Source organism: Algibacter pectinivorans (assembly GCF_900112595.1).
GTDB classification, from domain to species: domain Bacteria; phylum Bacteroidota; class Bacteroidia; order Flavobacteriales; family Flavobacteriaceae; genus Algibacter_B; species Algibacter_B pectinivorans.
The window spans coordinates 288,356-346,026 of the sequence record NZ_FOMI01000003.1 but is presented as its reverse complement, the minus strand read 5'-3'; the positions used below and the strand labels follow the sequence as shown (position 1 = coordinate 346,026).

Below are 57,671 nucleotides of genomic sequence, written 5' to 3'. Positions count from 1 at the left end.
TCCTCCTTAGAAGCGCAACGCTCTATATAACCCTTTGCGCATAACTTGTCCATTAATCGTGTGGCATTTGGAGAACGCTCCAACATTCTTTCTTTTATAGTTTGAACTTTTAATGGACTTTTAGCGCCCTTTAAAATTCTTAAAATATTATACTGCTGAGGCGAAATTCCAAAAGGCTTAAAAAACTCGTTTTGACGGGTTGAAATTAAATTTGCTGTATAAACAATATTCAGCAAAGCCTTTACCTTGTTATTGGCAAACTTCGAATTAATTTCTTTTGATAAATCTCCCATATCCTATTTTATAATGCGTTTTGAAACAATACTACTTTATTTTTTAGTGCTGTGAGTAAATCTGGATTTGTAATAGATCCGTCTGAAAAATTATCGCTAAAAGAAGGAAAACTAAAATCTGATACAATACGACCGCCCATAAAAGGAAAACGGCCTTTAGCGATTTCCAAAACTGTAGCACCTCCTCTAGCACCTGGAGATGTAGCCATTAAAAGCATAGGTTTCTCACTCCATAATTTACCATCTATTCTAGACATCCAATCGAAAAGGTTTTTAAACACGGTTGAATAAGCCCCGTTATGCTCAGCTAAGGACAATATTATGCCATCGGAAGACTTAACAGCTTCTAAAAACTTATGAGCGTTTTCTGGAATACCATATTCAATTTCATAATCTATACCGTATAATGGTAAATTGAAATCGTTTAAATCTAATACTGTAGTTTTTACATTATCAACCAAACCTGCTGCAAATTCCGACAGTTGCTTGTTTATTGAGTTTTTACTGTTACTCCCGGCAAATACTAGTATATTTTTCATTATTTATCTGTTTTTATTAATGGTTTATTTTTTAGTCTATTAAATATATAAGAAATGGCTAGTGCAATAATTGCTACCAACGCGGTACCTTGTGCGCCATCTTCTACCATAACATGGGCAAAAAAAGCCAAAACAAAAGCGTAGAAGAACCCTGCATACGCCCATTCTTTAAATATTTTAAAACTCGGTGTCCAAACCGCTACCAGTCCTAGCAATTTTAAAATAGCGTAAGGATAAATTAAGTATGTTGGATACCCTAAACTTGTAAAAGCGCCCTTAATCATGTCATGTTTAAAAAAGTACATGCTTACAGAAAATAACACTATAATAGATAGCACTACTGTTGCTATGTAATAGATAATTTTATTTTTATTCATTATTCAATCTGTTAATTATAGCACAAAGATAGGTTTAAAATATTTATTTTCCTAGGAATATATTTCCATGTAATATTATTTAACAAAATATTCACTTTAAATACCAAAATAGGTTTTGTAAATTCGTGTCAAATAAAATCATGTATGGATATCAACTTCAATAAAAACGAAGATCATAATAAACTATTAGTATCTGAACTTAAAAGAAGGCTAGCAAAAGTAAGTCTTGGCGGTGGCGCATCGCGTATTGAAAAGCATAAAAGCAAGGGTAAAATGACGGCTAGAGAGCGTGTTGATTACTTGTTGGATCCAAAAGCAAAATCCATTGAAATAGGCGCTTTTGCAGGCGAAGACATGTATAAGGAACATGGCGGTTGTCCGTCTGGTGGTGTTGTAGTAAAGATTGGATATGTAAAAGGAAAACAATGTATTGTGGTTGCTAATGATGCCACGGTTAAAGCAGGTGCTTGGTTTCCTATTACCGGAAAGAAGAATTTACGAGCACAAGAACTGGCTATTGAAAATAAATTACCTATTATATATCTAGTAGATTCGGCGGGTGTTTACCTTCCGCTACAAGATGACATATTTCCAGATAAAGAACACTTTGGCCGTATATTTAGAAATAACGCCGTAATGAGTAGTATGGGTATTACTCAAATAGCTGCCGTAATGGGTAGTTGCGTTGCTGGTGGTGCTTACCTTCCTATTATGAGTGATGAAGCGCTAATTGTTGATAAAACGGGAAGTATATTTTTAGCGGGAAGTTACTTAGTAAAAGCCGCTATTGGAGAAACTATAGACAATGAAACTTTAGGAGGCGCTACAACACATTGTGAAGTGTCTGGAGTTACCGATTATAAAGCCAAAGATGATGCCGATGCTTTAGATACCATTAAGAATATTATTGATAAAATTGGCGATTACGATAAGGCTGGTTTTAACCGAAAGGATTCAAAAAAGCCAAAAGAAAATCCTCAAGATATTTATGGGATTCTTCCAAAAAGTCGTGCCGATCAGTATGATATGTTTGAAATTATTAAACGTTTGGTTGATAACTCGGAATACGACGAATATAAAGCTGGATACGGACAAACCATAATAACATGCTATGCTAGAATTGATGGTTGGGCTGTTGGTATTGTTGCCAACCAGCGTAAACTAGTAAAAACGACAGGCTCTAAAACGAAACCTACCGAAATGCAATTTGGCGGAGTGATTTATAATGATTCTGCCGATAAGGCAACACGTTTTATTGCTAATTGTAACCAAAAGAAAATACCTTTAGTCTTTTTACAAGATGTTACAGGGTTTATGGTTGGTAGTAAAAGCGAGCACTCGGGTATTATAAAAGATGGTGCTAAAATGGTAAATGCTGTTAGTAACTCTGTAGTTCCAAAATTTACAGTTATAATAGGTAATAGTTATGGCGCTGGTAATTACGCTATGTGCGGAAAAGCTTATGACCCAAGATTAATTTTTGCGTGGCCAAGTGCAGAACTTGCTGTAATGAGTGGTAATTCGGCAGCTAAAGTATTATTGCAAATTGAAAAAGCATCACTTGAAAAACAAGGTGAAAAAATCACTAAAGAAAAGGAAGACGAGCTTTATAATAAAATAAAAGAGCGTTACGATAACCAAGTGTCTCCATATTATGCTGCGGCTAGACTTTGGACCGATGCTATTATAGATCCTTTAGATACAAGAACATGGATTAGTATGGGTATTGAAGCTGCAAACCACGCTCCTATTGAGAAACCTTTTAATTTAGGAGTAATACAAGTATAATTAGTAGGTAATATATAACCAACCTGCAGAGCTTTTGTTGGACTCTTTTAGCTTAAGTACGTAGTAATAAGTACCTGTTGGAACTTTTTTATGGCGTTTTATAACGTTATTTACGTTAGCAAGACCACTCCAGTTGTTTTTGTAATTATCCACTTGATAAACTACAGAACCCCATCTGTTAAAGATGATTAACTCATTTTCAAAGGCTTCGATACCTTCAATGTAGAAGACCTCGTTAATGCCATCGCCATTTGGCGATACTAGGTTTGCAATATCGATATCATCTTCGGTTATTAATGCTCCAAAAGTGAGTACTTCATATTCGGAAGGATTGAAAACCATAGAATTTATTGTCCCTTCTGATGTTGTTCCAGAAAAACCAGAATTTCCTAAGTCTTTCCACTCTTCATCTTGAATATGCCAACCTACTATTCTTAAAGCTCTTAAATCTTCTGCAAGATTATCAATTTCACTTTCAGAATCCCAGGTTAAGGTAACCACAGAATTATCGGGGCCATTAAAGTCCCAAAACTCTAAATTACTTACAACACCAACTATAGATGCTAAACTGTTTGTGTTAAAACTAGTTGTAAATGTAGAAGGCGTATTAGGATCTTCATCAAAATAAGCCGCTTTTACCGTAGTGTTAGGAATTGTATTTGTAGTAATTAATGGCCGGAGTTTATCGCGATCTCCAATAGGAAAACTAAAGGTTAAATCGCCTTGATAAGAAACATAACCATCGGTATTTCTTTCATCATCTTCCAATACATAAAAAGAATCTGTAAGATAATCTAATGACACGTTTGGGTTATCTCTAGGCGTTATAACATCGCCAACAATATAACTTACGCTATTTACAATTTCTGTGTTAATATCTAGAAACAAATGATTAACAACATCTACTTCCATATCATGAAAACGAGGAATTTCAGTTCCGGATATAGCTAGCGAATAATCTTCACTATAAAACCCTGCTATTCCAAGGTTTTCATTAAAAGTACCATCGTTTACAAGATCTATATGAAATCCAACTTCGGCATTTTCATGCATTTGGACATTGCCAAAGTTTTGAAATGCTACTTGCGCATAACAATTCCCAACAAGCATTAAACATATATAAATTATAAACTTCATTATTTTTTATCTGTAGGCTGTAAATAGTACTACAACATCTTCGGCTTGAACATCTGCTGGCTGAACATTTACAACAGGATTTGTGCTATTTGCAGTTATTACTCCGTTTGTATACGTTACATTTATTGTAAATCCATCAGTTGTAAAACCTGTGAAAGCACCAGTAATAACACCTAAAAGACTTCCGTTTTGATCGCCATAGCGTAAACCTAAACAATTAGAACTGCTAGAAAATCTAGAAATATCGTTAATAGAATTTCCGTGTGTACCACTAAAAATAACTTGTTGGGTTATGGAATTATCGCTATTAAGTCTAGCAAATCCATTCATACTACCTTGAGAGTTACTAATACCTCTAGCATTATTACCAACACCATTATCTGCATTGATATCTAAAGATTCTACATTGGCATGCGCCACAAAACTTACTTGACTAGGCTGAAAAGGTATAGCAGAAACCGTAGTAACGCCGCTTCCGGTTACAATAAAAAAGCCATTATAAACATTTACTGAATTTGAAACCCAATTTGTACCGTCGAATGTTTTAGTAACACTGGTAGTACCACTGGTATCAAACCAAACATCACCTTCAAGAGGGTTTACAGGTGCAATTGCAGCCGTAGTAACTTGATTGTTTCTAATGGTTTCAAGAGTTCCTTTATTATCAATAACCCTAACTTCTTGGGCGTTAATTGCTATTGAAACAATCAACGCCAAAGTTAGTATTAGAAAATTTTTATTCATTAGGGAAATTGTCATGGTTTATTTTAGTTAATCCATTGAACTTCAAAAACATCATCAGCATAAATTGCCCAATCGTTTGGTGCAGTAGCATTTGGCACTAAAGTAACCGCTCCGGCTACAACCGTATAATCTACATTTGCTAAAAGTTTAGCTCCGTTTCTGTATACCCATACTTTTTGATATACCGCAGGTATAGAAACATCGGCTAAAGTAGGTGCAGTACCATCGGCAGTTGCAGTTGCTGTTAATTGTCCTGCTTGAACCAGATCAGTAGCTAATATTTTTCTTGTTTCGCCTGTTGCTTCATCTCTTACTAAAATAGTGTACCCAGATGTATCTAGTGTTCCTGCCGTTGCTGCAACTCCAGTTTCTTGTAAAACACCATCTAGAACAAAAGTACCGCCTGTATCTAATGTAATTTTAAACTCGTTAGCACCAGTAGCAATGTTTGTAGCATCGGTAAGTGTGCCACCTAGTTGCCATGTAGATACAATACCACCATCTGGTGTTGCATCAGTTAAAAGTGTTAAACCATTTTTTACTTGTAAATACTTTTTGGTTCCCTTATTATCAATTACACGAATGGTACCATTAAGTGCTGAAGACTTTCCTACTTTTTCGGTAGCTCCAACATCTCCTGTTGTTTGCTGTGCATTACTTAAGCTAAATATCATTACTGCTATTAGCGCTAATCCTAATTTTAAAAATTTGTTTTTCATTTTTGTTATTTATTAATTACTATTTAGGGGATTTAATTTTAATTGAACTATTCTTATTTCATCGCCATCATAACATGTGGCTTCTGGTTCTACTTCTATGGTCGTACTATTGACTCTAGTAAATGTTATTCGAGCTCCATTTCTGTAAACTTCCAACTCATCAACATCTGCAAATTCTGAAGGTGTTTCAAATTGTGCTTGACCATTATTTGCCATTACAATAACTTGTTGTTGCCTTATAAGATTTGACGTTTCCACTTTTTTAAGAACGCCAGAAGTATTATCTACAACAACTATACTATTAGAAGAATTACTAAAATTAACATCCTGAAGCCCTTCAATAGCCAAAGTATTTAAAGCATTGGTTGTAATTACGGTTGGTGTTATTAAAGCACCACCAAGTTGTAGTGTGTTACTATTTATTGAAATACCGTTATTAGCATTAATGTCTTTATTAACCGATACCCAATCGGTACCATTATAAGAGTAAATTTCGCCAGTATTTTGGTCCACATAAATATCTCCTGCTAAAGGGTTGGCTATAGAAGTATTAGGAGCTCCGTTACCGCGACGTGGATTAATATTTATAGGAAGCCATTGCGTACCATTCCAAATACTTACTAAATTTGTAGCATTATTGAACCAAAAATCACCTACTTTATTATTTATTGGACCCGTTGCACTAACACTTATATTTGGTTCGTCGCATAGGTTTTTCCAAATTAAACCATCAAAAGCAAAAACACATTGGGCATCTGTATTATAAACCAATGCGCCCTCTAAAGGCGTTAAAGCATTTATTTCAGATTCACTTAACCTGGTAATAACAAGAACTTTGTTACTGCTTTCTAATTCTAGAATAGAATTTGAATTAATTAAAGAAGGATTATCACCTATTTTAACTTGAGAGAACATTACAAGCGGGAATGCTATAAAGATTAATGTTAATGATAATATTTTAGTTTTTAACTGCACTTATATAATTTGATTAATTATTCGTTTCTAATAATATGACTCATCACACAGATAAAAGTCACATTTTTTCGTTGAAATACATTATTAAATTAAATTCAAGGCAAAATTAGGCCCCAAATAGAACTTAAAAATGATTATTAGATGAATAAAACATAAGTGTAGACGGATGGTAATTTAATGTCGTTGAATTGAAATATTAATGATTGCTATTTAAGTTAAAAACTATAGAAACTGAGGACTACTAATTAGCTTGAAGAAGTTTTTAATTAACTTTAATAAGCTATTTAAACAAAAAAAGAGGCTTCCTTTAAAGAAAACCTCGTTTTTGTTACTTACAAGCCTTTTTATTTTAGACCTAACTTACTTAATATTTATACTGTATGGAAATAACAACTGTACGCCCTTTTTCTGAGAGATTGATTTTATTTCTTTTAAAATTTTGTAATGCTCCTCTCCTAGCTCCTCTTTTAAAATGGTTTCTTTAGCTTTTACTATACCAAAATCTTCAAGCATTTTATCTAAGTCTTTTTCAAAAACAGGAAACTCTCTTATTGAAAAGTCTTGAAGTTTTGCCGCTTCAGCCGCATACTTTAGCGCTAAATCTAAGCCTCCTAACTCATCAACCAACCCCATGTTTAGAGCATCGGCACCTGTCCATACTCGACCTTGCGCAATCTCTTCAACCTGCGCCTTAGTTAATTTTCTGCCTAGCGCCACTCTATTAGTAAACAATTCGTAAACGTTAACTACGCCTTCTTGTATATACTTTCGTTGTTGACTGCTTAAGGGCTCAAAAAAACTATAGGTTAAAGCGTTTTGGTTTGTAATGACTTGTTCTGCATTAATGCCCATATTTTCTGCTAGCTGTTTTCCATTAGGCAACATACCAAAAACACCAATACTTCCTGTAATTGTAGTTGGTTCTGCTATAATTTTATGTGCATTACTAGCAATATAATAACCACCAGAAGCGGCATAATTACCCATGGATACTATAACCGGTTTTACTTTTTTAGTTAATTCAATTTCGCGCCAAATAAGCTCGCTAGCCAATGCGCTTCCTCCAGGAGAATTAATACGTAATACAATGGCTTTAATATCAGAATTAGTTCTTGCTTCCTTTAAAGACTTTTCCATAGTGCCTTGACCAACAGTATTTTCGTCGCCTTCACCATAAATAATATCGCCTTCGGCATAAATAACAGCTATCTTATTTTTATGATACTTTCCGCCCATATGTCGTGATGCATACTCGGAATAATCTGCCATTGAAATTCTATTTAGCTCTTTATTAGAATCTAGACCTATGGCAAATTTCATAGCATTAATATATTCATCATGATACGCTACTTTATCTATTAAATTAGATGATTTAGCAAGTTCTGGATTTCTAGCTAACAAACTATCTGCTATAGTATTTAAACGTTCTACAGAAATGTTTCGGCTAATTGAAATATCTTTTCTTATTTCTAACCAAAGTGACTTCAAATAGGCTTCGATTTGAACTCTATTATTATCACTCATTTCATTTTCTAGAAAAGGTTCTACGGCACTTTTATACTTTCCATGTCTAACAATTTCCATTTTAAACCCTGTTTTTTCTTGGAAATCTTTGAAATATAACTGCTCGGTAGATAAACCTTTAAATTCTAGCATTCCAGCAGGATTAACATAAATGGTATCGGCTACTGAGCTTAAGTAATAATCTTTTTGAGAATACATATCGCCATAAGCCACCACAAATTTACCAGACTCCTTAAACTTTAATAAAGCACCTCGAAGTGCTTTAGTTTGAGAAATTCCAGCATTAATAAAATTATTATCAATTGAAATACCTTTTATATTAGGGTCTGTTGCTGCATGATCTATAGCATCAATAATATTAAAAAGTCCTTTTTTACTACTTTCGTTTAAAAAGGGATATTCTTTAAATTCTATTTTGCCTCCATAATCTTTAATAGGAAAGTCCAAAGTTAATTCTAAAACCGAATTAGACTTTACCTTTACTAAATCATCGGATCCAGAACCTAAAATAGCTCCTAACACGACTAAGCACAGAAAGCAAATAATTAAAAACACAAAAATGCCTGTAACGGTAGACAATACACGTTGAATAAAACTCATGGGTTTAATTTTTAATAATTACAATAAAGCTAAGATTTACTTAAACCAACTGTATAGATTCTAAAGTTTTATTACGATTAATTTTACCAGATTTAGTTTCTTTAAATTTAGATACAAAATGAATTTCTTTTGGCTTTTCATATTTATCTAAGTCGTTAAAAATGGCATTATCAATATCCCTTTTTTCTCCTTCAACAACTAGAATTAGCTTATCGCCTAAAGTATCATCCTCTCTTGACGCAATAAAAAATTCACCTGATATTTTATCTTGAAGTTTACTTTCAATTTGCTCTGGATATAACTTAATACCTCCAGAATTAATTACATTATCAAAACGCCCTAACCACTCAAAACTAGTGTCTGAAATAATATCGACAATATCGTTAGTTACAATGACATCATCAGCCAATTTAGGGGCATTAATTGTTAAGCATCCTCTTTTATCTTTAGAGACTTTAATTCCTGGAAGCGTTGTAAAAAAGGCTTCATCTTTAGCGCCTGTAAAATTATTTAATTTTTTAACAGCGATATGAGATACAGTTTCTGTCATGCCGTAAGTTTCATATACATTGGGCTTTTTATCCTGCACAAGTGCTGCAACAGCCTGAGAAACTCGACCACCACCAACTATAACTGTTTTAATTTTTTTTAGATACTTGGCAAAGTTTTTAAGCTGCATAGGTGTAAAAGCGCAGAACGTATAATCCTTTTCGTAATCAATTAACGGTAAAGCTGCAGGTTGTACCATATCTAGTTCTAGACCTAAAACAATAGCTCTTACAATAGTCATTTTACCGGCAATAAAGTTTGATGGTAAACAATGTAAAATTTTATCGCCCGGTTTTAAATTAAAATAATCGCCAGTTGCTATAGCCGAATTTACCATAGCCTGTTTTTTTATTTCAATTTTTTTAGGTTTTCCTGTAGAACCAGAGGTTTTAACAATAACATGATCTTTTTCGTCTAACCAATCTAATAAAAAATTACCCAATTCTTGTTGGTATGGCAATCCTTCCTTAACATAACTATAGGCCACTTCCATAAGGTCGTCATACTTATAATTTAAATTATCTAACTTAAATTTTAAATGTACATTCTTGTAATTCGGTGTCATATTTTTTAATCTAAAATTTTATAATCTTCTTTTGGTGGTTCTACCACTTGGCCTAAAAGTTTATCCTTCCAATTGGTCCAATTATATTTTTTGGAAAGTACAAAAAGTAATACAGGAAACACAACAAAAACAGGAACAAATATTTCTGCCAATGCCATTGATGATGGATCTGATAAATCTTTTAATATAGAGTGTGTTTGTAGTGCTGTCCAATCGGCGGTAACCAATAGCGCTGTAAATAAGTTATTAGCAGCGTGAAAGCCTAAGGCCAACTCTAACCCGTCGTCCATAAGTGTTATGATGCCTAAAAACAACCCTGTCCCAATGTAATATACCATAATAACTGGTCCTAATTTTTCCACCTCTGGGTTTGCAATATGCATTAACCCAAAACCTATGGATGTCATTAATAAAGGTACCCATTTGTTTTTAAAAAGCACCCCTAAACCTTGCATTAAATAGCCTCTAAAAAAGTACTCTTCAAAACTGGTTTGCAAGGGTATAAATAAAATAGCTATTACGGCAAGAATTAAAAAAGGTTGTAATTTAAAGTTAAGCTGATAATCTTCTGGACTCATAAAATAATCGAATAACACAAAGCCACTAGAAACCAATCCCCAAATTACAAAAATGAACCAAAAGCGTTTCCAATCAATTTTTTTTCGGGCTGTTGTTAAACTTGTTATGGACTGCTTATGTAAAAATTTAGAGGACAAAAACACCCCCAAAAGCCCCACGGCAAACGATAACAGCATAAGAAACAGAAACAAATTACTCCCTAAAACCTTGCTCATGGCAGGAATGTCGGTTGGCATACCTACCGATGCATCGCTAAATATTTTTATGGCTAAAGCAATTCCTAACGGAATCATACCTATTAATTGCCATGCAAAAAATATGATAAAAACACCTATTATATACCGCCAAATATCGTGTAAACCTTTATAGGCTTGTTGTATGTAATCCATATTATAAATTAAATTTCCAAGGTTTTAAATTATTGTACTGCAATGTACCATTTTTTACTTGCAAAGGGCTATCAAAATTATTAGTAAATAAACCGCCCGTGCCCAAACCCTGTGGCATATTACTGTGTTTTGAATAGGTGTATTGTGCTATCGCATTTAAACCTATGTTACTCTCTAAAGCACTTGTTATCCACCATCCTATGTGTTGTTTTTTGGCAAGATTAATCCAATCGTTACTGCCTGAAAAACCACCAACCAAACTAGGTTTTAAAATAATATATTGTGGTTTAATGGTTTGTAGCAACTCTTGCTTTTTTGTTACAGAAAACACACCAATTAATTCTTCATCTAGAGCAATTGGCAAAGGTGTTTTGTTGCAAAGCATAGCCATTTCCTCTATTTGTCCTTGTTTTATAGGTTGCTCAATAGAATGTAAATCTAAATCTGATAACATTTTTAATTTCTCTAAGGCTTCAGAAGGATGAAAAGCGCCATTAGCATCCACACGCAATTCAATATCTGTTGAAGAAAATTGTTTTCGAATAGATTTTAAAAGGTTTATTTCTGAAAGAAAATCAATCGCACCAATTTTCATTTTAATACAACTGAAACCTGCATCAATTTTATCTTTAATTTGCTGTTTCATAAAGGCTTCAGACCCCATCCAAATTAAACCGTTAATAGGAATGGCATCGTTACCACGAGTAAACTCTGAAGGTATTAAATTAAATGAATCATCACTTTTTAAAGATTTGAAAGCGGTTTCTAAACCAAATTGAATGCTTGGATATTCATTTAAGCTCATCAATAATTCATCTAGACCCAAATCAATATTATTACAAACCCATTTTAGTTTGTCTTCGTAATTTGCTGTATCATCAATGGATAAGCCTCTAAATAGCCCGCACTCGCCTATTCCCTTTTTACCTTCAAAATTTAAAAGTATAAACCAAGTTTCTTTAGTTTTTAATACACCGCGAGAGGTACCACTTGCTTGTTTAAAATTTAAAACATATTGGCTGTAAGTTGCTTTTATCATTTATAGCTCAATAAAATCTCCAATTTCTAAAAGCATTAAATCTTTATCTCTTTCAAAGAATTTGCGTTTAGCCACTTCATGGTCTATTTCAATGTAACCAAATGTATCATAATGATACCCCATTATTTTATCGCAGGCTATAAAATCGCTAGCTATAATAGCATCGTTGATTCCCATAGTAAAATTATCGCCTATTGGTAAAATTGCTAAATCCAATTGGGTTTGAAGCGGAATTAACTTCATATCGAAAGTTAAGGCCGTATCTCCAGCTATATATATGTTTTTATGTTCGCCTTCAATTACAAATCCACCAGGTTGCCCACCATAACTACCGTCTGGAAACGACGATGTGTGTATGGCGTTTACATATTTAACGGTACCAAACTCAAAATCCCATTTACCACCATGATTCATAGGATGTCCATCGATACCAAGGGCTCCAAAATAATTAACAATTTCATAGTTTGAAACAACAACCGCTCCTGTTCGTTTGGCAATAGCTTCAACATCGGCAATATGATCTTGATGTGCATGTGTAACCAGAATATAATCCGCCTTAAGCGTATTAATGTCTATTTGAGATGCCTTTTCATTTGGACTAATAAAAGGATCTACTAAAATATTAATGTCCTTTATTTTAATTCCTAAACTAGCATGACCGTAGAATGTGATTTTCATTTAATGTAAATTATATGTTTATCCGTAATAAATATACTAAAATGGAAGTAAATGTCCTATTCCTAGCAAAATTGCTAATAACACAGTTGTTAAAGCAAGTGTTTTTAATTCTGGGTCTAAAAATTTGGGTTCCTTATTCGCATTAACTCGTTTTAAATGAAGTAATAATGGCGCATAGGCTATCATGAAAATAAGATTATAAGGAGACGTGTAATACAGTATACCAAATAAACCAGACAGCAAAATAGCACCCAAAACTAAAACGTTGTGATAGCGCTTAACTTTTTTCTCGCCCATTTTAACGGCAAGTGTAATTTTGTTAGCCTTAGCATCAGATAACCTATCTCGCATGTTATTTAGGTTTAAAACACCCGTACTTAATAAACCTATCGTGCATGCCGGCAAAAACGTGACATGATCTATTTGTTTAGCAAATAAAACATAACATCCTATTACACTAACCAGACCAAAAAAAACAAAAACAAAAATATCGCCCATGCCTTTATACCCATAAGCACTATGCCCTACAGTATAACGAATTGCGGCTACTACAGAGCCAATTGCAAGCGCAAAAAAGAGTATGGATAATAAAAAATACTCTACACCAAATGCCGAAAAAATAAGCCCAAAAGCCAGAATAATAGATACCAAAATATTTATTTTAATACCATTAAAAAGCTCTTCTGGCGTTATATTCCCAGATTGAATAGCCCGAACAGGTCCTATTCTATCTTCATTATCGGTTCCTTTTACACCATCGCCATAATCGTTTGCTAGGTTGGATAAAATTTGAAAACTTAAGGTGGTTAAAATAGCGAGTATAAAAATACCCCATTTAAACACACCATTGTAATGTGCTAAGCATCCTGCTACAATAATACCGGCAATAGAAAGTGGCAATGTCCGTAAGCGCATTGCAGAAATCCAAGTCGAAAAATTACCCATTTACGGAATCCATTTTTTGTCAAAGTTAGGCTTACGTTTTTCTAAAAAGGCATTTCGGCCTTCTTTAGCTTCGTCTGTCATATAAGCTAAACGTGTGGCTTCACCTGCAAAAACTTGTTGTCCTACCATACCATCATCGGTTAAATTCATGGCGAACTTAAGCATTTTAATAGACGTTGGTGATTTTCCAAGAATTTCTTGAGCCCATTCGTACGCAGTAGATTCTAGCTCATCATGTGGAATAACGGCATTAACCATTCCCATTTCAAAAGCTTCTTGAGCCGAGTAGTTACGCCCTAAGAAAAATATCTCTCTTGCTTTTTTCTGCCCTACCATTTTTGCTAAATATGCCGATCCATATCCACCATCAAAACTTGTTACATCGGCATCGGTTTGTTTAAAAATAGCATGCTCTTTACTTGCTAATGTTAAATCGCAAACCACATGTAAACTGTGTCCGCCACCTACAGCCCAACCAGGAACTACAGCTATAACAGCCTTAGGCATAAAACGAATTAAACGTTGTACTTCTAGTATATTTAAACGATGATACCCATCTTCGCCTACATAACCTTGTTTCCCTCTTGCTTTTTGGTCGCCTCCACTACAAAAAGAATACACACCATCTTTTGTTGATGGTCCTTCGGCAGATAATAATACAACTCCAATATTTACATCTTCGTTTGCATCATAAAAAGCGTCATATAATTCGCTTGTTGTTTTTGGTCGAAATGCATTTCGAACATTTGGCCTATTAAATGCAATTCTAGCAACACCATTACACTTTTTATAAGTGATGTCCTGGTATTCTTTGGCTACGACCCATTCCGGTTGATTCATAATTAAGTATAATTTTACCCAAAAATAAATTTATTTAAGCAAAACACCCTTTCGATTTAAAAAAATTACCACAAAAATAGCAAACACACTGGTTTTTAATAAGTTACACAAATCAAGCTTTTATTGAATTGTATCCAAAAAAAAGCACCCTAAAATAATGATACCTAAATTTTTTACTTAACAAATTGACTATATCCTAAAAATACTAAAATACGTACTAGTATGTATTGTAACACGCTAAACATTTGTTAATTTTGTACCGAACAACAAATAAATTATAATTTTACTGACAACTACTTGCCGTTTAGCAGATTAATATGTAAATTGTCGGACTCTAAATCTTGTATGCCTATGTTATTAACAATTACTCTAATTCTTTCTGGACTTGTAATTTTTAACCTGTTATTACTTAAGTTAAGTTGTAACAAGACTGTTAAAACTCAAAAAGTAGACAAAAAACCTGTGGTTTTAAGAACACGCTTAACGGTTGCTCCTACTACACAAACACTTGCAGCTACAGGTAGCTAATATTAGTACTATTTGCAATTGTTACTCTAACCGCATTAAAGCATTTTGTTTTAATGTATGATTTTGTGACCAAAGTTTTTAACTAAATTAGTTTTATCACATTTTTGTTACTATGAAACTATTTTAGTCAAACTCCAAATTATACATACCATTTCTAAATCTATAAACATAGCTTATTGGTTTAGAATAAGCTTAATATTATTCTTCTTATTTGCTTAAATAAGATTACCTTCATTTTTAGAACTTCCCATTAGCTAAAATTAGGTACCTTCCCCTTTTAATAAAAACAGAAAAAAAACTATTAAACCTATATAACGTAATTAGTTAGCAATAAAGCTTTTTAATTGTAATTGTGACCAAAAAATAAACTTAGGGTCTTATTATAAATCTTAAATGCCTATGTTACTAACAATTACTCTAATTATTACTGCTCTTGTAATCTTTAATCTTTTACTACTTAAGTTAAGTTGTAACAAGACTGTTAAAACTCAAAAAGTAGACAAAAAACCTGTGGTTTTAAGAACACGATTAACCGTTACATCATATACACAAGCACTTGGTGCTACGGGTAGTTAATACCTAAAGGATTTACACATTATTAGATAAGCTTGTTATATGCGACCAAAATATAATTTAAGGGTCTAAAATTATAAGAAACAATAAATATGTTAAACATTATATCTATAGTTATTTTATTTGCCGCAATAATATTGGCGTTCTTTTTTCTTTTGCATGTTACTTATAAAAACAAAAGAGAAAACGACAATCAGTTATTTACCAAATAATAGGGGTTACTCCACTTCTTTCTAAATATGTATTGGCGTAATAAAAATGGTTGTTACCAAACCAATAACCTCTATTAGCACTTAATGGTGATGGATGCCCAGAAGTAAGTACTTTATGTTTTTCAACATCAATTATTTTTATTTTCTTTTTCGCATAGCCACCCCAAAGTAAAAACACCATATTTTCCTTCTTATCGCTTATTGTTTTTATTACAGCATCGGTAAAAGTCTCCCATCCTTTTTTTTGATGACTTCCGGCTTCATGAGCTCTAACGGTTAAAGTCGCATTCAATAATAAAACTCCTTGCTTAGCCCAACGCATTAAATTTCCGCTATCTGGATACGGTACATCTAGACTAGTTTCAAGCTCTTTAAATATGTTTTTTAAAGACGGCGGATGCGCAATACCATCATTTACAGAAAAACATAAGCCATTAGCTTGCCCTTCGCCATGATAAGGATCCTGTCCAAGAATAACCACTTTTATGTCGTTAAAATGACAATAATTAAAAGCATTAAAAATGTCACCCTTTGGCGGGTAGCATATCGTGCTATTGTATTCCGTTTCAACAAAACGTATTAAGTCCAAAAAATAAGGCTTAGTAAATTCTTCTTTTAAATAAGGCTGCCAACTTTTATGGATTTCAAAATTCATTTCTCAGTTAATATTTAATAAAAACTAAAATAGTACTATCTTTCGTTTAATTAAAAATTTATAGCCTTGAAAAAAATTAAATTCCCAACCGCCCAAACCATATTAATAATTATAGCTGGATTAGTAGCTATTTTAACTTGGTTTGTGCCCTCTGGAAAATATGATTCTTTGGCCTATAACCCGTCTAGTAATACCTTTACGCAAACAAGTTTAGAACAAACCACGCAGTTAGAGGCTACTCAAGAAACCTTAAATACCCTTGGTATAAAAATCCCATTAGAAAAATTTATATCGGGCGATATTTGGAAACCAATTAGCATTCCTAATACGTACCAACAAGTTGAAGCCAAACCTCAAGGAATTATATCTTTTATTAAATCGCCCATAAAAGGTATAATAGAAGGGGCCGATATTATTTTCCTAGTCCTAATTATAGGTGGTCTAATAGGTATAATAAATTACACAAGTGCTTTCGATACTGGCATATCTTGGCTAGCCAACACCTTAAAAGGTTATGAGTTTATCCTTATTATACTGGTAACAAGCTTAATTGCCGTTGGCGGAACCACCTTTGGTTTAGCCGAAGAGACCATAGCCTTTTACCCCATACTTATTCCCATATTTTTAGCCGCTAAATACGATGCTATGGTGCCTCTTGCCTGTATTTATATAGGCTCTTGTATTGGCACCATGTGTTCCACCACAAATCCGTTTTCTGCAATTATAGCATCAGATGCGGCAGGAATTAATTGGACCACCGGTATTACAGGACGTTTTATCATGCTGTTTTTGGGCACTTTAATCTGTATTCTATATATAATAAGGTATGCACAACGTGTTAAAAAAGACCCCACAAAATCTATAATTTACGATCAAAAGGAAGCCATCGAAAAGCACTTCGGAAACAGCACCAATGCATCCATAAAATTAACCTTTCGGTTACGCCTAATCCTAATCATTTTTATGTCTTGTTTTGTAGTCATGATTTATGGTGTATCGCAATTAGATTGGTGGTTTGTAGAAATGACTGTTACCTTTTTAGTGGGAGCCATAGCCATAGGCATCATTGGTAAAATAAAAGAACACACATTTGTAGATGTTTTTGTAAAAGGCGCTGGCGATTTACTAGGAGTAGCTATTATTATTGGTATAGCACGAGGCATCACTATTATAATGAACGACGGCCAAATTAGCGACACCCTTTTATATTACGCCAGCAACACCACAAACGGCATGAATAAAGGCGTTTTTATTAACGCTATGCTCTACATTTATGGAGGTTTATCCTTTTTTATACCATCATCTTCCGGAATGGCCGTATTAACTATGCCCATTCTCTCACCACTTGCCGATGGCGTTGGTATAGGCAGAGAAATGATAGTAAACGCTTACCAATACGGCATGGGCTTATTCGCGTTTATAAACCCAACAGGCTTAATTTTAGCATCTTTAGCCATTGTAAAAGTAGGTTATAATAAATGGCTAAAATTCGTTATACCATTAGTAATTATCCTGCTTATTTTTACTATGCTTGTACTAACAATTTCTGTTTATTTATAAAATAATAGAATAATTTGGGCGCTACCACAAGGGTCGGGCTATTCGTTCCAAGTCCTCGCACCTCCTACGTCGGGCTGTGGGCTATCCACTACTATCCCTAGCGCACTTACTCGTACCCTTAAAATTTTAGTAACTCTATTTGAAAAATTCCAAAACCCGTTTAAGAAAGTATTCTAACCAAAAGTTCTTTTAGCAAATCGCCTTGCGGAACAGCGTTAGATCCTACACCTTTACCCTTTACATCAAACTCTCGCAATGTAGATACTACGGCACTTACTTTTCGCATCGGAAAATTTCTAGCAGCAGTTATATAATCGTTCACAAAATAAGGGTTCACCTTTAATGCAGAAGCTACACTTCTAGGCGACTTATCTTTCAACCCATGAAAATGAAGCAATTGCGAAAAATAACTAAACAATAACGAAACCGTAACCACCATAGGGTTATCCTTTGGGTTTTCACCAAAATAATTAACTATTTTATGAGCCTTAAGCACATTCCGTTCGCCTATAGCCTTTCGTAATTCAAAATTATTGTAGTCTTTACTAATCCCAATGTTTTCCTCAATATGATCGGGCGAAATTTGAGTACCTTCGGGTAAAATAATTTGTAGCTTTTCTAGCTCGTTATTAATTTTACTTAAATCGGTACCTAAAAATTCCACAAGCATTTGGGCCGCTTTAGGAGAAATAGTATAGTTTTTTGGCGATAAAACACGCCTAATCCAATCTGGCACCTGGTTATCGTAAAGCTTTTTACTTTCATAAACCACACAATCCGGTTTCAGCGCCTTATATAACCCTTTACGCTTATCAATTTTTTTGTATTTGTAATTAATTACAAGTATTGTAGAGGGTTGCGGATTTTTTGCATACGCTGCTAATTTTTCAATATGGCGCGATAAATCTTGAGCTTCCTTAACAATAACTACTTGGTACTCTGCCATCATAGGAAAACGCTTTGCTTGCCCAACAATATCATCTATGGTAACATCTCTACCATACAATACCATTTGGTTAAAACCACGCTCCTCTTCACTCAATACCGAGCTTTCAATAAAATCGGATATTTTATCAATATAATAAGCCTCTTCACCCATTAAAAAATAAATAGGCTTAAGGTTTTTGTTTTTAATATCGGTAACTAGCTGTTTTACGTCGTCCAAAGTGTCTATAAAATTTTTTATTAAAATCACTACAAGTGACTTAATAATGATAAATTTGTGAGGTGCAAAATTTAAATTTCCCTACATATCAATTTCGTTTCAAAAATAGCGAAAATAAAGTTTCTATTTTCGATCCTATACGCAAAAAATTTATCGTTTTACAGCCCGAAGAATGGGTGCGCCAACATTGTATTCAGTTTTTAGTACAAGAAAAAGGCTATCCGCTATCGCTAATAAATGTTGAGAAAGAAATAATCATTAACGATTTAAAAAAACGTTACGATATTGTGGTTTATAATCCCAATGGCAGCATTCATTTAATTGTAGAATGTAAAGCTCCTAAAATAACCATCAATCAATCTACCTTCGATCAAATTGCGCGTTATAACCTAGAGCTAAATGCTACTTATTTAATGGTAACAAACGGATTAAATCATTATTATTGCCAAATGGATTTTGAAAATGAACGCTATCAATTTTTAAAAGATATGCCGGAGTTTAGTCGGCAATAATTAGTTTTTAGTTTACAGTCGCAGTCGCATAAAATTGCTAAAAAACAATAATAAAAAAATTTAGGTATTTAAACATGAAAATTGCCATCGTTATATTAAACTGGAACGGAAAAAAACTTTTACAACAGTTTTTACCATCGGTAATACAGCATAGTCAAGGTGCCGATATTTATGTAGCGGACAATGCCTCGACCGACGATTCCATTGCCTTTGTAAAAACCAATTACCCCAACATAAAACTAATACAAAACCAATCCAATGGTGGTTATGCTAAAGGCTACAACGACGCATTAAAACATGTAAAGGCAGATGTTTACTGCTTATTAAATAGCGATATAGAAGTAACAGCAAATTGGCTCACACCTATTATAAACACCCTTAAAACCGAGGCTAATACAAGTATAATTCAGCCAAAAATATTAGATTATAAAAACAAGGCGTATTTTGAATATGCTGGTGCCGCAGGAGGCTTTATAGATAAATATGGCTATCCCTATTGCAGAGGGCGTATTTTTAACAGCATCGAAAAAGACCAAGGGCAATATAACGATACTACCGAAATATTTTGGGCAACAGGTGCCTGCTTATTTATAAGAAGTAACGTTTACCAAGAATTAAATGGCCTTGACGAGTATTTTTTTGCTCACATGGAAGAAATCGATTTATGCTGGCGCGCCAAAAACTTTGGTTACACCATTAAGTATGTTGGTCAATCTACAATATATCATGTAGGCGGTGCTACCCTAAAAGCTACCCATCCTAAAAAAACATTTTTAAACTTCCGGAATAGCTTAATTACCCTAACCAAAAATGCCAATGGCTTTGTATTTGGCAAAATATTTATGCGCCTTATATTAGATGGGGTTGCAGCTATAAAATTTTTACTAGAATTAAAACCCTTGCATACGCTAGCCATATTAAAAGCACACTTTAGTTATTACGCTCAATTAACACGGGTGTTAAAGCAACGAAAAGCCATAAAAACTAAAATAAAGTACTATTCTACAACATCTATTGTGTACCAATACTTCGTATGTAAAAACACAGAGTACAGCAGTTTATAAAGCTATTAGCAAAAGTTTTGTTAAAATGTTAAAAACCACCGAATTTTGTATATTTTTGTAGTTAAATATAGAAATTAATCCTTAAAATAATCATGAGAAAAATTTTATTACTAAGTGCATCTGCAATGCTTTTATTAAGTTCATGTGTATCAAAAAAATTGTTCACAGATCTTGAAGCAAAACAAAAAGAAACTCAAGACTTACTTAACTCGGCAACTGTAAAACTTAACTCTTGTTTAGAAGACAGAGCATCGGCAACGGCACGTGTAGAAGCTATGAAAGATCAGCTTGACGATTTAAAAAAGAACAACGCCGCATTAATTAAAAGTTCTCAAGATTTAACAGAATTAACATCTAAAGGTGCAACAAACCTTGAAAAATCTTTAGAGTCTTTACAAGAAAGAGATTTAAAAATTACACGTTTACAAGATGCTATCTCTAGAAAAGACAGCGTAACATTAGCTTTAGTAACAAGCTTAAAGCGTGAAGTTGGAATTAACGATCCAGATATTGAAGTAAATGTTGAAAAAGGTGTGGTATTTATCTCTATTGCCGATAAATTATTATTCCAATCAGGAAGCTACAATGTAACTTCGGCTGCAAAAGGTGTTTTAGCAAAAGTAGCTAAGGTAATTAACAGCAAACCAGATTTCGAAGCTATGATTGAAGGTCATACAGACAGCCAATCATACAGTAAAGGTGTGTTAGTAGATAACTGGGATTTAAGTGTAAAACGTTCTACATCTATTATTAGAGTATTACAAGAGTTAGATGTTAACCCAGGACAGTTAATCGCTGCAGGTCGTAGTTCTTACGTGCCATTAGCCGATAACGATACTGCTGCAAACAGAGCAAAAAACAGACGTACACGTGTTGTTATTCTTCCAAAAATCGATCAGTTTTACGACATGATTGAAAAGGAAATGAAAAACCTAGAAGCAGGTAACAACTAATACCGCTCACAAATACATACTAAAAGCTCAACCGAAAGGTTGGGCTTTTTTTATGCTTAATTGTTAATGTTTATTTGGGCGTTACCACAAGGGTCAGGCTTTCCGCTACAAGTCCTCGCTCCTCCTTCGTCGGGCTGTGGGATTTCCACTGCAATCCTTAACGCAGCTACATAACTTCATATAAAAAGTAAAGGGAAGATGTATAACCAGTATACAGAGCGTCCCTTCGTTTCAGGGCCATTCGTAAACAGCCAGTACAAAAGTATAAATTAAAATGCTTTATTCATTAAAGTTATTTAAGTTTTAAATTTCAGTATTGTAATTTATTTAGCTCTCAAAATAATCAGAGTAAAAACTGAAGCGTAGTAAAATAAATAATGTGGCTAAAAGCCTTTAAATTTGCAAACAAATAAAGCACCTTACTTACGTGGGGCTCTCTTAGTTTTTTAAACCACTGCCTGTGTCCATAAGATACTTTACATGAAACAAATATACAATATCTACTCCTTAACATCTGTTATTCATAACTATCAGAATTGTATTAAATATTAAAGAATTACCTATCATAAATGTTTCACTTCTATCTCTAACGCGGAAGCAAGAATTAAACTTTAAAAAAAATAAAGGGAAGATGTATAACTATTATACAGAGCGCCCCTTCATTTTGGAGCCATACTTAGACTGTCAAATCAAAAGATCGAATTAAATGTGCAAGCATAAATATTAAACCTTCTAGACACAAAAGAGAATATTAAAAAATTAGTTCTAATATTTTAAAATTATAAAACACATTAAAAATAGGCACTCCAAAACAATCAATTTTGCTATCTTTCTGCCTTATTTATAATAACTTTTATATTAATTTAAAAGTTAATACAAATTGGCGAATTGAGAATATTAAATGAGGGAATTAAGATGAGTAAAGAACAAAAAGTAACTGGCAACATACAACCACCAAACAAGGATTTGGAAATACTAAAACAAAACTTCCCAAGCTGTTTTGACAAAAACGGAGAATTTGACTTTAAAAAATTTAAAACCCAACTTTCAAAAAACGAAATCAACTTTTCAAAAGAAAACTATGGAATGGATTGGTTGGGTAAATCTTACGCTCGTTTATTGGCAACAGACGAAACCACTACTTTATTAAAAGAGGATGAAACGTTTAACCAAAAACCTGAAAACGCAAATTCTAAAAACTTACTTATAAAAGGCGACAATTTAGAAGTGCTAAAGCACTTATCTAATGCCTATTACGAAAAAGTAAAAATGATATACATAGATCCACCATACAACACAGGTAGTGATGGATTTGTATATGCAGACGACAGAAAATTTACTGTAGACGAACTACAAGAGTTAGCAGGAATAAGTGAAGAACGTGCCAAACGTATTTTAGATTTTACACAAAGTAAAAGTAACTCACATTCTGCTTGGTTAACCTTTATGTACCCAAGACTTTATATCGCCAAACAACTTTTAAAAGATGATGGCGTAATTTTCGTTTCTATTGATGATAATGAGGTTGCACAACTGCGTTTATTAATGGATGAAGTTTTTGGAGAAGAGAATTTTGTAGCAGAATTGATTTGGAAATCCAGGTTGAGTGAAGATAATCGTAATCTCACAGGAGCTTCAATTGATCACGAGTATATAGTTACTTATAGGAAAGAATTTGGAACTTTAATTGGTGTTAAAAAAGATCTAAATAAATTTTCAAACCCTGATAACGATCCAAGAGGACCGTGGAGAAGTTCCGATTTGACAGGTTTATTAACAATTGATCAAAGACCAAATTGTCACTTTGATTTAATAAATCCAGAAACTGGAATTACTTACAAGCCTCCATTAAAAGGCTGGAGAAATGATTTCAAAGCAATGAAAAAAAAGATTTCAGAAAATAGAATTTTATGGCCATCTACACCAAGTGGTAGGCCTAGAAACAAACTTTTTATGAATGAAATGGTTTCATTGAATAAAAATCTTTCGACAATAATTACTCAGTCATCAACAAATGATGGAACTAAAGAAGTCGCTAAACTTATAGGTACTGGTATATTTACCTTTCCTAAACCAACAAAACTTTTAAAATTACTTGTAAGTCAATTAAATTTTAACAACGATATAATCCTAGACTTCTTCGCAGGTAGTGGTACAACAGGAGATGCAGTAATGCAACTCAACGCAAAAGATGGTGGAAATCGTAAATTTATATCAGTACAATTACCAGAACTAATTGATCCAAAAAGCAATAAAACAGCTTACCATTTTGTAAAAAATGAATTAAAAGTAGCAACACCTACTATTTTTGAAATTACAAAAGAACGTCTAATTCGTGCATCAAAAAAAATACAAGAAGAAAACAAAGATAAAGACTTATCAAACCAAGATTTAGGTTTCAAAGTATTTGAAACAATGCCAATATGGGAAGATTATAATTTTGAATCAGAAGAATTGGAGAAACAAACAAGTTTATTTGATGAAAGTAAACTTACTAGAGAAGACGTTAAAGCATTATTGGTTACTTGGAAAACTTATGATGGTGTCCCACTTACTACAAGCATACAAGAAATAGACTTAAATGGATATACAGCACATTACAGTAGTGAAAAATTATATTTAATGGATAAAGGTTTTACAACCGAAAATTTAAAAATTTTATTAGAAAAAATAGACAGCGATAAAAATTTCAACCCAACCACCATCATTGCTTTTGGTTATCATTTTGATAGTAAAAATTTGCGTGAAATAAGCGAAAATATTAAGTCTTACGCTAACAAAAAAAGTATTGATATTGACTTTATAACACGCTACTAATATGACACGAGCTTATTCTAAATTTTGTTTTATTGCAAAATTTAGAATAGCGAACTGCATGTGACCATAAAAAAAACAATAGAATTAAACACATGAAAGGATTTAATTTTGAAAAGAATCTTCAGCACCAAACCCAAGCGGTAAAAAGTACGGTCTCTGTTTTTGATAATTTAGAAGTAGAAAACCCAAAAGGCATTGACAAACAATTTTTGAATCCTGTTATAGATATTTATAGTGGCGTTTCTACAAGTTATGCTAAAAACATTCGTATTCTTCAAGAAGAAAATGGAGTTAAAGAAACCATAAAGCGAAATAGCAATATAATAGATATTATGATGGAAACAGGTACAGGAAAAACCTATACCTACACCAAAACCATTTTTGAACTCAATAAAAATTACGGTCTTTTTAAATTTATTGTAATTGTTCCTACACTTTCAATTAAAGCTGGAACAATCGACTTTTTAAAAAGTGATAGCTCAAGAGCACATTTTAAAGAGCAATATGGCAAAACCATCAAATTACATATTGTAGAAAGTAAAAAAGGAAGTAAAAACAAAAAATCGTTTATGCCACCTGCTGTAAATAGTTTTGTAAACGCAGGAGTTTACGAAAAAAACAGCATTCAAGTAATGATTATCAATGCAGGAATGATAAACTCTGAAACAATGCAAAAGAGTTTTGATAAAGGCATATTTGACAAATACACAATTCCTTTTAAAGCGATTTCGGCTGTTAATCCTTTTCTAATAATAGATGAGCCTCATAAATTTGGAACTGGTAAAACAACTTTTGAAAATATCCTGAAAATGAATCCGCAATTTATATTGCGTTATGGTGCTACATTTCCAGAAAAAGAAATAAAAGTTAAAGATGAATTAGGTAAACTAAAAAAGAAGAAAGTTAAAGACTATCATAACTTAATTTATACATTAACTGCTGTAGATTCTTTCAATCGTAATTTAGTAAAAGGTGTAATAGGTCATATTACAGAGTTTGAAAGTGGAAAAAACGCTATTGTAAAACTAAACAATACCGATGGTAAAGAAGCCTATTTTGAATTATTGGAAGACAAGAGTAAAAAGACATTTAAACTTGCTAAAAAAGAAAGTTTACAAAGAGTACATTCTGCAATGGAAGATTTGTATATAGAAAGTTTAAATAAAAGTAAAGTTGTTTTATCTAATGGAATTGAATTATCAAAAGGCGATAAATTAAACCCTTATTCGTATGCAGAAAAACTGCAAGAAATAATGATTCAAAAAGCCATAAAAAGCCATTTTGAAAATGAAAAACAATTACTTACGCGACCTGTAAAAATTAAACCAATTACACTCTTTTTTATTGATAATATAGAAGAGTATAGAAATGAAGATGGTTATTTAAAAACAACTATTGAAGGTTTAATAAAAGTAGAAGTAGAAACTTTACTTAAAACCGAAAAGAACACCTTTTACAAAGCATATCTTGAAAAAACTTTAGAAGATATAAGTCTTACTCACGCAGGATATTTTTCAAAAGATAATTCAGAAAAAGATGAAGCCATAGAAAAAGAAATAAACGAAATATTACACGACAAACAAGCCATGCTTGATTTGGATAATCCAAGGCGTTTTATTTTTTCAAAATGGACTTTAAGAGAAGGTTGGGATAATCCAAATGTTTTTCAGATTTGTAAATTAAGAAGTAGTGGTAGCGATATTTCTAAACTTCAAGAAGTTGGTAGAGGTTTAAGACTTCCTGTAAATGAATATGGTAACCGAGTAAAAGACGAACAGTTCTATCTAAACTATTTTGTAGATTTTACAGAAAGTGATTTTGTAGATAAATTAGTAAATGAGATAAATGAGAAATCTGGTGCAATTTCAATTGAGGATATTCCAGAAAAATTATCAGATGATATCGTTAAGAAAATTTGCGAATTATATGAAACCACAGAAGATAATTTATTTGAAATTTTAGACGATAATAATGTTGTGACAAGGTCTAACAAATTTAAAGAAGGTGGTTTTGATTTTATTAAACATAACTATCCTAAAATATTTGAAGGTGTTGGCTCTAATAAAGTTAGAAAATCTACAGATAAGAAAAAGCAAGTTAGTATCCGAACAGAAAAATATACCGAATTAAAAGAACTTTGGGAGAAATTAAATGAAAAGGTTATTTTAGAATACAAGTTTGAAAAAGAAGACAAATTCAAATCACTTTTTATAAATTTCTTGAATGAACAAAACAGCAATTTTACTATTGAAGGTATAAAGGAAAGAACAGCACAAATTGAAATAACTGACAACATTGCTGGAGTTAAAGAAGAACAAGAAATTTATGGAAATGAGATAACTCCAATTTCTACTATGAAGTACAGTAGTTTCTTGAAGGAATTAGCAAAAACACTAAATATCAATATAAAGACTTTAAACAGTTCATTTATTGATTCTAATGTTGACATCAACAAATTTCTAAATATTGCCACAGTTCGTATTATTAAGCAGAAGTTCGAGAATTATTTAATGTTTAACGCAATAGATAAATTTGGAATTGAATATCAAAAAGTTAGCAATGAAATTCATCCAACTAAATTTACTGACGAAAAAGGAAATGTTTTAAAAGAAATTTCTGCTTCTGATGTTGGTGTAATGTATTCCGATAAGAAAGTAGCTGACGAATATTTACTTGATGAATTATTTTACGATTCTGAATTAGAAAAACAGAATATTGAAACTAACTTATCAGAAGTTGTTGTCTTCTCTAAAATCCCAAAAAATTCAATAAAAATTCCTGTTGCTGGCGGGAAAAGTTATTCACCTGATTTTGCTTATGTCTTAAATTATGAAGACAAATCGAAAAAGTTGTACTTTGTTGTAGAGACAAAAGGTAAAGATGAAGAAAAGTTAGATAAAGAGGAAAGACAAAAAATTAAACACGCAGAAAAGTTCTTTGGAGATACAATAAAAATTAAATTCAGAAAGCAATTTAGCAATAAGAAAATAGAAAATTTAATACGAGAAATTATAGTCGAAAAATAGCATGCATTTAATTATAGAGCCCAAACCAGCAAACACACCCCCCTTAGGGACTGCATTGGAAAGTCCACAGTTTTTGCTCCCTAGCGCAAGAGCGAGGATTTGCAGCGTAAAGTCCGACCGCCTTCCCTGAGCGCGGTGGAAGAATGTGGTAACCTTTCTTCTACGCTAAAGACAGGCAACCAAATAGCGCTCAAAAAACTAACTTACCCACTTCATCATTAAAGCGCAAGCAAATGCGGCATACGTGCCTAAAGCATAGCCTAAAACCGCCAACAAAACACCTACTGGCGCTAACGACGGATGAAAAGCTCCTGCCACTACAGGCGCCGAAGCTGCACCACCAATATTAGCTTTAGAGCCTACTGCCAAAAAGAAATATGGGGCTTTTATAATTTTAGCGACTACAAATAGTAAACCAACATGTATAAGCATCCAAACGAAACCGATGGCGAATAGACTTATGTTTTCTACAATGGCATTTAAATTCATTTTCATACCAATAGAGGCTACCAAAATGTAAATAAACACGGTGCCTATTTTACTGGCGCCTGCGCCTTCGTAACTTTTTATTTTGGTAAAAGATAGTATAACACCAACGGTTGTTGCGGTAATAATTAACCAGAAAAAGGCACTACCTAGTCCGAAATCGACCAAAAACGGCGCGTTTTCTTTTACCCAAATGCTTAAATTATCCCCTACTAAGTGGCTTAGCGAAGTTACACCAAAGCCTGTACCTAAAAGGATTATTAAATCGTTAAAAGATGGAATTCTTGCGGTTTCCAAACTAAAGGTTTCCATTTTATTTTTTAATGCGATTATAGAGGAATTGTCGGCTTTAAAATAAGCGTCTATTTTATCGGATTTGGCTACGCCTAATAATAGGAATGCCATCCAAACTTCGGCCACCAAAACATCTACTACAGCCATGATACTAAACAGGCTATCGCTTACCTCCCACTGCTCTTTCATGGCGAGTTGGTTGGCACCACCACCAATCCAGCTTCCAGCTACGGTTGATAGTCCTTTCCATAGTTCGGTACCTTCTACATCTATTAAAATATCTGGAGCTACATAACTAAAAAATAAAATAGCCAACGGACCACCAATCATTACCCCAAGGGTTGCGGTTAAAAACATGATTAAGGCTTTGGAGCCTAATTTAAAAACGCCTTTTAAATCGATGCTCATGGTTAACAATACTAAAGCTGCAGGTAACAAAAACCGCGACGACACATAGTACAACTTGCTACCATCTATAAATTGGGCATACACCGAAGTATCTATCTGGTTTGCGGCGATATAAACTTTTAGGTCGTGTAAATTACTAACACCTTCTAGATTACCATAAAGGGTTTGTAAGTGTGTTATTGTGGCTGTGACGTCTATCCATTTATCAGCTATTAACCCTACCGAACTTAATACTGATGGTAAAAAGTAACACAATAATAGCGCTGGTACAATTTTATAAAACTTTGAAAACCTTGATAAACTGGAAGTGTGAAATATTAGTGCTAGCGTAATGCATAGGACACCGAATATAATAGTATCGGAAGCAAAAATGGGAATATCGCTGTTAATCTCTGATATATTCATGGGCTAATTTTAGATTTTTGTGGTTTGGAAATTTAAATTAATTTGTTGTACTAGTTTAAAAAAAATAGATGGCATTTTTATTTTGAATTGAAATACTGGTTTTAAAGTGGTTCTCGATACCATCTCGAAAGAATTCGAGATCACTCGAACTGACATTTAGTTTTTATAAATTGATTTATGATAATTTGTGAGCTATCTTTTAAATCTAGATGGCTCTGTATTTTGAATTGAAATACTAGTTTTAAAGCGGTTCTCGATACAATCTCGAAAAAATTCGAGATCACTCGAACTGACATTTAGTTTGATATCGTGATTTAAAAAATCTCTAAGCTTCCTTTTCCTTCTCTAACTACTATAGGTTCGCCCTCTGATAAATCGATAACTGTTGAGGGCTCGTTATCGCCATAGCCACCATCGATTACCATATCGACCAGGTTATCCCATTTTTCTAGAATTAATTCGGGATCTGTAGTATACTCTAAAACTTCATCGTCGTCGCGAATAGATGTTGAGATAATAGGATTTCCTAGTTGCTTTACAATTTCTAATGCTATATTATTATTTGGCACACGAATACCAACGGTTTTCTTTTTTTTAAACGGATTGGGTAAGGTTTTTGAACCTGGAAGAATAAAAGTATAAGCTCCAGGAAGCGCTCGTTTTAAGATTTTAAAAACGGAAGTATCTATTTGCTTTACATAATCGCTTAAATTACTTAAATCGTGACAAATGAATGAGAAGTTAGATTTTTCGAGCTTTACACCTTTAATTCTCGCTACTTTCTCTAAGGCTTTAATGTTAGTAATATCGCAGCCTAAACCATAAACGGTATCGGTTGGGTAAATAATTAAACCACCCTTTTTTAAAACATCTACAACTTGTGCAATAGCTTTAGGGTTTGGGTTGTCATTATATATTTTTAGAAAAGTCGCCATGTTTATCTCGTGAATTTAAGTATACAATTTAAATATTATTTTGGTATGCAAAAGTGATTCCTTAAATAATTTAAACCCTAAAGATAAGACATATAAAAAAAGCACGATTTAAAACTTAAATCGTGCTTTTATAATTAGGTTTTGGATGCTTTAAATAAAATAAACTTGCGTTAATTTTTTTTTGACATTATGAGGAAGCTGGAAGATACCAGTTGATTGACCGAAGACGGAAGACCGAAGATGGTTGACCGAAGACCTAAAATTCCTGACTGTAAACTGCACACTGAAAACTGCCAACTACAAACTAAAGACTGCAAACTGTATACTGAAAACTAAACCCTATCCAATAACTTCCAGTTTTGCAAAACGCAACAACAGTTTTTTAACACCTCCATGTTGGAAATTAATTTCGGCTTTAGTATCGGCGCCAACACCTTCAATCTTTTTTACTTCACCAACCCCAAAACGTAAATGTTTTACAAGGTTACCTACCGTTAATTTACTATCAAACAAGTTCGCTTCTCCCTCACTTTTAGCAACAGGCTTTAAGTTTTTAGGGGTTGTTACTTGGAATTTTTCAGGTTCTTTTTTAGCAGCATTAGCCTTTTTAAATACGGGTTTTTTAGCTGGTTTATATCTTATTTTATTTGGATTCGCTTTAATATTTGGTTCGGCATCTCCAAAAATATCGGCAGAAAGCATCGGATTAAAACGGCGTTCTTCAATTGGCGTTACAATTTCTAAATACTGCTCATCGATTTCTGAAATAAAACGACTAGGCTCAGAATCTACCAATTTACCCCAACGGTATCTTGATAAGGCATAAGTTAAATAGGCCTGTTTTTCGGCTCTTGTAACAGCCACATAAAACAGTCGACGTTCTTCTTCCAATTCGGCACGTGTATTACCACTCATGGCACTAGGGAATAAATCTTCTTCTAAACCAACTACAAATACGTTTGCAAACTCCAAACCTTTTGCCAAGTGAATGGTCATTAAAGCCACGTGGTCTGGATCGCCTTTATCGGCGTCGGCATCAGTTGCTAAAGCTACATCTTCTAAAAACTCTGCTAAAGACCCTGTGGTATCGGCAATTTCTTTCTGGCCTTCCACAAAATCTTTCATACCATTTAAAAGCTCTTCAATATTTTCCATTTTAGCAACACCTTCTGGCGTGCCATCTTTATTGAATTCTTTTATAATTCCTGTGGTTCTTGTAACATGTTCTGCAAGCTCAAAAACATCGGCTGTTTGGTTAAGTACTTGAAAACTCTCTACAAGTGTTACAAAATTTTTAAGCTTAGTTTTTGTTCCTGCATTAATACTTACATTGGTTTTATCGATGTTTTTCATCACCTCGAAAATGGTGCGTTTATAGCCATTGGCTGCCACAATAAGTTTATCGACCGTGGTTTGCCCTATACCTCTAGCAGGAAAATTAATAATGCGTTTTAAGGCTTCCTCGTCGGCAGGATTAATTACCAAACGTAAATAAGCAACCACATCTTTAATTTCTTTACGTTGGTAAAAGGATGTACCACCATAAATTCTGTACGGAATGTCTCGTTTTCTTAAAGCATCTTCAATAGAACGCGATTGGGCATTGGTACGATATAAAACGGCAAAATCGCTATTTTTTTGTTGATTTTGCATTTTGCTTTCCCAAATGGTACTTGCCACATAACGTCCTTCATCACTATCGGTTAACGACCGATTAACAATAATTTTTCCGCCTTCATCATTGGCTGTCCAAACCACTTTATCGAGTTTGGTTTCATTTTTATCTATAATAGAATTTGCGGCGTTAACAATGTTTTTAGTAGAACGGTAATTTTGTTCTAATCGAAATACTTTTACATCGTCGTAGTCATTCTGGAAATTCAAAATATTATTAATATTAGCACCACGGAACGCATAAATACTTTGCGCATCATCACCTACCACACAGATATTCTGAAATTTATCCGACAAAGCTCTTACAATTAAATACTGCGAGTGGTTGGTATCTTGATACTCATCAACCAAAATGTATTTAAAACGGTTTTGATATTTGGCTAAAACTTCCGGAAAACGCGTAAGCAACTCATTGGTTTTTAATAACAAATCATCAAAATCCATAGCACCCGCCTTAAAACAACGGTCTACATATTCCTTATAAATTTCACCCATTCGCGGACGTCTTGCCATAGCATCGGCTTCCTTTAGCTCTGGGTTTTGCATGTAAGCCCGAACTGTAATTAAACTGTTTTTATACGACGAAATTCTGCCTAATACTTGTTTGTATTTATAGATGTCTTTATCCAAATTCATCTCCTTAATAATAGACGCTATTAAACGACCAGAATCTTGAGAATCGTAAATAGTAAAGTTACTTGGATAGCCTAGTTTATCGGCTTCAATTCTTAATATTTTAGCAAATATGGAGTGAAACGTTCCCATCCATAAATTCTTAGCTTCGCTAGCACCTACTATGGTAGAAATACGTTCTTTCATTTCTTTTGCCGCCTTATTTGTAAATGTTAGCGACAAAATATTAAAAGGGTCTATACCCTTACTCATCATATATGCTATACGAAATGTTAGCACTCTTGTTTTTCCTGAACCTGCTCCTGCAATAACAATCATAGGGCCATCTATTTGAATTGTAGGCTCTAATTGCGCTTCGTTTAACTGGCTTAAATACTTTTCCAAATCATCATCAATTTAAGTCGTGAAATTAACCATTGTTACGCTTTTTTTACTTCAGAATTATTAATAATTATAAACAATTTTAATCTATTCCTGCTTTTCACCATTTCCTGTTATGGCTTCTAAAAGCGCAGCTCTTAAACTAAGCCAAACAAAATTAAATACCGATTTTGTTTTATCTCTCTCAACAGGTTTGGATGACCCATACCTAAAAACATCATGATTATCTTTACTATGTTTAGATATAAAAACGTTTAACACGGCGGACAAAAGCTTGTTTTTTTCTTTACCATTATCCTTTAGCACAATAACATCAAAATCCTGATAATTCACTTTTAAGTCGGTTAGCGAACTGTTTTCATTACCATCAATAGTGAAAAACATGGTGTTAAATTCGCCTTTAAACTTTACATTTAAATTTGGTTCTGTAAATTGATTTAAATCTTCGGCTTGCAGATTACCAATTTCCGATTTAAACACAAAGGCGTCATTTTTATTATTAATATTAAAATCCCATTCCACCTTTAAAGGCGTGTTTTTCATAAACACAGCCTTAATATCCATGGCCGTTTTGCCACTATAAATGTTGCCTATGTTTTTAATAGTTGCATTTAACTCACTAAAAGCAAGCTCACCACCTTTTGAGTCCGGTTTAACCTTTTCTATATAATTAATCGATGAGTTTCTCATTTTAAAAACATCGATACCCAATTTAAAATTTAAATCGCGTAGCGCTTTACTATACAATGGTTTGTACGACATATCATCTGGCAGTAATTTATTTCTAAAAACTTTAAAATCTGCATGATGAATTGTTGCTAACGGAGTTTTAAAATGAAATAGAGTATCGGGCTCAAAACCAAATTTTGGCTGCGCTATTTCTAGAGAATCTATACTCAATCCATAATGGTCGCGCTCCACATTGGTGGTTGTAGATAAAGCTTCTTTTGTGTATTTTGTATTCAAAGTAATCGCTCTAAATTTAGCCGCTTCAGGATTTAAACTAAGCGTTTTTAATCTTAAATTTTCAAAGCTGTTCATAGCATAAAATAAGTCTCCCGTTTTAACATCAAACCCTTCATAGGACAGTTTTGGTTCGCCAGTATCCTTAACAACTAAAAGGTTTTTAATATCACATTGGATAGCCTCTGTTTTTAATAACAACGAGTCATTCGATGCCTTATACATCCTTAATTCGCCATCTTTTACCTGAATCGAGCCAATTTCTATGTCTTGTTTTAAACTAGATTTAAAGGAGTTGTTATATGATGATTTTTCAACCAAATCGTTATGAAAATAAGTAACCTGTGGTTTGCTTAAAACAATCTCATCTACTGCAATTTTGTTATTTACCAAATACGACCAATAACTTACCCCAGAAACACTTAAATCTTGAAAATCAACTTTTAAATTTATGGAATCGGTTGTTTTACCATAAACCGTAACGGTAGACTCTTTTATATTTAAATGTCCTGTTAAAATATTTAAGCTAACATCCTTATAATCTACCTTAATACTGTCAGAAAGGTTTTGCAAACCTGCTTTAAGTTTACTTTTTAGTTTAAAATTAACACCAAATAAAAGCGCTATTAGTAAAACTAAAACCCCTGCAAACCAGATTAATCGCTTTTTTAACTTAGAATTCATGTCATAAAGATATTCATTCAATATTTTTATACCATATTTTTAAATATCTTTATTGATTAAAATGTTAACTCATTTGGTTGACGGTTTATATATATCTTAAAAATTTAATATGGATACAATACTCGTTTTTTTATCAAACATAGCTTGGTGGGGCTGGGTTTTAATAGTGTTATTAATTGTAGCTATTCGCGATATATTCTTTCAAAAGTCGCATACCATTAGTCATAACTTCCCTATTGTGGGCCATTTACGCTATTGGCTAGAAAGTATTGGGCCAGAAATGCGTCAATATTTTGTAGCAAATAACAGAGAAGAATTACCGTTTAATAGAATTGAACGTGGCTGGATATACGCCTCTGCAAAAAAAGAAAACAATTACGAAGGATTTGGAACCGATAGAGATATTTACGCACACCAGCATATTTTTATTAATAATGCGATGATGCCTTACGAGTTGCCAGAAAATCATCCTAATAAAGAGGATAATTCCTTTTTACCCTGCGCCAAAGTTATGGGAGCATTTAACAAGCGTAAACGCCCTTACAGGCCAGCATCTGTAATTAACGTTTCGGCAATGAGTTTTGGATCCTTATCAGCAAAAGCTGTAGAATCCTTAAACAAAGGTGTAAAAATAGCCGGAGCATATCACAATACCGGCGAGGGCGGTTTATCGCCTCACCACAGTCATGGTGGCGATGTGGTTTTTCATTTCGGTACCGGATATTTTGGGGTTCGCGATAAAGATGGCAGATTCTCTATGGAAAAAATGGTAAAACTTGTAAACGACAATCCTTTTATACGCGCCATTGAAATAAAACTGTCTCAAGGTGCAAAACCAGGAAAAGGTGGTGTTTTACCAGGCGCCAAAATAACCGAAGAAATTGCTGCTATTAGAGGCGTAGAAGTTGGTAAAGATGTACTATCGCCACCCAACCATAAAGCATTCTCTAACGTTCCAGAAATGGTCGATTTTATAGAGCAAATTGCCGAAGCCACAGGATTGCCGGTAGGAATTAAGGCAGCCATTGGAAAACTAGAACAATGGAAAGAGCTAGCCCAAATTATGAAAAAAACCGGAAAAGGCCCCGATTTTATTACCGTAGATGGTGGCGAAGGCGGAACTGGTGCAGCACCACCAAGTTTTGCAGATCACGTGTCACTGCCATGGGTTTATGGATTTAGCGATTTGTATAGGTTATTTAAAGACGAAGGATTATCAGAGCGTATTGTATTTATTGGTAGCGGTAAACTAGGGTTTCCTGCTAAGGCCGCTATGGCTTTTGCTATGGGTGCAGATTGTTTAAACGTGGCCAGAGAAGCTATGATGAGTATAGGCTGTATTCAGGCTCAAATTTGCCATACCAACCGTTGTCCTGCAGGCATTGCCACACAGAAAAAATGGACACAAAACGGTATTAATATACCTTTAAAATCCGAGCGTTTGGCCCAATATTTTAAGACTTTCAGAAAAGAATTTATCGAAATTACACATGCCGCTGGCTACGAACACCCCTGCCAGTTTAAAATGAGCGATATCGAAATAAATGTAGACGACCACAACCTTTCAAAACAACTAAGCGGCACCTACATGTACGAGAAAACACCTGTGCCTTTTCAAGGTGTTCAACACCTAAAGGATTGCATGCATTTAGGAGGAGCAAAATAAGGTTACAATTACAGTTTACAGGCTAAATTAAAACTATTAACCCCAAGCTTAAACTGTCTTTTCGATTGTTTTTTTAGGGCGCAACCACAAGCGGTCGGGCTATACGCTACAAGTCCTCGCACCTCCTGCGTCGGGCTGTGGGCTATCCGCTACTATCCCTTGCGCAGACTAAAGTAGAAACTTATCGTTTTCAAAACAATAAAACGTTTTTAAACCCACATTAAATATAATAGTTTTAAATAAATTTTGTCCAATAAACACAAACCACTTATGTTTGTAAATAATTAACTTATTTTATGGATACCAGCCGCATTATCGATGTTTTTTTATTTGCAATACCCACAATAATTACCGGCTTTATTGCCTTCTATTTTTTTAGAGAACACACTAGAAATGAAGATGGGCGTCGTCGTTATTTATTAAAAAAAGACATGCAAGTTAACGCTATGCCATTACGCCTACAAGCTTACGAGCGTATGGCGCTTTTTCTAGAACGCATTTCACCATCAAAATTACTTATTAGAATAATACCAACATCTTCAGATAAAGACGATTACGAAACTTTACTTATACAAAGTATTGAGCAGGAATTCGAACACAATTTGTCGCAACAAATTTACATTACCGATAAATGTTGGAGCATTGTAACCACATCAAAAAACGCCACAATTCAACTTATTAGAAAAGCAAGCATGTCCGAAAAAACAGACTCTGCTAATAAACTTCGAGAAGTTGTTTTAACCGAAATGATGGAACGACGCTCACCAAGCGATACTGCATTGGCATTTATTAAAGAAGAAGTATCAAGTTTGTGGTAAATCTTTTTCGCGTAACTCGTTAGACTGCGCTTGCTCAAATTTATTTTTTGCGTAATAATAGCCTTGTTGCCACCATTTGGTCATTAATTTTTTATTAAAAACCAACGAGTTTTCGGTAAGTTTAGACGGTGTGTAATACAAGTTTAGTTTAACGTGCTTATTTTTAGCAGCTAACTTGCCAATTAAAATATCGCTTCTTTCCACCTGGTCTAAAAGATGCCCAAAAAGATTTAGCATTAAAGAAAACGGATTTTTACCCAACACCTTATTATAAGCCATACTTTCAGACTCTAAAATAATAGCATCAATTTCGGTAGCGCCTCTTAAAATAGCTTCCCGAATAGGAACCACACAACCAAAAGCGCCATCGGCATACTCAAACCCGTCTTTTTTAACTAAAGACATAAACGGAATATAGTTACACGAAATCCAAATCCAATCGCAAAACTCATCGTAACTAAAATCTTTTATAGATTTATATTCCACAATGTTTTTAGAAAGGTTAGAGACCGTTACTACCACATCTTGCTTAGTTTCTTTAATAAATTTAAATTCCTCATAAGTAAAGTGTTTTTTTAAGTAACGTTTCAAAGCCTTACTTTCTCCAAAGGTTCGTTTTCTTTTAACAAACTGCCACAAGGAGTTTATAAAATCAATTGAAACATACTCCCTATCCCCTTTTCTACGTACTATAAAAGGACTAACACTAAAAATATTTTTTTGATTAACATTGGTAAATACCTTGTGGATCTTATCAATCTTTCCTGCTGCCAAATGCGGAATTAACAAACTACCTGTCGATGTTCCTAAAAACATATCGTAATGTCTGCCTTCTTCCTTAATTAAATACTCAGCAACACCACCTGCGTATGCGCCTTTACTACCACCTCCCGAAATTACTAATGCCTTCATTTTTTATCTTATGGGAGTAAATATACTAAGAAGTACAATATTTTTCAATATCCACAATAAACTAATACACAATTAAATTTAAACAACTATTACTTCCTACAATAAGCATTTTATAGAAAAATTCAACAAAAAAACACTATTAATAGGCTTGCATAAAAAAGATTAATTATTTTAGTACCAGCTATTAACAACCAAACACCCATACATGAGAAAACACTACTTTCTTACAGCAATTTTATTGCTTGTAATTAGCGTTTCTATTTTTGCTTTAAATAAAATAAATTTTAAAGAAGCGGTATTAAAAAACATAAAATCATCTTTTAATACCGAAACACTAAATTTGGATGAGTTACTACCGCCTTCCGCAGGTATTTCAGGTACTACAACTGTTTGCCAAAACAGCACACAGCCAGAAATAACCTTTACAAGCATGGGAGGAACAGCTCCTTACACAATTAATTACACATTAAATGGTACAACACAAACAATAACTTCAACTGGAAATAGCACAACAGTTTCGGCCAGCACCAATGAAGCTGGAACGTTTGTTTACCGGTTAGTATCTATAACCGATGGAAATAATAATACTAGCGCTATAAATGGTAATGCAACGGTTGAGGTAACTGAGCCTCCAATGGTGGATTTTAACTTTAATAACGTAGGAGCTTGCTCTGGCACCCCTATTAGTTTTACCTCCAACGCCAGTGGAAATAATCCCTTTACATACAATTGGGACTTTGGAGATGGAGAAACAAGTACCAACGCTAATCCATCTCATATTTTTGAAGCTCTTGGTTGTGGCACAGAAAGTTTTAATGTTGAATTGACGGTTACAGACTCAAATGGATGTACTACTACCATTACAAAATCTATTAATGTTTTAGAAAAACCGCTAATTCAATTTATAGATAATGATAATAGATTTGACCCTTTTAATAATTGTGGAAATAATACAACAGACCCATCATACACGATTAATGTTGGTTTAGAAAATTCATCACCTTGCGTTAACTCTTATAATGTAAACTGGGGAGATGATAGCCCAATAGAAACAGGGGTTACTTTTCCTGCCACACATACCTATACGCAATTAGGCTCTTTCAATATGAACATAACGGGAATTGGAAATAATTGCGATAACACGGTTACTTATTTAATAAAAAACTCAAGCAACCCCACAGGCTCTATTGTAAACCCTGGAAATACGGTTAATCTTTGCACACCTATACCCGCTATAGACTTCGCCATAGGCTCATGGGCCACAAATCCACCGGACACCAACTATAATATTGATTTTGGAGATGGAACAATAGAAAACTACACTCAAGACCAATTAGAAGCTTCCACATACTTTAATTCGACAAACCCCGCTAATTCGCAAAACTTTCCAATTCCGCACACCTATACAGAAACGAGTTGTCCAGATTCCTATACTGTTGTTTTAACTATTATAACATCCTGCGGACAAACCAATTTAACTGCTGGTCCAATAATAATTTTAAGAAAGCCTGAAATTGATTTTGAAGATTTGCCTATAAGTTGCGTAAATACAAGCGTTCAATTTGAAAACACCTCATTAGATGGATATAGCAATAATTGTAGTATTAATGATGGTTATTATTGGGATTTTGGAGATGGCTCAACGTCAACTGTGCGAAATCCAAGTCATGTTTATACAGCTCCAGGAACTTATACCGTTTCTTTATACGGCGAAAACTCTTGTGGTGTAACCAATACCGTAACCAAAACCATCTGTATAGAACCAGAACTAGCCGCTGCATTTACATTAAACACAAACAACGGCTGTACGCCTCTAGCTATTCAAACAACAAACACAACCGATTTAAGCGAAAGTTGTGGTGGCGAAACCTACCTCTGGGAAGTTAATTATGCTTCTGGGTTTTGTGGAACTTCAGAAAGCTGGAATTTTACAAGTGGAACTGATGAAAACTCCGCATCACCAGCATTTAATTTTTTAAACGCAGGAACATACACCTTAACTTTAACAACCGAAAATTCTTGTGGAACTAATAGTACTTCCGAAACTATCGAAGTTAAAAGACCTCCAACAGCAACTATAAATAGTATTAGCAATGCTTGTGGTTCGGCCTCAATTTCTCCTGTTGCAAATATTGATGCCTGTGCACCAAACTCGGAAACGGTAACTTATAATTGGAGTTTCCCAGGAGGAACACCATCATCCGCTAATACTTTAGACCCAGGAACCATAGTGTATGCAACACCTGCCGATTATCAAATTACATTTAGTATAACTAATGGTTGCGGAACCACAACAGACACTGAGGACTTTAGCGTTAACCCCATTCCTACCGTTACTAATACAGACCTCACTCAAACTATTTGTTCCGGAACCGATACCACAGAAATACTACTAACCTCCGATATAGCAAGCACTACTTTTAATTGGATAGCAACAGCTCCTAACGGAGTTACAGGTTTTACGGCTTCAGGAAATACAGACGCTATTCCTACTCAAACTATTTTTAATACGAATACCACTTCAGAAGACGTTACTTTCGTTATAACGCCATCCGTAGATGGTTGTGATGGAACACCCGTAAATTTAATTATTACTGTAGACCCAGCTCCGGCATTTACAAATCAACCCGATTCGGAATCCTTATGTTTAAATGGTAGCATATCGCAATTATCTGTTTCTGTTAATGGACCAGGAACACCAACGTACCAATGGTATAGTAATACGACAAATTCTAATTCTGGAGGAAATGAACTTACAGGAGAAACGGCTTCAACTTACACGCCACCAAATAACCCTGTTGGCACTTTTTATTATTACTGCGTGGTATCATTTTCATCAGGCGCAGGTTGTAATGAAATTATTTCTGATATTGCCACTATTGAAATTGTAGATGGTATTCAAATAGACACCAATCCAACTTCCACACAAAGCTTATGCGTTGGTGGAACCTTACCTTCTGCTTTAACTGTTACACATTCAGGCGGAACAGGAACAATTTCATATCAATGGTTTAGCAATACAACCAATTCCAATACTGGAGGCACAAGCATTTCTAGCGCTACTAATTCAACCTACACACCTCCAGCATTCAATGCAGCAGGTACGTATTATTACTATGTTATGATTACGCTTAATGGTAGCGGATGTAGTCCAATTTCTAGCGATGTTGCAGAAATTATAGTTGCTGAGGATCCCACAATCACCTCTCAACCTCAGGTTTCGCAAACCCTCTGCCAAGGTATTACTCCTCAAGATTTAGAGGTAACAGTTTCTGGAGGCTTAGGAACAACGTACACATACCAATGGTATAGCAATTCAACCAATTCCAATACAGGAGGTAATATTATCTCAGGTGCAACTAACACTAGTTACACACCTGCTACAGTTACCGTTGGTACGCTTTATTACTACGCCGTTATTTCACAACCTGGAATTGATTGTAGCGTGGTTAGTAATCCTGCTGAAGTAACTGTAAACCCTGCACCAAATTTTACAACCCAACCCGCATCAAACACCTATTGTTTAGGAGATACTTTAAACCAACTATCTGTAAACTACGAAAACGGGGTAGGAACACCAACCTATCAATGGTACTCAAATACGGTAAATAACACTTCTACAGGTTCAGCAATTTCAGGAGAAACCAATTCAAATTTTAATCCACCATCTGCAACTGTTGGCAACGTATATTACTATGCTGTAATCACTTTTTCTTCTGGTGGCTGCACACAAATTACCTCTAATGTAGCAGAAATAACTATTAACCAAACCCCAAACATCAGCAATAAATCTGATATTATTTGCAGCGGCAATACATTTACCATAACACCAGATAGTACTAGTGGAGACATTGCACCAACGGGAACCACGTACGTTTGGGCGACACCAACAATTAACCCTGCCGGTACCATTACTGGTGCCTCCAGTGAAAACTCACCAAAAACAAACATTAGCCAAACATTAACCAATACAACTACAAGCCCTTCAACTGTTACTTATAGCGTTACTCCTACTTCTGGAACTTGCGTTGGTAACACGTTTGAAGTTGAAATTACTGTAAATCCATCCATCAGCATAACAAGCAGTCAAACCAACAGCAATTGTTATTCGGCTAATACGGGAGATTTAGATATTGAAATTGTTGGTGGCGTGCCTTTTTCAATAGGAAACCCGTATCAAATTTCATGGACAGGACCTAATGGTTTTACTAGTACAAATGAAGACATTTCTAATTTAGAACCTGGTGATTATACTGTCGCTATTTTAGATGATGGAGGTTGCCCTTTCACCGAAAACTTTACAATTACTGAACCCAATGAACTTGTATTTTCGACCATTGATTTTAATCCTGAAACCATATCTTGTTTTAATGCAGACAACGGTTCTATAAGTATTGAAATTTCAGGAGGTACAGCGCCTTACACCTATAGTTGGACTAGAAACAATATTCTATATGCCACAACTGAAGATTTAACTAATCTTAGTCCTGGTGAATATGAAGTAACGGTTACTGATGCTAGTAATTGTCCCACTATAAGCAGAAGTTTTTCAGTGGTTGAACCTGAGGAATTAGTAGTAGGTCTAGTAAACCAAGTTAACGTTATTTGCTTTGGAGATGCCACTGGAGAAATAAATATTAATACCGTTGGAGGAAGAACTATAGAAACCTCTCCAGATGTATTCGATTACAGCTATTCTTGGACTGGTCCTAATGGATTTACAAGTAATCAACAAAATTTAATTAATTTAATAGCAGGAACCTATACTGTTACCGTTACCGACAGGTCAAATTGCACCGATACTTTAGAGCTTGTTTTAACCGAAACGGATGAAATCATTATCGAATACACAGCTACCGAAATTGAATGTTATAACGATAACGATGCAACAATAAACATCACTAATATTTCTGGAGGAAACTCGCCCTACACCGTTGCTTGGAGTAACTTAGGCTCGGGCATGTCGCAATCTAACTTATCTCCTGGCGATTATACTATTACGGTTACAGACAACACCAATTGCGAAAAGGCTGTAACCATAACAATTGTTGAACCTCCTATTTTCACCATAAACCCGACAACAAATAATGTATCTTGTTTTGGAGAAAGTGATGGTCGTATTATTTTAAATTTAGTAGGTGGTATAACTCCCGTTAATTTAGTTTGGGATGATGACCCAACCGCTGGCGTAGAACGAAACAATATAGGCCCAGGTACCTACACCGTAACCATTACCGATAGCAAACCATGTGTTATTACTGAAACATTTACAATAACAGAACCTAACGCCTTATCACTTTCTGCTAACACTAGTGATGCTTTAAATTGCGATGACGCCAATAGTGGTTCTATAAATTTAATTGTAACAGGAGGCACACCTCCATTTACATATTCATGGTCCAATGGAGACACAACCGAAGACTTAACTAATATTCCTCCAGGAAATTATGCTGTTAATGTCACCGATGCTAATAATTGCGAAACATCTGGCACCTGGCAAATTAATAGATTTGAACCATTAGAAGTTAGCGTTGATACTAATACTATTTATGATTGCGATACAAAAACTATAAATCAAACTTTTGTAGCAATGGTATCCGGCGGCGTTCCACCTTATAACATTAATTGGTCTAACGGAACGGTTAGCGGCACCAATGGTGAATTTATGAATACCACGCAAAATGGTTTGGTAATTATTAGTGTTACTGATAATATAAATTGCAGCACGAGTTTTTCATATAATGTAGACATTCCTATGTTTGGCGACCCCGATTTCTCTGTAACCTCAAGCGCTATTTCTACCTACGGGTTTTATTCCATTGAAGACCCTATTGAGTTTACAAATTTAGCCACAGGAGATTACGAATCGATTTCATGGGATTTTGGAGATGGTAATTTTTCTTCAGACGAAAACCCAACCCACATTTATAATAATGAAGGCTCCTATTCAATTATTCAGACCGTTTCCTATCCTTTTGGATGCGTTTACACAAAACAATTTACTTTGGTTGTAGAAAAAGGATATAAGATAATTATGCCAAATGCATTCACACCAAATGGCGATGGTATGAATGCTTATTTTGTACCAGAATCCATCGCATTAAACACTATAGTATTTAATATTTACGATACTTGGGGTAGTTTAATTTATTCTGAAGAAGGTGATACAATAAAGGGATGGGACGGAAAAATAAACGATGCAGAAGCAGAAAACGGCAATTATTATTTCACCTTTTCCGCGAAAACATTCTACGGCAAAACTATTACACAAAAAGGCGCTTTTGTATCTATTAAATAAGCAAGTAACACAATGAAAATAAAACTATCTATACTATTAATTTTGTGCTGCTTATCGCTTAACGTGCAAGCACAAGACCCTGTTTTTTCGCAATACTTTTTAGTTCCCGAAACCTTAAACCCAGGTTTTTCAGGTTTTGAAGATGCTTCTTATTTTGGTTTAATCCATAGAACACAATGGCCAAGTTTAGACTTGAGAGTTGATACTGAATACGCATTCTTTAATTCTTGGATTGAAGATGTTGGCGGTATTGGTTTCAGCATTATAAATCAGCATGAAAATAATACCAAATACAACCATTTACAGGGAAATGTCAATTTTTCCTACCATGTAAGATTAGCCAATGAATGGTTTTTTAGACCAGCTATAGAGGTTGGTTTCGGAACCAAATCATTTAACTTTAGCGGTTTAGTTTTGTCCGATCAAATTAACATAAATTCAGGAACAATAAATCCCACATCGAACGACCCGTTCGCCATGAATGCCAACAGAAACATAAGTTTTTTCGATTTTTCAGCGGGCTTTGTATTCGATAAAAAAAACACAAGAAATGATACCGATTTATGGTTAGGAGCATCGGTAAAACACTTAAACAAACCAAACATTTCATTTGTTGAAAATGGTAACGTGCCCTTAGATATCTTTTACTCATTACACGCTGGTTATAAATTCCCTTATTTTGATTACAATGATTTGTTCCTCTCAGCAAATTATATGCAACAAGGCGAATATAATCGATTGGACCTTGGCGCAACCGTGTGGTTAGAAAAACTAATGTTAGGTGCTACAGCTGTAACAAATCCAGCCAAAAACAACTCTAACAGTCATTTACTAACTTCGGTAAACGCTTTTGTTGGTTTAGAATTCGAACAATTAAGGTTTGGTTTTTCGTATGATGTGAATACGACAAATATTGGGAGAACAGATGGTGTTTACGAATTATCTATAACCTATTTAGCTAAATGTTTAATATGTAAAAACCCAGCAAATACGGAACGTAGAAAGTAGATTGATACAAAAAAAAAAAATTTTCCAAAGGACTAAGTTCTTGATTTTTAAAGTTCGCAAAGTTATAACCATCTTCCCAACAAGAAGTCATTTTTGCTTTGTTAAAAATTAATGAATTTGTTGTTAACACCACGGGTATAATAAAATTGATAATAACATTTTGATTAGATGTAACAAATTTTCAAATTTTAATGTTTTGAGACTCTATGCGATCTAGCACGAAACTAAACATACTAGTCTATAAATAGAACGGATTTTTAGATGGCATTCTATTAAATTGATTCACTTCTGTTTCTAAAATAATGGCATCTATCTTAGTAGCAATTCTTATTATGGCCTCCTCAATTGGCACAATATTACCCGTGCAGCCTTAAAATGGCTAATTCTTGTATTTTGTGCACCATATTTTTCAATTATATTAAAAGGACAGACAATAAAACTGCTTTCATTGGTAATATTAGTATAAACCAATTTTATTTTTGCAAATTTATTTAAAGCCAAATGAGATACTAACAAACTTCCGGTAGAAGCACAAATAAAAAAAATTGATAATCTCGCTTTAAATTCTCAATAAGATATTGCGCCACACCACCAGCAAAGGCTCCATTGCTTCCTCCCCCAGGAATTACTAAGGCTTTCATTTTTTATCTTATGGGAGTAAATATACCAAGAAGTAAAATGTTTTTCAATATTGCCTTGAAAGTTAAGCAAACTAAAACTACACCAAAAGGCCTGCATAGCAATTTTAAATTTACTCAAACCTGCCAACACAAAATATAACACATTAAAATTCAATTATTTATTTTTTAAAAACCACTATTTAACATAGCAATACAGACGCATTAAACAACAATAAATCTTACAAAATAAGTAAGAAATAGAAACATTTTAATTTCAATAGCAAATATTTAGGAAATTAATAATTCACAACCAATTAAACATCAAATAATTACGATAAAAATACCACCCTACTTGATTGATTATCATATATTTAACTAACAAACCAATTAATCCTTAAACATTATGAAAAAAATTACCTCATTTTTTGTTTCTCTATTATGCACTTTATCTATAGTATTTGCTCAATCTTCTTACATCGACACTTCGTTTGGTGTTGATGGTGTGAGTAACTATAAAATTGCAGAATATCTTGAAGCAGACGGACCTTTAAACATGGATATTACCGATTCTGGTAAAATTTTAAAAATTGGATTGGCATCCAATGAAAATGACGAATCTCTTAACATCATTAATCAGTTTAATAGCAATGGAGCGTTGGACCTAAATTTTGGTAACAATGGGATTTTGGAGCTTAATGACTTTATTGGGTACGATATAATTAGTAAAAACAATGACATTTATATTTCTGGAACATCAACAATAAACGGTAATATTGGAATATTAAAATTAGACTCTGCCGGAAATAAAGTTTCTAGTTTTGGCAATAACGGCGTTGCCCTTATTGATAAATTTGCTTTAGGAATGACAATAAAAATAGATTCCAACGGAAAATTTATTGTAGCTGGTCGACACATAAATATTGATACCGAAGAAGAACAGCTTTTAATGACCCGCTTTAACAGTAATGGTACTATTGACAACGCTTTTGGAACCAATGGCGCATTACAAGTTAATATTAGTGATGTTGTGGATAATGAAGAGTTATACGACATAAATCTTGAGTTATTTGATAATAACAGTTTACTAGTTACTGGCACAGTTTACACTCCTGAAAATGGCACACCAACAGGGGAATATGAGTACAATGAGTTTGCACTTAAAGCCAATTCAAATGGCGTGCTAGATACTTCTTTTGGCAGTAATGGATTCTCTATATATTATGACTTAACAGCAAGAAGTGCAAACATTTTTGATTCCTATATATTATCCAACAATAAAATACTGATTACTATAGACGGTTTTGATGACAGCGGTTTTACCGGAGAACCTATTCAGGGTTTGTTACGCTTAAATTCAGATGGCAGTATAGATAATACATTTGGCTCAAACGGACTTTTAACCATTTACAACGAGAACTTCTATATTTTAGACTTATTTGATTCAAATTTAGACGATGACATATTCATATTAGGAGATGGTAATGACGAAAACAATAATTGGCACATCTTAATACTAAAAGTTAATGAAAATGGCATTATAGACAATACATTTGGCGAAAACGGAATTTTATCCCTCGATTTTCCTGATTATGATGAAATTGAATATATTACTAACGGTGAAGAACTAGCAGATGGAAAAATTTTAGTTTCAGGTTTTAATAATGATAATAACGGTTATATTTTAGGAAGATTCTTCAAGGAAAACCAACTAAACGTATCTGATAAAGCACTAAATACCGTTGCTCTATATCCAAATCCTGTAAGAAACGAGATTAACATAAAATCAACACAAGCTATAAACCATCTACAAATTTATCAAATGGATGGTAAATTGGTTTACAACCAATATTTAAACACAAATTTAGCCGATGTTTCTTTACTTAAGGCTGGCCTTTACATTGTTAAGGCTTTTTCTGGAAATAAAGTAGAAACGTTTAAAATCAACAAATTATAACACTTGCCTACAAAACAAAAACACCTTAAAGCTTATACTTTAATCTTTAAGGTGTTTCCTTTTCAATTAAAGCTTTTGCAAATTTCTGAAATCGCCAATTATGATGCTTAGTAGCTTGTTTTAAATGTTTTTTACAAACATCTTTACACGCTTGAATTTGATGCAAATACTGAAATGCATTTTGGCGCACCTCAAATCCGTACTGCGGGCTAGTATAACGAGTAAGCGCATTGAAATACTCTCGCTTGTTTTTATCTTCAAAATCGGGAGATACTAACTGCAATGCCAACCAAAGCATTCTTACATTCTTATCGCTAAACCCTTGAATGTCTTTAGTTTTTTCAAAATATTTTTGTCGCTCTTGCGGAAAGTTCTGCCACAGGTTAAATAAGGCTGTTTCAATAGTAACATAAGACTCATCATTAAGTAACGACTCGTATTCGGTTTTTAATTGTAAAGGGATTTTAGAAACATTACGAGCAATGGCTTGTCGCACTTTTAAACTGTTTTTAAAATCTTCTTTTCTTATCTGATTAGGTATTTGAGAAATCACTTTTATTTTAGCTTCATCAGAAATTCCAGAGGTTAAATAGTCACTACATTTCGAGGTATACACTTCGCAATCAACCATTAAATACTCCTGCATATATGCTGATTTTTTCAAACTATTTAAAACTTCATCATAATTAAACACTTTATTTTTCAACCATAATTTTACAAAATCAGTCAAATCTTCACCGCTTACCTTTTCAACTTCAGTTATAAAATTCTCAGTTTCAACATTTTTAAAGGCGTACTTTTTTAAATAGTTTTTAACGGCCGCTTTAAAAGCCTTTTCGCCCACTCGTTCCCTAAGCAAATGCAATACCCAAGCCCCTTTTTTATAAAATGTTGTACTACTCGATTTCGGATCTAACAAGGAGGTACTTCCGCCCGCTCTATCTTGGTTAAGCAACTCCTGTGCGTATTCATACAATTGCCAATAGTAATAGTGCTCTCCAAAAATATCGCGTTCGGCTAATAAGGCATAATACGTTGCAAAACCTTCTTGCAGCCAATGGTGTGTACCCGAAGTTTCGGTTACCAAATCGCCAAACCATTGGTGTGCCAACTCGTGTGCGTTAACATTAACATAATTTTTATCTGCAAATGCAATAGAATCAATTACAAAACTATCAGCAAATATTGTAGCACTTGTGTTTTCCATACCTGCGTATAAAAAGTCTTTTACAGGTACTTGCTTGTAGTTTTGCCACGGATATGGCACGCCTATTTCAGCTTCAAGAAAATCGAACATCTGTTTTGTATAGCGGTATGTTGGTTCGAATTTTAGCGAATCTTCTGGGTAATAATACATTTCTAACGGAATACCACTTTTGGAATATTCTACATTTTTACTGTATTTACCAATAACTAAAGCTACAAGATAACTGGACATGGGCTTTTCCATGTCGAACTCCCACAAATTATAAGTAGGGGTTTCTCTTTTAGAAACCATTTTTCCGTTTGAAATAACCTCGTAACCTTTTGGAGCAACGCAACTAATATCAAACTCAATTTTATCATTCATATCGTCAATGGAAGGCAACCAATGGCTTGTGTACTTCCCTTGACCTTGTGTCCAAATTTGCTTCTTCTCTGGACTATTTCTAAACGTATCAGAATAACTTGAAGTAACAGCATCCTCATTATTCCAATCAATAAAATACATGGCTTTTTTAGGTGAAGTAAAAAACAGAAAATTAAGCGTGTACGTTTTTGAAGCCTTAAACCCATGGTAAATGATTAGCTTTTTACCATCGTTTTTAAATTTTACTTTGCTTTTATTTAACGATACATTACTGAATTTCATGTTTATAGCATCCAAATACACCGAATCCGTCTGTTTTAAAACTTCGAATTTTATCTGGTAAGAATTAAAAACAGTACTATCTACTTTCATTTGACTAAAAGCCAATACCGCTTTTACTTCTGTAAAATCTACATAATCCGTTTGTTGCGCATAAAAAAGGTTTGCACAACAGCATAAAAGGAATACTATATTTTTCATGATTTTAAAGATATCAAAGATTAGCCCAAAATCATAAAAACCATATTAAAAACTATGAAACTCAATTAAATTAGCTTCGTAATATTGATCGCCAAGTTTTGATAGTAGCGCTCTTATTACATCGCTATCGCCATCTACAGCAAGTGCTGAGTACCCAACATTATTTAATTTACCTAAACGTAAATCAATAATATTTATTTTTTTAGATGCTAATGCAGATAATAATATTAATAAAACCCCAGGCGCATTAATATGCTTGGTTAAAATAACTTTATCCCTTAAGGCTAAATTTAATTTTACACCATCCATTTCAAGTAAATACACGCCTTCTGTATAGTAATTAGGCATTGCAGCATGTTCTTGATATGTTAAGGATTTAAACAATCCACCATCGGTACCTTTTGTAAAATCGATAGCGTTTTGAACTTTTCCATTTTTATTATCTAAAGACAAAAATGCAACTGCCGTACCATCGTTATTCGATTTTAAACGCGCTGTTTCCACATTAATACCTTCTGATGCCAGAGTATTAAATAATGAAGAGATTACACCAGGCTCGTCTAAATGCTCCGAAAACAACCCATTTACTATATTTTGTGTGTTTTTAGGAATTTCGTTGGTAACTGTAATAGATTTACCATATTTTCGAATTCTAATAGCGTTATAATCGCCCATTCCTGTAGCACTTCTATAAATGTCTACAAACTCTGAAAACGAACCTCCAAACGAAAAATCTGGAATTATACGGCGTTGGGTTTCATCTAAACGTTGATTTAACAACTCGATACCCTTATTTAAAACCGTGTATTTTACTTTTAATTCATGGTCGTCATAAATGGTACGATTCTCCGGGATAAGCTTAGAATAGCTTACATAGCTCTCGTAACCCGCCTCCTGAATATACTCTAAACTCTCTTTATAATTTAAGCCATAATAGCGCACATGATGCGTGTCTGTACCTACACAAACAGGAATTTGTAGTTCGTTGGCACGTCGTAATATACTTTGCACAGGATATACACCAACACCTTTAAATTTACCAGCCATATTAACGTCTAGCGATAAATTTCTATCGGCTATAAGCTCTAAAAGGGTTCTGAATTTATTAGCTAATGGGTGCGCACTAGTTTCAAAATTAACTAAAGCTTCTGGCATATCTACATTTAGTTTTGGCAAATCGATATGACCAATAATTTGAATCATATCGCCAAAACACTCAATCATTTGGGTCATTTCATCAAAATAACCACCCCAATAAGCTTCCAGACTACCACGCATTTTTAACAACTCTTGAGCTTCTTCCTTAGACCCATCATAAGGCAAACCTTCTGGCGCAAAATGTACAGAACCAATAACATAATCGGCATCTTCGGCTTGAAAAATCTTAGAACGACTCCACTGTAAACCAATATCTGGCCCCATCCACTCTAACTCAACACCATATTTTATGTTTATTTGTCCGTCGTATTTTTCGCGAAGTCCTGCTATACGTTTTGGATAATTTAAATACGATTTATTACCACGAATAAACTTTACATTGGTATCCGTTTCTGCGATATAACGAAAACTTGTTAAACGCGGCGAGTGAATTATAAACGTTATACTTGGGTTTCCGGCTTCAATAGCTTTATCAACTATATCCTCTAATTTATCAATACCATGTTTTACGTGATCTTGCTCGGTTCCTGCATGAATACCGTGTGTTTCCCAAATAAATTCGTTGAGTTTTCTCATCAATCAATATGCGTTAAGTTGTTTTTTAAGAGCACCAAATTTAACTAATGAAATAGAATTACATACTATATTTCATATTTTTCAAGCATTTTTTAGAAAGAAAATAGGAATCCCATTAAAAACATCACAAATTCATAAAGAAACTAAGTATTTAATAAGACTTATTTTTTAATTAATTTCGCATTTATGTCTGTAAACCTACAAACTCCAATAGATTATTTAAAAGGCGTTGGCCCAAGTCGTGCCGATTTGCTGCGTAAGGAGTTAGGTATTCACACCTATCAAGATTTAATTAACTTATTTCCAAATAGATACATAGACAGAACGCAGTATTACAAAATTAACCAACTACAACGCAACAACGCCGATGTACAGGTTATTGGAAAAATAACAAGTCTTAAAGAAGTTGCACAAAAGCGCGGAAAACGTTTAGTTGCCACGTTTAGAGATGATACCGGAACTTTGGAACTGGTTTGGTTTCGAGGGCAAAAATGGATTAAGGACAGCTTAATACTAAATAAACCCTATGTGGCCTTTGGAAAAACCAACTGGTTTAGCGGTAAGTTTAATATGGCGCATCCAGAATTAGAATTGCTAGAAGACCATGAAAAAAATATGCGTTCGGCTATGCAGCCTGTATATCCATCAACCGAAAAATTAAACAATAGAGGCATAACAAATCGCGTGATTAATAAAATCATGCAGCAATTATTTCTGGAAACCAAGGGAAGATTTACAGAAACACTTTCTGATAATTTACGCTCAGAATTAAAATTAATTAGTAAACAATCGGCACTTTTAAATGTACATTTTCCAAAGAATCAAGAGCTACTATCAAGGGCACAATTCCGGCTTAAATTTGAAGAATTATTTTATATTCAATTGCAATTAATTATTAAAAATTTAATTCATAAATCGAAAATAAAAGGCTTTCCATTTAATCAAGTTGGCACCTATTTTAATTCCTTTTTTAAAGACCATTTACCCTTCCAATTAACCAATGCCCAAAAGCGTGTTTTAAAAGAAATTCGCGCAGATTTAGGTAGTAATGCACAAATGAATCGACTTTTACAGGGCGATGTAGGTTCTGGCAAGACCATTGTAGCCTTTATGTCAATGCTCATGGCACTTGACAACGATTTCCAAGCTTGCTTAATGGCCCCGACTGAAATTTTGTCAGTCCAACACTATAACGGATTACTTGAATGGTGTAATAGACTGAATATCAGAATAGAAATATTAACAGGCTCAACTAAAACTTCAAAACGAAAAATAATTCACGAATCGTTAGAAAATGGCGAATTACAAATTTTAATAGGCACGCACGCCCTTCTAGAAGACAAGGTAAAATTCAAAAATTTGGGGCTAGCCATAATAGATGAGCAACATCGATTTGGAGTAAAACAACGTTCAAAATTATGGAAGAAAGGAAGCACTCAAAGCCCTCCTCAATCCTCCCAAGGGGAGGACGTAAAAGCAGTCATTAAAAAGTATATGACTGCTCGTCCATCAACCTATAAATTATTAAAAGAACTACAAATAGAAAACAAAAAAAATAGCACTCAAGCAGAATCTATTTTATGGGAATGTTTAAGAAACAAAAAACTAGATTTTAAATTTAGAAGACAACATATTATTGATGAATTTATAGTTGACTTTGTAAATCTTGAAAAAAATTTAATTATTGAAGTTGATGGTGGATACCATAACACCATTGAACAAAAGGAAGCTGATGACCTAAGAACACAAATTTTAAATGAAATTGGTTTTAAAGTTATTCGATTTACAAACGAGCAAATTGTTGCAGACATTGATAATGTTTTAAGTTACATTACGAAATTATTGAAAAGCCTCCCCTCTGGGGAGGTTGGAGGGGCTTCTTCGGTTATCCCGCCACATATTCTCGTCATGACTGCAACCCCAATTCCTAGAACATTAGCGATGTCGGTTTATGGCGATTTAGACATCTCGATTATTGATGAATTACCACCTGGTAGAAAGGCTATAAAAACGGTTCATAGATATGACAAAAACCGATTAAATGTTTTTAAATTTATTCGAGATGAAATTGATAAAGGACGTCAAATTTATATTGTTTATCCTTTAATAAAGGAGAACGAAAAAATGGATTATAAAGATTTAATGGATGGTTATGAAAGTATATCTAGAGACTTCCCAATGCCAAAATATCAAACCTCTATTGTTCATGGTAAAATGAAGCCTGCCGATAAAGATTATGAAATGCAACGCTTTATTAAAGGAGAAACACAAATTATGGTAGCTACAACGGTTATTGAGGTTGGTGTAAACGTGCCTAATGCATCGGTAATGATTATTGAAAGCGCCGAACGCTTTGGCTTATCGCAATTACACCAATTGCGCGGTCGTGTTGGTCGTGGTGCAGAACAAAGTTATTGTATTTTAATGACTAGCCATAAACTAAGCGAAAACAGTAAAACCCGTTTAAATACTATGGTTAGTACTAATGATGGTTTTGAAATTGCCGAAGTGGATTTAAAATTACGTGGCCCTGGTGATATTATGGGCACGCAACAAAGTGGCGTTTTAAACCTTAAAATAGCGGACATTATTAAGGATAACGACATTTTACAGTTGGCAAGACACCATGCTAAATCGGTATTAAAAATAGATCCTTCGTTGGCGCTTCCTGAAAATCAAGTGTATTTAAACACATATAAGCAACTTAGTAAGTTTAAAAATATTTGGAATTATATTAGTTAGACTGAAGGCTGATGACTGAAGACGGGAGACGGGAGACGGGAGACCAACTTGAGGTGAATTTACTAACTTTATAACATTACGTAACTCGCATTAGGGATTGCAACGGCATCCTTTTTAAAGTTTTGAAAGCAATGCACTTAGTAATTTCTAAATTTTAATAAATTACCACAACCCTCGTTTTATTGCAATATTCCTTTAAAAAGATATAGTGGAAAGCCCGACCTTTAGGGAATGCCCAAATAATTATTACGTATAATTTTAATGATTATACCTACTTTTACAAAAAACAAAAAAATATGCTTGGTTTAAAATTAGCAACAGACCCACGTTGGGTAAACATTGTAGAATCGAATATTGAAGAAATACTTACCGATCACGCTTGGTGCGAGCAAAAAGCAGCCACTAATGCTATTACCATTATTACTAATAATAGCGAACATGAGGAACTTGTTACCGAGTTAATAAAATTGGCTCAAGAGGAGTTAGAGCATTTTCAAATGGTTCATGACATTATAAAAAAACGTGGTTACGTACTAGGTAGAGAACGTAAAGACCACTATGTTAATGAGCTTTATAAGTTTATGAACAAAGGCGGAAACAGGCAACAAAGTATGGTAGATCGCCTTCTGTTTTCGGCAATGATTGAAGCGCGTAGTTGCGAACGTTTTAAACTGTTATCTAAACGTATAAAAGACCCAGAATTATCGAAGTTTTATCATGATTTAATGATTAGCGAAGCCGGACACTATACCACGTTTATAGGCTTTGCTAGACAATACGGAAAGGGCATTGATGTTGATAAACGTTGGCAAGAACTTATTGAGTTTGAAGGCCAAGTGATTCAGAAATATGGAAAATCTGAAACCATACACGGTTAATCATTAATTTTAATACTTCTAGAAAAAAACCATCGCTATTCTTTTTTAACGATTAAAGCTCGCATTTCATTTACCACAATTGCATGAAACAAACCGCATATTCCATTTTAGATCTTGTTATTGTTTCTGAAGGGAAAACATACCAACAAACTTTAAAGGCCAGCATTGAATTAGCAAAAAAGGCTGAATCCTTTGGTTACAAACGCGTGTGGTACGCAGAGCACCATAATATGGCAGGTATTGCTAGTAATGCGCCTCAAATTATTATTAGCCAGGTAGCACAGGAAACTAAAACACTGCGCGTAGGATCTGGCGGTATAATGTTACCAAACCACTCCCCTTTTATTATAACCGAGCAATTTGGAACTCTAGGAACTTTATTTCCTAATAGAATAGATTTAGGATTGGGAAGAGCGCCGGGTACCGATCAAGAAACGGCGCATGCCATTCGTCCTAATTTTTTGCAGGCTACGCATTCGTTTCCTCAAGATATTGAACAGATTCAGAATTATTTTTTAGAAGAAAACAGCATATCCAAAGTTAGAGTACCCATTGCCGAAGGTGTACCTGTACCTATTTACATTTTAGGTTCTAGTACAGATAGCGCACATTTAGCCGCTAAAAAAGGCTTGCCTTACGCCTTTGCAAGCCATTTTGCAACCGCACACTTACATAACGCTATAACGATTTACAGAAATGAATTTAAACCTTCTGAGTCCTTTAAAGCACCTTATGTAATAGCGGGAATTAATGTTTTTATTGCAGATACTAACGAAGAAGCCGAAACTATGGCAACCTCCTTTTTTAAAATGATAATCGCTCTATTAACAAGTACGAAACGCGAACATTTAGAAAAACCTATGGAAATGACAGCAGAATTAAGAGAAACCATAAAACATCCTGCTGTTAAACAAATGACTAAATACACCTTTATAGGTAGTAAAAGTACCGTAAAGCAGGACATTCAAGACTTTTTAAACGAAACACAAGTAGACGAACTTATTGCAGTAACTAATACATACGATGCTAATAGTAGAATTAAATCGTATCGTTATTTTGCTCAAATAATGAAGGAATTAAATTCTGAATCCTAATTAGCATAGTCGACACTAAATAAATAATCTGTTTATCAAATTAAGGTTTCAACCAGAAGTGCGCCACTAAATGCTTCAAAAAAGCTATTTTTACACCAACAAAACGAGTTACATATTTAGGAATGATTCACATTCACGAAAAAACATTACAAGATTTAGAATTTCAAACGGTTTTACAGCAAGTTAGCGAACTTTGTATTACACCTCTTGGTCACGAAAAAGCATTGGAAATTTTGCCTTTTAAAACCAAAGAAGAGTTACAAATAGCACTAAGTTTAACCAATGAATACGTATCGTCATTTTATAACGATAACCGCATACCAAACCACGGTTTCGATACCATTACCAAAGAAATTAAGTTACTTAATATTGAAAACACGTTTTTAGAAGTACATGGCTTAAAAAAAATCGTGGCCATGTCTATTACGGTAAACGAAATTGTAGTATTCTTAAAAAAGTTTGCAGAGTATTACCCTAATTTAAATGCTTACGCCTCGCATATTGAGGTAACCAAAATTCTAATAGAAAAAGTAGATGGTATTGTAGATCGTTTTGGAGATATAAAAGACAACGCTTCCAGCTTACTTTTTGATTTAAGACAATCTATAAACAACATAAAAGGTAAAATAAACGCTAGTTTTACTAGTGCTTTAAACACTTATCATGCTTTAGAGTATTTAGATGACATTAGAGAATCTGTTGTAGATAACAAGCGCGTACTAGCTGTAAAAGCGATGTATAGACGTAAAGTTAAAGGCTCCATAATGGGCGGTAGTAAAACAGGAAGCATTGTTTACATTGAACCAGAAACCACCTTAAGGTACAGTAGAGAACTTAATAATTTAGAGTATGAAGAATCAGAAGAAGTTGTTCGTATTTTAAAAGAAGTCACCAATTTTATTCGTCCGTTTTTACCATTATTAAAAGACTATCAAACCTTCTTGATTGCTATAGATGTTATTTCCGCGAAAGCGAAATACGCTAAATCTATGAACGCCATTCTTCCTGAATTCTCGGAAGACCGTAGCATGTTTTTACGCGATGCATACCACCCACTACTCTATTTAAACAATTTAGAGAAGAAAGAAAAAACATTTCCGCAGACTATAGAATTAAAAAATGACAGCCGAATAATTGTTATTTCTGGTCCCAATGCCGGCGGAAAAAGTATTACATTAAAAACTGTTGGTTTACTGCAAGTTATGCTACAAAGTGGGATGCTTATTCCGGTACATGAGCGTAGTAAAATCTGTTTGTTTGATAGAATTTTAAGTGATATTGGCGACAACCAATCTATTGAAAACCATTTAAGTACCTATAGTTATCGATTAAAACAAATGAATTACTTTTTAAGAAAGTGTAATAAAAACACACTCTTTTTAATTGATGAATTTGGAACAGGAAGTGACCCTGAACTTGGTGGCGCCTTGGCTGAAACATTTTTGGAAGAGTTTTACCACCGCGAAGCTTACGGCATTATTACAACCCATTACTCCAACTTAAAAATATTAGCTAACGAATTGCCATTTATGCTTAATGCTAATATGCTTTTTGATGAACGTAGTTTAGAACCGCTTTTTAAATTGGTTATCGGTCAAGCCGGAAGTAGTTTTACATTTGAAGTTGCACAAAAAAACGGTATTCCGTACAGTTTAATAAACCGTGCTAAAAAGAAAATTGAGCGCAGCA

At 34.0% G+C, this 57,671-nt stretch carries 41 protein-coding genes and 1 pseudogene (2 of these 42 running past the window's edge); 18 read left to right on the top strand and 24 right to left on the bottom strand.

From position 1 onward, the window contains the following. The 3 genes in view from BMY96_RS06515 to BMY96_RS06505 are tightly spaced (at most 8 nt apart) and all read right to left on the bottom strand, a layout consistent with a single transcriptional unit that may run on beyond the window. Positions 1 to 293, bottom strand: partial view of a MarR family winged helix-turn-helix transcriptional regulator gene (locus BMY96_RS06515; protein ID WP_092850605.1) — the 5' portion only. Its footprint begins 145 nt before the window's first position; 293 of the gene's 438 nt are visible here — the first part of the coding sequence; the start codon lies at positions 291 to 293; the stop codon falls past the left edge of the window. A gap of 8 nt (positions 294 to 301) precedes the next feature. Beyond that, positions 302 to 832 carry an NADPH-dependent FMN reductase gene (locus BMY96_RS06510; RefSeq protein ID WP_092850602.1) on the bottom strand — a complete coding sequence of 177 codons (531 nt, stop codon included), beginning with the start codon at positions 830 to 832 and terminating at the stop codon, positions 302 to 304. Next, a complete protein-coding gene (locus tag BMY96_RS06505; RefSeq protein ID WP_092850599.1) occupies positions 832 to 1,209 on the bottom strand; it encodes a DoxX family protein in 378 nt (125 codons plus the stop codon). The genes BMY96_RS06510 and BMY96_RS06505 overlap by 1 nt, the downstream gene beginning before the upstream one ends. Positions 1,210 to 1,353: 144 nt before the next feature. Here BMY96_RS06505 and BMY96_RS06500 point away from each other — a divergent pair, with 144 nt between their 5' ends. After that, entirely contained in the window at positions 1,354 to 2,997 is a 1,644-nt protein-coding gene (locus BMY96_RS06500; protein WP_092850596.1) for an acyl-CoA carboxylase subunit beta, read from the top strand. Here the strand turns inward: BMY96_RS06500 and BMY96_RS06495 are convergent, their stop codons facing one another. The 11 genes from BMY96_RS06495 to BMY96_RS06445 all read right to left on the bottom strand — a co-directional run bounded on the left by BMY96_RS06495 (position 2,998) and on the right by BMY96_RS06445 (position 14,280). After that, a complete protein-coding gene (locus tag BMY96_RS06495; protein WP_092850593.1) occupies positions 2,998 to 4,134 on the bottom strand; it encodes a T9SS type B sorting domain-containing protein in 1,137 nt (378 codons plus the stop codon). Between the two features lie 6 nt (positions 4,135 to 4,140). Beyond that, positions 4,141 to 4,878, bottom strand: coding sequence for a hypothetical protein (locus tag BMY96_RS06490; RefSeq protein ID WP_175473528.1), 738 nt, complete (start codon positions 4,876 to 4,878; stop codon positions 4,141 to 4,143). Positions 4,879 to 4,901: 23 nt separating this feature from the next. Then, on the bottom strand, positions 4,902 to 5,597 hold the full coding sequence (locus tag BMY96_RS06485; RefSeq protein ID WP_092850588.1) for a hypothetical protein: 696 nt from the start codon (positions 5,595 to 5,597) through the stop codon (positions 4,902 to 4,904). A 12-nt stretch (positions 5,598 to 5,609) separates the two neighbouring features. Then, positions 5,610 to 6,572, bottom strand: a complete 963-nt coding sequence (locus tag BMY96_RS06480; RefSeq protein WP_139205222.1) for a phage tail-like protein — start codon at positions 6,570 to 6,572, stop codon at positions 5,610 to 5,612. A 360-nt stretch (positions 6,573 to 6,932) separates the two neighbouring features. After that, complete coding sequence (gene sppA, locus BMY96_RS06475; protein WP_092850583.1) at positions 6,933 to 8,696, bottom strand: signal peptide peptidase SppA; 1,764 nt, start codon at positions 8,694 to 8,696, stop codon at positions 6,933 to 6,935. Between the two features lie 40 nt (positions 8,697 to 8,736). Then, positions 8,737 to 9,810 carry an AMP-binding protein gene (locus BMY96_RS06470; RefSeq protein ID WP_092850580.1) on the bottom strand — a complete coding sequence of 358 codons (1,074 nt, stop codon included), beginning with the start codon at positions 9,808 to 9,810 and terminating at the stop codon, positions 8,737 to 8,739. 5 nt (positions 9,811 to 9,815) lie between these two features. Continuing rightward, on the bottom strand, positions 9,816 to 10,778 hold the full coding sequence (locus BMY96_RS06465; protein ID WP_092850578.1) for a CPBP family intramembrane glutamic endopeptidase: 963 nt from the start codon (positions 10,776 to 10,778) through the stop codon (positions 9,816 to 9,818). Position 10,779: 1 nt separating this feature from the next. After that, the gene (locus tag BMY96_RS06460) at positions 10,780 to 11,817 is read right to left on the bottom strand and encodes an o-succinylbenzoate synthase (RefSeq protein ID WP_092850576.1); all 1,038 of its coding nucleotides are present in this window, start codon (positions 11,815 to 11,817) and stop codon (positions 10,780 to 10,782) included. Further along, positions 11,818 to 12,495 (bottom strand): metal-dependent hydrolase, encoded by a 678-nt coding sequence (locus tag BMY96_RS06455; protein ID WP_092850573.1) that lies wholly within the window; start codon positions 12,493 to 12,495, stop codon positions 11,818 to 11,820. Between the two features lie 36 nt (positions 12,496 to 12,531). Next, positions 12,532 to 13,440, bottom strand: a complete 909-nt coding sequence (gene menA, locus BMY96_RS06450; protein ID WP_092850571.1) for a 1,4-dihydroxy-2-naphthoate octaprenyltransferase — start codon at positions 13,438 to 13,440, stop codon at positions 12,532 to 12,534. Continuing rightward, positions 13,441 to 14,280 (bottom strand): 1,4-dihydroxy-2-naphthoyl-CoA synthase, encoded by an 840-nt coding sequence (locus tag BMY96_RS06445; RefSeq protein WP_092850569.1) that lies wholly within the window; start codon positions 14,278 to 14,280, stop codon positions 13,441 to 13,443. A gap of 351 nt (positions 14,281 to 14,631) precedes the next feature. On the opposite strand from BMY96_RS06445, the gene BMY96_RS15965 reads away from it, so the two are divergent. Both BMY96_RS15965 and BMY96_RS15960 read left to right on the top strand, forming a co-directional pair. Beyond that, the gene (locus BMY96_RS15965; RefSeq protein ID WP_175473527.1) at positions 14,632 to 14,808 is read left to right on the top strand and encodes a hypothetical protein; all 177 of its coding nucleotides are present in this window, start codon (positions 14,632 to 14,634) and stop codon (positions 14,806 to 14,808) included. Positions 14,809 to 15,207: 399 nt separating this feature from the next. Beyond that, positions 15,208 to 15,384, top strand: a complete 177-nt coding sequence (locus BMY96_RS15960) for a hypothetical protein (RefSeq protein WP_175473526.1) — start codon at positions 15,208 to 15,210, stop codon at positions 15,382 to 15,384. Positions 15,385 to 15,582: 198 nt separating this feature from the next. Here the strand turns inward: BMY96_RS15960 and ung are convergent, their stop codons facing one another. After that, a complete protein-coding gene (ung, locus tag BMY96_RS06430) occupies positions 15,583 to 16,248 on the bottom strand; it encodes a uracil-DNA glycosylase (RefSeq protein WP_092850562.1) in 666 nt (221 codons plus the stop codon). Between the two features lie 66 nt (positions 16,249 to 16,314). Between ung and BMY96_RS06425 the strand changes: the two genes are divergently transcribed. Continuing rightward, positions 16,315 to 17,808 (top strand): YfcC family protein, encoded by a 1,494-nt coding sequence (locus BMY96_RS06425; RefSeq protein WP_092850560.1) that lies wholly within the window; start codon positions 16,315 to 16,317, stop codon positions 17,806 to 17,808. Between the two features lie 160 nt (positions 17,809 to 17,968). On the opposite strand, the gene holA is transcribed toward BMY96_RS06425, so the two are convergent. Then, entirely contained in the window at positions 17,969 to 18,973 is a 1,005-nt protein-coding gene (gene holA / locus BMY96_RS06420; protein ID WP_092850926.1) for a DNA polymerase III subunit delta, read from the bottom strand. A 62-nt stretch (positions 18,974 to 19,035) separates the two neighbouring features. On the opposite strand from holA, the gene BMY96_RS06415 reads away from it, so the two are divergent. From BMY96_RS06415 to BMY96_RS06395, 5 genes are all read left to right on the top strand, one after another. Continuing rightward, positions 19,036 to 19,485 carry a type I restriction enzyme HsdR N-terminal domain-containing protein gene (locus BMY96_RS06415; protein ID WP_092850557.1) on the top strand — a complete coding sequence of 150 codons (450 nt, stop codon included), beginning with the start codon at positions 19,036 to 19,038 and terminating at the stop codon, positions 19,483 to 19,485. A 74-nt stretch (positions 19,486 to 19,559) separates the two neighbouring features. Beyond that, positions 19,560 to 20,549 (top strand): glycosyltransferase family 2 protein, encoded by a 990-nt coding sequence (locus BMY96_RS06410; RefSeq protein ID WP_092850554.1) that lies wholly within the window; start codon positions 19,560 to 19,562, stop codon positions 20,547 to 20,549. 92 nt (positions 20,550 to 20,641) lie between these two features. Beyond that, positions 20,642 to 21,502, top strand: coding sequence for an OmpA/MotB family protein (locus BMY96_RS06405; RefSeq protein ID WP_092850551.1), 861 nt, complete (start codon positions 20,642 to 20,644; stop codon positions 21,500 to 21,502). 915 nt (positions 21,503 to 22,417) lie between these two features. After that, positions 22,418 to 24,319 carry a site-specific DNA-methyltransferase gene (locus BMY96_RS06400; RefSeq protein ID WP_092850549.1) on the top strand — a complete coding sequence of 634 codons (1,902 nt, stop codon included), beginning with the start codon at positions 22,418 to 22,420 and terminating at the stop codon, positions 24,317 to 24,319. A gap of 92 nt (positions 24,320 to 24,411) precedes the next feature. Further along, positions 24,412 to 27,345 (top strand): type III restriction-modification system endonuclease, encoded by a 2,934-nt coding sequence (locus BMY96_RS06395; protein WP_092850546.1) that lies wholly within the window; start codon positions 24,412 to 24,414, stop codon positions 27,343 to 27,345. Between the two features lie 198 nt (positions 27,346 to 27,543). Here BMY96_RS06395 and BMY96_RS06390 read toward each other — a convergent pair whose 3' ends face one another. The 4 genes from BMY96_RS06390 to BMY96_RS06375 all read right to left on the bottom strand — a co-directional run bounded on the left by BMY96_RS06390 (position 27,544) and on the right by BMY96_RS06375 (position 34,208). Beyond that, positions 27,544 to 28,938 carry a DUF819 family protein gene (locus BMY96_RS06390; protein ID WP_092850544.1) on the bottom strand — a complete coding sequence of 465 codons (1,395 nt, stop codon included), beginning with the start codon at positions 28,936 to 28,938 and terminating at the stop codon, positions 27,544 to 27,546. 314 nt (positions 28,939 to 29,252) lie between these two features. Continuing rightward, positions 29,253 to 29,873 (bottom strand): L-threonylcarbamoyladenylate synthase, encoded by a 621-nt coding sequence (locus tag BMY96_RS06385; RefSeq protein ID WP_092850542.1) that lies wholly within the window; start codon positions 29,871 to 29,873, stop codon positions 29,253 to 29,255. Positions 29,874 to 30,212: 339 nt separating this feature from the next. After that, positions 30,213 to 32,564: an ATP-dependent helicase gene (locus BMY96_RS06380; RefSeq protein ID WP_092850539.1), complete on the bottom strand. Its 2,352-nt coding sequence runs from the start codon at positions 32,562 to 32,564 to the stop codon at positions 30,213 to 30,215. Between the two features lie 84 nt (positions 32,565 to 32,648). Further along, positions 32,649 to 34,208 carry an AsmA family protein gene (locus BMY96_RS06375; protein ID WP_092850536.1) on the bottom strand — a complete coding sequence of 520 codons (1,560 nt, stop codon included), beginning with the start codon at positions 34,206 to 34,208 and terminating at the stop codon, positions 32,649 to 32,651. 109 nt (positions 34,209 to 34,317) lie between these two features. On the opposite strand from BMY96_RS06375, the gene BMY96_RS06370 reads away from it, so the two are divergent. After that, positions 34,318 to 35,874, top strand: coding sequence for an FMN-binding glutamate synthase family protein (locus BMY96_RS06370; protein WP_092850533.1), 1,557 nt, complete (start codon positions 34,318 to 34,320; stop codon positions 35,872 to 35,874). Between the two features lie 296 nt (positions 35,875 to 36,170). After that, positions 36,171 to 36,692: a DUF7935 family protein gene (locus BMY96_RS06365; protein WP_092850530.1), complete on the top strand. Its 522-nt coding sequence runs from the start codon at positions 36,171 to 36,173 to the stop codon at positions 36,690 to 36,692. Here the strand turns inward: BMY96_RS06365 and BMY96_RS06360 are convergent. Continuing rightward, on the bottom strand, positions 36,678 to 37,604 hold the full coding sequence (locus BMY96_RS06360) for a patatin-like phospholipase family protein (protein WP_092850527.1): 927 nt from the start codon (positions 37,602 to 37,604) through the stop codon (positions 36,678 to 36,680). The genes BMY96_RS06365 and BMY96_RS06360 overlap by 15 nt on opposite strands. A 205-nt stretch (positions 37,605 to 37,809) precedes the next feature. On the opposite strand from BMY96_RS06360, the gene BMY96_RS06355 reads away from it, so the two are divergent. Next, on the top strand, positions 37,810 to 43,902 hold the full coding sequence (locus BMY96_RS06355; protein ID WP_092850524.1) for a PKD domain-containing protein: 6,093 nt from the start codon (positions 37,810 to 37,812) through the stop codon (positions 43,900 to 43,902). A 12-nt stretch (positions 43,903 to 43,914) separates the two neighbouring features. Then, positions 43,915 to 44,910, top strand: a complete 996-nt coding sequence (locus BMY96_RS06350) for a PorP/SprF family type IX secretion system membrane protein (protein WP_092850521.1) — start codon at positions 43,915 to 43,917, stop codon at positions 44,908 to 44,910. On the opposite strand, the pseudogene BMY96_RS06345 reads toward BMY96_RS06350, so the two are convergent. After that, positions 44,861 to 45,551, bottom strand: a pseudogene (locus BMY96_RS06345) (hypothetical protein). The gene BMY96_RS06350 and the pseudogene BMY96_RS06345 overlap by 50 nt on opposite strands. 382 nt (positions 45,552 to 45,933) lie before the next feature. Here BMY96_RS06345 and BMY96_RS06340 point away from each other — a divergent pair. Beyond that, entirely contained in the window at positions 45,934 to 47,484 is a 1,551-nt protein-coding gene (locus BMY96_RS06340) for a T9SS type A sorting domain-containing protein (protein ID WP_092850518.1), read from the top strand. 46 nt (positions 47,485 to 47,530) lie between these two features. Here BMY96_RS06340 and BMY96_RS06335 read toward each other — a convergent pair whose 3' ends face one another. Together BMY96_RS06335 and BMY96_RS06330 are read right to left on the bottom strand one after the other, a co-directional pair. Next, entirely contained in the window at positions 47,531 to 49,534 is a 2,004-nt protein-coding gene (locus BMY96_RS06335; RefSeq protein WP_092850515.1) for a M1 family metallopeptidase, read from the bottom strand. 45 nt (positions 49,535 to 49,579) lie between these two features. Then, the gene (locus BMY96_RS06330; RefSeq protein WP_092850513.1) at positions 49,580 to 51,268 is read right to left on the bottom strand and encodes a histidinol-phosphatase HisJ family protein; all 1,689 of its coding nucleotides are present in this window, start codon (positions 51,266 to 51,268) and stop codon (positions 49,580 to 49,582) included. 186 nt (positions 51,269 to 51,454) lie between these two features. Here BMY96_RS06330 and BMY96_RS06325 point away from each other — a divergent pair, with 186 nt between their 5' ends. The 4 genes from BMY96_RS06325 to BMY96_RS06310 form a co-directional block, all read left to right on the top strand. Continuing rightward, a complete protein-coding gene (locus BMY96_RS06325) occupies positions 51,455 to 54,010 on the top strand; it encodes a DUF559 domain-containing protein (RefSeq protein WP_092850510.1) in 2,556 nt (851 codons plus the stop codon). A 296-nt stretch (positions 54,011 to 54,306) separates the two neighbouring features. Further along, positions 54,307 to 54,888, top strand: a complete 582-nt coding sequence (locus BMY96_RS06320; RefSeq protein ID WP_092850508.1) for a MiaE family protein — start codon at positions 54,307 to 54,309, stop codon at positions 54,886 to 54,888. Between the two features lie 83 nt (positions 54,889 to 54,971). Further along, positions 54,972 to 55,982: an LLM class flavin-dependent oxidoreductase gene (locus BMY96_RS06315; protein WP_092850506.1), complete on the top strand. Its 1,011-nt coding sequence runs from the start codon at positions 54,972 to 54,974 to the stop codon at positions 55,980 to 55,982. 122 nt (positions 55,983 to 56,104) lie between these two features. Next, positions 56,105 to 57,671, top strand: partial view of an endonuclease MutS2 gene (locus BMY96_RS06310; protein ID WP_092850503.1) — the 5' portion only. Its footprint extends 602 nt past the window's final position; only the first 1,567 of its 2,169 coding nucleotides appear in the window; its start codon is at positions 56,105 to 56,107; its stop codon lies beyond the right edge, outside the window.

Coding starts and splice junctions, on each gene's coding strand:
- BMY96_RS06505 (WP_092850599.1), bottom strand. CDS start 1,209: ATGAATAAAAATAAAATTATCTATTACATAGCAACAGTAGTGCTATCT.
- BMY96_RS06350 (WP_092850521.1), top strand. CDS start 43,915: ATGAAAATAAAACTATCTATACTATTAATTTTGTGCTGCTTATCGCTT.
- BMY96_RS06400 (WP_092850549.1), top strand. CDS start 22,418: ATGAGTAAAGAACAAAAAGTAACTGGCAACATACAACCACCAAACAAG.
- BMY96_RS06395 (WP_092850546.1), top strand. CDS start 24,412: ATGAAAGGATTTAATTTTGAAAAGAATCTTCAGCACCAAACCCAAGCG.
- BMY96_RS06330 (WP_092850513.1), bottom strand. CDS start 51,268: ATGAGAAAACTCAACGAATTTATTTGGGAAACACACGGTATTCATGCA.
- BMY96_RS06365 (WP_092850530.1), top strand. CDS start 36,171: ATGGATACCAGCCGCATTATCGATGTTTTTTTATTTGCAATACCCACA.
- BMY96_RS06485 (WP_092850588.1), bottom strand. CDS start 5,597: ATGAAAAACAAATTTTTAAAATTAGGATTAGCGCTAATAGCAGTAATG.
- BMY96_RS06355 (WP_092850524.1), top strand. CDS start 37,810: ATGAGAAAACACTACTTTCTTACAGCAATTTTATTGCTTGTAATTAGC.
- BMY96_RS06340 (WP_092850518.1), top strand. CDS start 45,934: ATGAAAAAAATTACCTCATTTTTTGTTTCTCTATTATGCACTTTATCT.
- BMY96_RS06490 (WP_175473528.1), bottom strand. CDS start 4,878: ATGAATAAAAATTTTCTAATACTAACTTTGGCGTTGATTGTTTCAATA.
- BMY96_RS06405 (WP_092850551.1), top strand. CDS start 20,642: ATGAGAAAAATTTTATTACTAAGTGCATCTGCAATGCTTTTATTAAGT.
- sppA (WP_092850583.1), bottom strand. CDS start 8,696: ATGAGTTTTATTCAACGTGTATTGTCTACCGTTACAGGCATTTTTGTG.
- BMY96_RS06500 (WP_092850596.1), top strand. CDS start 1,354: ATGGATATCAACTTCAATAAAAACGAAGATCATAATAAACTATTAGTA.
- BMY96_RS06445 (WP_092850569.1), bottom strand. CDS start 14,280: ATGAATCAACCGGAATGGGTCGTAGCCAAAGAATACCAGGACATCACT.
- BMY96_RS06325 (WP_092850510.1), top strand. CDS start 51,455: ATGTCTGTAAACCTACAAACTCCAATAGATTATTTAAAAGGCGTTGGC.
- ung (WP_092850562.1), bottom strand. CDS start 16,248: ATGAATTTTGAAATCCATAAAAGTTGGCAGCCTTATTTAAAAGAAGAA.
- BMY96_RS06320 (WP_092850508.1), top strand. CDS start 54,307: ATGCTTGGTTTAAAATTAGCAACAGACCCACGTTGGGTAAACATTGTA.
- BMY96_RS06360 (WP_092850527.1), bottom strand. CDS start 37,604: ATGAAGGCATTAGTAATTTCGGGAGGTGGTAGTAAAGGCGCATACGCA.
- BMY96_RS06465 (WP_092850578.1), bottom strand. CDS start 10,778: ATGGATTACATACAACAAGCCTATAAAGGTTTACACGATATTTGGCGG.
- menA (WP_092850571.1), bottom strand. CDS start 13,440: ATGGGTAATTTTTCGACTTGGATTTCTGCAATGCGCTTACGGACATTG.
- BMY96_RS06470 (WP_092850580.1), bottom strand. CDS start 9,810: ATGACACCGAATTACAAGAATGTACATTTAAAATTTAAGTTAGATAAT.
- BMY96_RS06315 (WP_092850506.1), top strand. CDS start 54,972: ATGAAACAAACCGCATATTCCATTTTAGATCTTGTTATTGTTTCTGAA.
- BMY96_RS15960 (WP_175473526.1), top strand. CDS start 15,208: ATGTTACTAACAATTACTCTAATTATTACTGCTCTTGTAATCTTTAAT.
- BMY96_RS06370 (WP_092850533.1), top strand. CDS start 34,318: ATGGATACAATACTCGTTTTTTTATCAAACATAGCTTGGTGGGGCTGG.
- BMY96_RS06410 (WP_092850554.1), top strand. CDS start 19,560: ATGAAAATTGCCATCGTTATATTAAACTGGAACGGAAAAAAACTTTTA.
- BMY96_RS06335 (WP_092850515.1), bottom strand. CDS start 49,534: ATGAAAAATATAGTATTCCTTTTATGCTGTTGTGCAAACCTTTTTTAT.
- BMY96_RS06460 (WP_092850576.1), bottom strand. CDS start 11,817: ATGATAAAAGCAACTTACAGCCAATATGTTTTAAATTTTAAACAAGCA.
- BMY96_RS06510 (WP_092850602.1), bottom strand. CDS start 832: ATGAAAAATATACTAGTATTTGCCGGGAGTAACAGTAAAAACTCAATA.
- BMY96_RS06390 (WP_092850544.1), bottom strand. CDS start 28,938: ATGAATATATCAGAGATTAACAGCGATATTCCCATTTTTGCTTCCGAT.
- BMY96_RS15965 (WP_175473527.1), top strand. CDS start 14,632: ATGTTATTAACAATTACTCTAATTCTTTCTGGACTTGTAATTTTTAAC.
- BMY96_RS06495 (WP_092850593.1), bottom strand. CDS start 4,134: ATGAAGTTTATAATTTATATATGTTTAATGCTTGTTGGGAATTGTTAT.
- BMY96_RS06375 (WP_092850536.1), bottom strand. CDS start 34,208: ATGAATTCTAAGTTAAAAAAGCGATTAATCTGGTTTGCAGGGGTTTTA.
- BMY96_RS06385 (WP_092850542.1), bottom strand. CDS start 29,873: ATGGCGACTTTTCTAAAAATATATAATGACAACCCAAACCCTAAAGCT.
- BMY96_RS06455 (WP_092850573.1), bottom strand. CDS start 12,495: ATGAAAATCACATTCTACGGTCATGCTAGTTTAGGAATTAAAATAAAG.